Origin of the sequence: Rhizobium sp. WW_1 (genome assembly GCF_003610155.1) — a bacterium.
Lineage (GTDB): Bacteria > Pseudomonadota > Alphaproteobacteria > Rhizobiales > Rhizobiaceae > Rhizobium > Rhizobium tropici_A.
Map to the genome: position 1 here is coordinate 390,305 of NZ_RAIN01000007.1, position 55,176 is coordinate 445,480.

At 60.9% G+C, this 55,176-nt stretch carries 60 protein-coding genes and 1 tRNA gene (2 of these 61 only partly in view); 28 read left to right on the forward strand and 33 right to left on the reverse strand.

The window, feature by feature from the left end; genetic code table 11:
* The 6 genes from ffh to trmD form a co-directional block, all read left to right on the forward strand.
* A protein-coding gene (gene ffh, locus BJ928_RS22635; RefSeq protein ID WP_047630591.1) for a signal recognition particle protein crosses the window boundary here: on the forward strand, window positions 1-1,451 show its 3' portion. Its footprint begins 124 nt before the window's first position; 1,451 of the gene's 1,575 nt are visible here — the last part of the coding sequence; its start codon lies off the left edge, out of view; its stop codon occupies window positions 1,449-1,451.
* Window positions 1,448-1,939 carry a hypothetical protein gene (locus BJ928_RS22640; RefSeq protein ID WP_047630590.1) on the forward strand — a complete coding sequence of 164 codons (492 nt, stop codon included), beginning with the start codon at window positions 1,448-1,450 and terminating at the stop codon, window positions 1,937-1,939. Before ffh ends, BJ928_RS22640 begins: the two co-directional genes overlap by 4 nt.
* Window positions 1,940-1,953: 14 nt before the next feature.
* Window positions 1,954-2,256: a chorismate mutase gene (locus BJ928_RS22645; RefSeq protein WP_047630589.1), complete on the forward strand. Its 303-nt coding sequence runs from the start codon at window positions 1,954-1,956 to the stop codon at window positions 2,254-2,256.
* Between the two features lie 127 nt (window positions 2,257-2,383).
* Window positions 2,384-2,743 (forward strand): 30S ribosomal protein S16, encoded by a 360-nt coding sequence (gene rpsP / locus BJ928_RS22650; RefSeq protein ID WP_015341477.1) that lies wholly within the window; start codon window positions 2,384-2,386, stop codon window positions 2,741-2,743.
* Between the two features lie 182 nt (window positions 2,744-2,925).
* Complete coding sequence (gene rimM / locus BJ928_RS22655; RefSeq protein WP_047630588.1) at window positions 2,926-3,507, forward strand: ribosome maturation factor RimM; 582 nt, start codon at window positions 2,926-2,928, stop codon at window positions 3,505-3,507.
* A 24-nt stretch (window positions 3,508-3,531) separates the two neighbouring features.
* Window positions 3,532-4,212, forward strand: a complete 681-nt coding sequence (gene trmD, locus BJ928_RS22660; RefSeq protein ID WP_047630587.1) for a tRNA (guanosine(37)-N1)-methyltransferase TrmD — start codon at window positions 3,532-3,534, stop codon at window positions 4,210-4,212.
* 444 nt (window positions 4,213-4,656) lie between these two features.
* Here trmD and BJ928_RS22670 read toward each other — a convergent pair whose 3' ends face one another.
* Window positions 4,657-5,061 (reverse strand): nuclear transport factor 2 family protein, encoded by a 405-nt coding sequence (locus tag BJ928_RS22670; RefSeq protein ID WP_047630585.1) that lies wholly within the window; start codon window positions 5,059-5,061, stop codon window positions 4,657-4,659.
* A 123-nt stretch (window positions 5,062-5,184) separates the two neighbouring features.
* On the opposite strand from BJ928_RS22670, the gene BJ928_RS22675 reads away from it, so the two are divergent.
* The 8 genes from BJ928_RS22675 to leuC all read left to right on the forward strand — a co-directional run bounded on the left by BJ928_RS22675 (window position 5,185) and on the right by leuC (window position 11,609).
* On the forward strand, window positions 5,185-6,087 hold the full coding sequence (locus BJ928_RS22675) for a LysR family transcriptional regulator (protein WP_047630584.1): 903 nt from the start codon (window positions 5,185-5,187) through the stop codon (window positions 6,085-6,087).
* Between the two features lie 348 nt (window positions 6,088-6,435).
* Window positions 6,436-6,996, forward strand: a complete 561-nt coding sequence (locus tag BJ928_RS22680; RefSeq protein ID WP_047630583.1) for a YcxB family protein — start codon at window positions 6,436-6,438, stop codon at window positions 6,994-6,996.
* Window positions 6,997-7,300: 304 nt separating this feature from the next.
* Entirely contained in the window at window positions 7,301-7,852 is a 552-nt protein-coding gene (gene rplS, locus BJ928_RS22685) for a 50S ribosomal protein L19 (RefSeq protein WP_047630582.1), read from the forward strand.
* Window positions 7,803-8,057, forward strand: a complete 255-nt coding sequence (locus BJ928_RS38870) for a hypothetical protein (RefSeq protein ID WP_156151437.1) — start codon at window positions 7,803-7,805, stop codon at window positions 8,055-8,057. Before rplS ends, BJ928_RS38870 begins: the two co-directional genes overlap by 50 nt.
* Before the next feature lie 116 nt (window positions 8,058-8,173).
* Complete coding sequence (locus tag BJ928_RS22690) at window positions 8,174-8,971, forward strand: basic amino acid ABC transporter substrate-binding protein (RefSeq protein ID WP_047630581.1); 798 nt, start codon at window positions 8,174-8,176, stop codon at window positions 8,969-8,971.
* Window positions 8,972-9,005: 34 nt separating this feature from the next.
* Window positions 9,006-9,884 (forward strand): amino acid ABC transporter permease, encoded by an 879-nt coding sequence (locus tag BJ928_RS22695; protein WP_047630580.1) that lies wholly within the window; start codon window positions 9,006-9,008, stop codon window positions 9,882-9,884.
* A 123-nt stretch (window positions 9,885-10,007) separates the two neighbouring features.
* Complete coding sequence (locus BJ928_RS39740) at window positions 10,008-10,130, forward strand: hypothetical protein (protein WP_281024149.1); 123 nt, start codon at window positions 10,008-10,010, stop codon at window positions 10,128-10,130.
* Window positions 10,131-10,199: 69 nt separating this feature from the next.
* Window positions 10,200-11,609 carry a 3-isopropylmalate dehydratase large subunit gene (gene leuC, locus BJ928_RS22700; RefSeq protein WP_047630579.1) on the forward strand — a complete coding sequence of 470 codons (1,410 nt, stop codon included), beginning with the start codon at window positions 10,200-10,202 and terminating at the stop codon, window positions 11,607-11,609.
* A gap of 74 nt (window positions 11,610-11,683) precedes the next feature.
* Here leuC and BJ928_RS22705 read toward each other — a convergent pair whose 3' ends face one another.
* Window positions 11,684-12,586 carry an EamA family transporter gene (locus BJ928_RS22705; RefSeq protein WP_047630578.1) on the reverse strand — a complete coding sequence of 301 codons (903 nt, stop codon included), beginning with the start codon at window positions 12,584-12,586 and terminating at the stop codon, window positions 11,684-11,686.
* 82 nt (window positions 12,587-12,668) lie between these two features.
* Between BJ928_RS22705 and BJ928_RS22710 the strand changes: the two genes are divergently transcribed.
* Window positions 12,669-13,160, forward strand: coding sequence for a MarR family transcriptional regulator (locus BJ928_RS22710; protein ID WP_047630577.1), 492 nt, complete (start codon window positions 12,669-12,671; stop codon window positions 13,158-13,160).
* Here BJ928_RS22710 and BJ928_RS22715 read toward each other — a convergent pair.
* The gene (locus BJ928_RS22715; protein WP_047630576.1) at window positions 13,134-14,060 is read right to left on the reverse strand and encodes a LysR family transcriptional regulator; all 927 of its coding nucleotides are present in this window, start codon (window positions 14,058-14,060) and stop codon (window positions 13,134-13,136) included. The genes BJ928_RS22710 and BJ928_RS22715 overlap by 27 nt on opposite strands.
* Window positions 14,061-14,236: 176 nt before the next feature.
* On the opposite strand from BJ928_RS22715, the gene BJ928_RS22720 reads away from it, so the two are divergent.
* Window positions 14,237-15,649 (forward strand): MFS transporter, encoded by a 1,413-nt coding sequence (locus BJ928_RS22720; RefSeq protein WP_047630575.1) that lies wholly within the window; start codon window positions 14,237-14,239, stop codon window positions 15,647-15,649.
* 45 nt (window positions 15,650-15,694) lie between these two features.
* Here the strand turns inward: BJ928_RS22720 and BJ928_RS22725 are convergent, their stop codons facing one another.
* A complete protein-coding gene (locus BJ928_RS22725; protein WP_047630574.1) occupies window positions 15,695-16,591 on the reverse strand; it encodes a LysR family transcriptional regulator in 897 nt (298 codons plus the stop codon).
* A 99-nt stretch (window positions 16,592-16,690) separates the two neighbouring features.
* Here BJ928_RS22725 and BJ928_RS22730 point away from each other — a divergent pair, with 99 nt between their 5' ends.
* Window positions 16,691-17,317, forward strand: a complete 627-nt coding sequence (locus tag BJ928_RS22730) for an NADPH-dependent F420 reductase (protein WP_047630573.1) — start codon at window positions 16,691-16,693, stop codon at window positions 17,315-17,317.
* Window positions 17,318-17,400: 83 nt separating this feature from the next.
* Here BJ928_RS22730 and BJ928_RS22735 read toward each other — a convergent pair whose 3' ends face one another.
* Both BJ928_RS22735 and BJ928_RS22740 read right to left on the reverse strand, forming a co-directional pair.
* Window positions 17,401-18,231: an aldo/keto reductase gene (locus tag BJ928_RS22735; protein WP_047630572.1), complete on the reverse strand. Its 831-nt coding sequence runs from the start codon at window positions 18,229-18,231 to the stop codon at window positions 17,401-17,403.
* Between the two features lie 145 nt (window positions 18,232-18,376).
* Complete coding sequence (locus BJ928_RS22740; protein ID WP_047630571.1) at window positions 18,377-18,925, reverse strand: L,D-transpeptidase; 549 nt, start codon at window positions 18,923-18,925, stop codon at window positions 18,377-18,379.
* 148 nt (window positions 18,926-19,073) lie between these two features.
* Here BJ928_RS22740 and BJ928_RS22745 point away from each other — a divergent pair, with 148 nt between their 5' ends.
* Window positions 19,074-19,757, forward strand: coding sequence for a response regulator transcription factor (locus tag BJ928_RS22745; RefSeq protein ID WP_047630570.1), 684 nt, complete (start codon window positions 19,074-19,076; stop codon window positions 19,755-19,757).
* A gap of 7 nt (window positions 19,758-19,764) precedes the next feature.
* Window positions 19,765-20,220: a cyclic nucleotide-binding domain-containing protein gene (locus tag BJ928_RS22750; protein ID WP_047630569.1), complete on the forward strand. Its 456-nt coding sequence runs from the start codon at window positions 19,765-19,767 to the stop codon at window positions 20,218-20,220.
* A gap of 19 nt (window positions 20,221-20,239) precedes the next feature.
* On the opposite strand, the gene BJ928_RS22755 is transcribed toward BJ928_RS22750, so the two are convergent.
* The 7 genes from BJ928_RS22755 to tesB form a co-directional block, all read right to left on the reverse strand.
* A complete protein-coding gene (locus BJ928_RS22755) occupies window positions 20,240-20,761 on the reverse strand; it encodes a GNAT family N-acetyltransferase (protein ID WP_245432463.1) in 522 nt (173 codons plus the stop codon).
* Window positions 20,762-20,829: 68 nt separating this feature from the next.
* On the reverse strand, window positions 20,830-21,633 hold the full coding sequence (locus BJ928_RS22760; protein WP_047630568.1) for an exodeoxyribonuclease III: 804 nt from the start codon (window positions 21,631-21,633) through the stop codon (window positions 20,830-20,832).
* A 203-nt stretch (window positions 21,634-21,836) separates the two neighbouring features.
* The gene (locus tag BJ928_RS22770; RefSeq protein ID WP_047630998.1) at window positions 21,837-22,511 is read right to left on the reverse strand and encodes an outer membrane lipoprotein carrier protein LolA; all 675 of its coding nucleotides are present in this window, start codon (window positions 22,509-22,511) and stop codon (window positions 21,837-21,839) included.
* A gap of 135 nt (window positions 22,512-22,646) precedes the next feature.
* Entirely contained in the window at window positions 22,647-25,319 is a 2,673-nt protein-coding gene (locus BJ928_RS22775; protein WP_047630567.1) for a DNA translocase FtsK, read from the reverse strand.
* Window positions 25,320-25,592: 273 nt separating this feature from the next.
* Window positions 25,593-26,960 (reverse strand): ammonium transporter, encoded by a 1,368-nt coding sequence (locus BJ928_RS22780; protein WP_047630566.1) that lies wholly within the window; start codon window positions 26,958-26,960, stop codon window positions 25,593-25,595.
* A 27-nt stretch (window positions 26,961-26,987) separates the two neighbouring features.
* Entirely contained in the window at window positions 26,988-27,338 is a 351-nt protein-coding gene (locus BJ928_RS22785; RefSeq protein WP_047630565.1) for a P-II family nitrogen regulator, read from the reverse strand.
* 213 nt (window positions 27,339-27,551) lie between these two features.
* On the reverse strand, window positions 27,552-28,436 hold the full coding sequence (gene tesB / locus BJ928_RS22790; RefSeq protein WP_047630564.1) for an acyl-CoA thioesterase II: 885 nt from the start codon (window positions 28,434-28,436) through the stop codon (window positions 27,552-27,554).
* Between the two features lie 83 nt (window positions 28,437-28,519).
* Here tesB and BJ928_RS22795 point away from each other — a divergent pair, with 83 nt between their 5' ends.
* Window positions 28,520-29,734 (forward strand): ubiquinone biosynthesis hydroxylase, encoded by a 1,215-nt coding sequence (locus tag BJ928_RS22795; protein WP_047630563.1) that lies wholly within the window; start codon window positions 28,520-28,522, stop codon window positions 29,732-29,734.
* Between the two features lie 98 nt (window positions 29,735-29,832).
* On the opposite strand, the gene BJ928_RS22800 is transcribed toward BJ928_RS22795, so the two are convergent.
* Entirely contained in the window at window positions 29,833-30,711 is an 879-nt protein-coding gene (locus BJ928_RS22800) for a LysR family transcriptional regulator (protein ID WP_047630562.1), read from the reverse strand.
* 239 nt (window positions 30,712-30,950) lie between these two features.
* On the opposite strand from BJ928_RS22800, the gene BJ928_RS22805 reads away from it, so the two are divergent.
* On the forward strand, window positions 30,951-32,201 hold the full coding sequence (locus tag BJ928_RS22805; RefSeq protein ID WP_245432465.1) for an MFS transporter: 1,251 nt from the start codon (window positions 30,951-30,953) through the stop codon (window positions 32,199-32,201).
* Between the two features lie 7 nt (window positions 32,202-32,208).
* On the opposite strand, the gene BJ928_RS22810 is transcribed toward BJ928_RS22805, so the two are convergent.
* The 4 genes from BJ928_RS22810 to BJ928_RS22825 form a co-directional block, all read right to left on the reverse strand.
* Window positions 32,209-32,397, reverse strand: a complete 189-nt coding sequence (locus tag BJ928_RS22810; protein WP_037154712.1) for a Trm112 family protein — start codon at window positions 32,395-32,397, stop codon at window positions 32,209-32,211.
* A gap of 9 nt (window positions 32,398-32,406) precedes the next feature.
* Window positions 32,407-33,066, reverse strand: a complete 660-nt coding sequence (locus tag BJ928_RS22815) for an LON peptidase substrate-binding domain-containing protein (RefSeq protein WP_047630561.1) — start codon at window positions 33,064-33,066, stop codon at window positions 32,407-32,409.
* Between the two features lie 235 nt (window positions 33,067-33,301).
* Window positions 33,302-34,276, reverse strand: coding sequence for a thioredoxin (gene trxA / locus BJ928_RS22820; protein ID WP_047630560.1), 975 nt, complete (start codon window positions 34,274-34,276; stop codon window positions 33,302-33,304).
* Between the two features lie 158 nt (window positions 34,277-34,434).
* Window positions 34,435-34,944: a prolyl-tRNA synthetase associated domain-containing protein gene (locus BJ928_RS22825; RefSeq protein WP_052227592.1), complete on the reverse strand. Its 510-nt coding sequence runs from the start codon at window positions 34,942-34,944 to the stop codon at window positions 34,435-34,437.
* A 245-nt stretch (window positions 34,945-35,189) separates the two neighbouring features.
* Here BJ928_RS22825 and BJ928_RS22830 point away from each other — a divergent pair.
* Window positions 35,190-35,264, forward strand: a tRNA-Gly gene (locus tag BJ928_RS22830).
* 208 nt (window positions 35,265-35,472) lie between these two features.
* Window positions 35,473-36,114, forward strand: a complete 642-nt coding sequence (locus BJ928_RS22835) for a DUF1007 family protein (protein WP_047630559.1) — start codon at window positions 35,473-35,475, stop codon at window positions 36,112-36,114.
* Window positions 36,115-36,138: 24 nt separating this feature from the next.
* On the opposite strand, the gene BJ928_RS22840 is transcribed toward BJ928_RS22835, so the two are convergent.
* Window positions 36,139-36,885: a phosphatase PAP2 family protein gene (locus BJ928_RS22840; protein WP_047630558.1), complete on the reverse strand. Its 747-nt coding sequence runs from the start codon at window positions 36,883-36,885 to the stop codon at window positions 36,139-36,141.
* 423 nt (window positions 36,886-37,308) lie between these two features.
* Here BJ928_RS22840 and BJ928_RS22845 point away from each other — a divergent pair, with 423 nt between their 5' ends.
* Entirely contained in the window at window positions 37,309-38,157 is an 849-nt protein-coding gene (locus BJ928_RS22845) for a MipA/OmpV family protein (protein WP_047630557.1), read from the forward strand.
* Here BJ928_RS22845 and BJ928_RS22850 read toward each other — a convergent pair.
* From BJ928_RS22850 to BJ928_RS22905, 12 genes are all read right to left on the reverse strand, one after another.
* Complete coding sequence (locus BJ928_RS22850; RefSeq protein WP_052227591.1) at window positions 38,098-39,429, reverse strand: cyclopropane-fatty-acyl-phospholipid synthase family protein; 1,332 nt, start codon at window positions 39,427-39,429, stop codon at window positions 38,098-38,100. The genes BJ928_RS22845 and BJ928_RS22850 overlap by 60 nt on opposite strands.
* 8 nt (window positions 39,430-39,437) lie before the next feature.
* The gene (locus BJ928_RS22855; RefSeq protein ID WP_063769450.1) at window positions 39,438-39,869 is read right to left on the reverse strand and encodes an EamA family transporter; all 432 of its coding nucleotides are present in this window, start codon (window positions 39,867-39,869) and stop codon (window positions 39,438-39,440) included.
* Window positions 39,869-41,017, reverse strand: coding sequence for a GNAT family N-acetyltransferase (locus BJ928_RS22860; protein WP_047630556.1), 1,149 nt, complete (start codon window positions 41,015-41,017; stop codon window positions 39,869-39,871). The genes BJ928_RS22855 and BJ928_RS22860 overlap by 1 nt, the downstream gene beginning before the upstream one ends.
* Window positions 40,998-41,813 (reverse strand): alpha/beta fold hydrolase, encoded by an 816-nt coding sequence (locus tag BJ928_RS22865; RefSeq protein ID WP_047630555.1) that lies wholly within the window; start codon window positions 41,811-41,813, stop codon window positions 40,998-41,000. The genes BJ928_RS22860 and BJ928_RS22865 overlap by 20 nt, the downstream gene beginning before the upstream one ends.
* Window positions 41,803-42,675: a fatty acid desaturase gene (locus BJ928_RS22870; protein ID WP_047630554.1), complete on the reverse strand. Its 873-nt coding sequence runs from the start codon at window positions 42,673-42,675 to the stop codon at window positions 41,803-41,805. The genes BJ928_RS22865 and BJ928_RS22870 overlap by 11 nt, the downstream gene beginning before the upstream one ends.
* Entirely contained in the window at window positions 42,672-43,025 is a 354-nt protein-coding gene (locus tag BJ928_RS22875) for an EamA family transporter (RefSeq protein ID WP_047630553.1), read from the reverse strand. The genes BJ928_RS22870 and BJ928_RS22875 overlap by 4 nt, the downstream gene beginning before the upstream one ends.
* Window positions 43,022-43,975 carry an arginase gene (locus BJ928_RS22880; RefSeq protein ID WP_047630552.1) on the reverse strand — a complete coding sequence of 318 codons (954 nt, stop codon included), beginning with the start codon at window positions 43,973-43,975 and terminating at the stop codon, window positions 43,022-43,024. The genes BJ928_RS22875 and BJ928_RS22880 overlap by 4 nt, the downstream gene beginning before the upstream one ends.
* Before the next feature lie 4 nt (window positions 43,976-43,979).
* The gene (locus BJ928_RS22885; RefSeq protein WP_047630551.1) at window positions 43,980-45,398 is read right to left on the reverse strand and encodes an aminotransferase class III-fold pyridoxal phosphate-dependent enzyme; all 1,419 of its coding nucleotides are present in this window, start codon (window positions 45,396-45,398) and stop codon (window positions 43,980-43,982) included.
* Window positions 45,399-45,418: 20 nt separating this feature from the next.
* A complete protein-coding gene (locus tag BJ928_RS22890) occupies window positions 45,419-46,102 on the reverse strand; it encodes an MtnX-like HAD-IB family phosphatase (protein WP_047630550.1) in 684 nt (227 codons plus the stop codon).
* 103 nt (window positions 46,103-46,205) lie between these two features.
* Window positions 46,206-47,582, reverse strand: a complete 1,377-nt coding sequence (locus BJ928_RS22895) for a HAMP domain-containing sensor histidine kinase (RefSeq protein WP_047630549.1) — start codon at window positions 47,580-47,582, stop codon at window positions 46,206-46,208.
* On the reverse strand, window positions 47,579-48,235 hold the full coding sequence (locus BJ928_RS22900; RefSeq protein WP_047630989.1) for a response regulator transcription factor: 657 nt from the start codon (window positions 48,233-48,235) through the stop codon (window positions 47,579-47,581). The genes BJ928_RS22895 and BJ928_RS22900 overlap by 4 nt, the downstream gene beginning before the upstream one ends.
* A 161-nt stretch (window positions 48,236-48,396) precedes the next feature.
* A complete protein-coding gene (locus BJ928_RS22905; RefSeq protein ID WP_047630548.1) occupies window positions 48,397-49,806 on the reverse strand; it encodes a PLP-dependent aminotransferase family protein in 1,410 nt (469 codons plus the stop codon).
* A gap of 107 nt (window positions 49,807-49,913) precedes the next feature.
* Here BJ928_RS22905 and BJ928_RS22910 point away from each other — a divergent pair, with 107 nt between their 5' ends.
* The 4 genes from BJ928_RS22910 (at window position 49,914) to BJ928_RS22925 (ending at window position 53,487) form a co-directional block, all read left to right on the forward strand.
* On the forward strand, window positions 49,914-50,777 hold the full coding sequence (locus BJ928_RS22910; protein ID WP_047630547.1) for a DMT family transporter: 864 nt from the start codon (window positions 49,914-49,916) through the stop codon (window positions 50,775-50,777).
* A gap of 85 nt (window positions 50,778-50,862) precedes the next feature.
* Window positions 50,863-51,327 (forward strand): nuclear transport factor 2 family protein, encoded by a 465-nt coding sequence (locus BJ928_RS22915; RefSeq protein WP_047630546.1) that lies wholly within the window; start codon window positions 50,863-50,865, stop codon window positions 51,325-51,327.
* 1 nt (window position 51,328) lies between these two features.
* Window positions 51,329-51,892: a TetR/AcrR family transcriptional regulator gene (locus BJ928_RS22920; RefSeq protein WP_082011819.1), complete on the forward strand. Its 564-nt coding sequence runs from the start codon at window positions 51,329-51,331 to the stop codon at window positions 51,890-51,892.
* Window positions 51,893-52,170: 278 nt separating this feature from the next.
* Entirely contained in the window at window positions 52,171-53,487 is a 1,317-nt protein-coding gene (locus tag BJ928_RS22925) for a glucoamylase family protein (RefSeq protein ID WP_047630545.1), read from the forward strand.
* 253 nt (window positions 53,488-53,740) lie between these two features.
* On the opposite strand, the gene BJ928_RS22930 is transcribed toward BJ928_RS22925, so the two are convergent.
* Together BJ928_RS22930 and BJ928_RS22935 are read right to left on the reverse strand one after the other, a co-directional pair.
* Window positions 53,741-54,730, reverse strand: coding sequence for an Ldh family oxidoreductase (locus BJ928_RS22930; RefSeq protein WP_047630544.1), 990 nt, complete (start codon window positions 54,728-54,730; stop codon window positions 53,741-53,743).
* Between the two features lie 150 nt (window positions 54,731-54,880).
* Window positions 54,881-55,176, reverse strand: the 3' portion of a protein-coding gene (locus tag BJ928_RS22935; protein ID WP_047630543.1) for an aldehyde dehydrogenase family protein. The gene runs 1,240 nt beyond the window's last position; only the last 296 of its 1,536 coding nucleotides appear in the window; its start codon lies off the right edge, out of view; it ends in the stop codon at window positions 54,881-54,883.

Consider the following 55,176-nt stretch of genomic DNA (forward strand, 5'->3'; position numbering starts at 1 on the left):
ACGTGGCACTGGATGTCGTGCGCTCCTTTACCGATCGCGTCCGCGAAAAGGCTGTCGGCGCCGAAATCCTGAAGTCGATCAAGCCCGGCCAGATGGTCGTCAAGATCGTCCATGACGAGCTGATCGAGATGCTCGGCGGCGAAGGTGTGGGCATCGATCTCAATGCGCCGGCCCCGGTCGTCGTCATGATGGTCGGTCTGCAGGGCTCGGGTAAGACCACCACATCGGCCAAGATCGCCAACCGCCTGACGAGCCGCGACCGCAAGAAGGTCCTGATGGCCTCGCTCGACACGCGCCGTCCGGCCGCGCAGGAGCAGTTGCGCCAGCTCGGCGTGCAGACGGGCATCGACACTTTGCCTGTTATCGCTGGCCAGTCGCCAACCGATATTGCCGCACGCGCCGTGCAGGCCGCCAAGCTCGGCGGCCATGACGTCGTCATCCTCGACACCGCCGGCCGTACGCATATCGACGAGCCGCTCATGGTCGAGATGGCGGATATCAAAAAGAAGTCCAATCCGCACGAAATCCTGCTGGTCGCCGACAGCTTGACCGGTCAGGACGCCGTCAATCTCGCCCGCAACTTCGACGAACGTGTCGGCATTACCGGCCTCGTGCTGACCCGCATGGATGGCGACGGCCGCGGCGGTGCGGCCCTTTCGATGCGCGCCGTGACCGGCAAGCCGATCAAGCTGATCGGTGTCGGCGAAAAGATGGGCGAGCTGGAGGAATTCCATCCCCGCCGTATCGCCGACCGTATCCTCGGCATGGGCGACATCGTCTCGCTCGTCGAAAAGGCAGCCGAGAATATCGACGCCGAGAAGGCCGCCGCCATGGCCGCCAAGATGGCCAAGGGCAAGTTCGATCTGAACGACCTCGCCGACCAGCTCGGCCAGATGCAGAAGATGGGCGGCATGGGCGGCATCATGGGAATGATGCCCGGCATGGCCGGCATGAAGGACAAGATGGCCGCCGCCGGCCTCAACGACAAGCTTTTCGGCCGTCAGCTCGCCATCATCTCCTCGATGACCAAGGCAGAGCGCGCCAATCCGGATCTCCTCAAGCATTCCCGCAAGAAGCGCATCGCCGCCGGCTCCGGCACCGACGCCTCCGACATCAACAAGCTTCTGAAGATGCACCGCCAGATGGCTGATATGATGAAGATGATGGGCGGCAAGGGCAAAGGCGGCATGATGAAGCAGCTGATGGGCGGCCTTGCCGGCAAGATGGGCCTCGGCGGCGGCATGGGCGGCATGCCCGACCTGTCGAACATGGACCCCAAGCAGCTCGAAGCCCTGCAGAAGCAGGCCGAAGCCGCCGGCCTCGGCCGTCCCGGCGGCCTGCCGGGCCTCGGCGGCGGCGGTGGATTGCCGGGTCTCGGTGGCGCCAAGCTGCCAGGCCTCGGCGGTGGTTTCCCGGGGCTGCCCGGTTTGCCGAAAGGCGGAAAGAAATGAGGCTCCCTGTTATTCTGCTCAGCGCGATCTGTGCGGCTTCGGCCGCAGCTCCATTGAGCGTGTTCGCTGCCGGCAAGGAAAAGTCTGCCGTCAAGGTCGACCAGCGAACATTCGATTTCTGCAAGGCCAAGGGCGGTAGCTTCGTACAGATCAACGATTGCCTGCCGAAGGTACAGGTAGCATTCGTCGCCATGGATGCGATCGCGAAGGAATTCGGTCCCAAGGCTCAGCCATTGCTGGACAAATGCCTGGAGCTCAATGAAAAGGATGCCGTCGGGGCAGCTACCTGTTCGCTGGAGGCGATCAAGAACGCCGTGGAGCTGAAAGGCAAGCTGCCGGATGGCGCCGATCTGAATGACGAGCTTTTCAACGCCATCGCGGACGAAGCTAAGTTCAAGTCCGTAAAGGCCGCCGAAACCAAGGCCCAGGAACTCTTCCCGGAGATCCGCATATGGGGCGGCAACTTCTATCAACCGTATAAGCTATAGGATCGTTGACCCCCATGATTGATCCAGACGTAAAGGCCCAATTGGGCAACTATCGCCAGTCGATCGACAATATCGATGCCGCACTGGTGCACATGCTGGCCGAGCGCTTCCGCTGCACGAAGGAAGTGGGCGTGCTGAAGGCCAAGTACGAACTGCCGCCGGCCGACCCGGCGCGCGAAGAATACCAGATCGAACGTCTGCGCCGCCTGGCAAAGGACGCCAATCTGGACCCGGATTTCGCCGAGAAGTTCCTGAACTTCGTCATCAAGGAAGTCATCCGGCATCATGAACAGATCGCTGCCGATCTCAAGGGGTAACCCCCGGCCGCATGATCCCGAAAGACGCAGGGCGTTTTAGACAGGGATCAGGCGGGCAAGAGAAAAGCAGCGCGACGTAACCATACCGCACAACGAAGCGGTCAAGTAAAGCCTAAGGAGAATTAACATGGCACTGAAAATTCGTCTCGCCCGCGGTGGCTCCAAGAAGCGCCCGTACTACCACGTTGTCGTAGCCGACGCTCGCTCGCCGCGCGACGGCCGTTTCCTGGAAACCCTCGGCTCCTGGAACCCGATGCTTGCCAAGGACGACGCCAAGCGCGTTGAACTCAAGGCCGAGCGCATCAAGCATTGGCTCGACCACGGCGCGCAGCCGACCGACCGCGTTCTGCGCTTCCTCAACGAAGCCGGCATCGCAACGCGCGAAGCCAAGAACAACCCGGAAAAGGCAAAGCCGGGCAAGAAGGCTCAGGAGCGCGCTGCCGAAAAGGCACAGAAGGCTGCTGACGCCGCTGCTGCTTCCGAGTAATCGGACCTCGCATTGATCGAAAGCGGGCGGCATGGCGACATGCCGCCCGTTTTTTGTTTCCCATCGGCTGGCGTTCAGCCTATGAGAGAACGCAACGACAGCGCCGCTCGTCACATGTGACGCGCAAGGGGCGCTGTAGCACTTTAGATCTGCTGCATATTCCGGCAATCGGCGAAGAGACCATGACGACACTGCAAAACCCGGTATTGATGGCCACCATCGGCGCGGCACAGGGCCTCAGGGGCGAGGTGCGCGCTCGCGCCTATACATCGGACCCGACCGCACTCGGCGACTACGGCCACCTGCACAGCATGGACGGCCGCAGCTTCGAAGTTCTGGAAATCCGCGAAGCCAAGAACGTCGTTATCGTGCGCTTCCGCGGCGTCAACGACCGCAATGCCGCCGAAGCATTGAACGGGCTGGAACTCTATGTCGAACGCGATAACCTGCCGGACGACGAACTCGACGACGACGAGTTTTTCTATACCGATCTCGAAGGGCTGGAAGCCGTAGACGATGAGGGCACGGGCTACGGCACGGTCAGCGGCATCTATGATTTCGGCGCCGGCGATCTTCTCGAACTGAAGGGACCGGGCAAGCGTCCCGTGCTGATCCCTTTTTCCGAAGCAGCCGTGCTCGAAATCGATCTCGAAGGCGGCAAGATTTTAATCGACCCGCTGGCCGCCGGCCTGATCGACGACCCCGACGACCTGATCGGCAAGCCCGCCAAGCCGGAAAAACCGCAAGACAAGCCGAAGAAGTGACCCTCATTGGGAAGTGACCACGCCATGAGTTTCCGGGCGACCATCCTGACGCTTTACCCCGAGATGTTTCCCGGCCATCTCGGCACGTCACTTGCCGGCAAGGCGATGGAACGCGGGCAATGGTCGTTGGACACAGTGCAGATCCGCGATTTCGCCACCGACAAGCACCGCACCGTCGACGATACACCGGCCGGCGGCGGCGCTGGCATGGTGCTGAAGCCCGATGTACTCGCCCGCGCCATCGATCACGCCAGCGAAAACGACAGCCGCCCGCGCCTGCTGATGAGCCCGCGCGGCAAGCCGCTGACGCAGAAGCGTGTGCGCGAACTTGCCGATGGTGACGGCGTCATCATCGTCTGCGGCCGCTTCGAGGGCGTCGACCAGCGCGTCATCGACGGCCGCGACCTCGAGGAGGTCTCGATCGGCGATTATATCCTCTCGGGCGGCGAGCCGGCCGCCCTCATTCTGCTCGACGCCATCGTCCGCATCCTGCCGGGCGTCATGGGCAACGACCTCTCCGGCCTGCACGAGAGCTTCGAAGGCGGCATGCTGGAACATCCGCACTATACCCGCCCGCAGATCTGGGAAGACCGCGAAATCCCTCCGATCTTGACGTCCGGCAACCATGCTGCCATCGCCAAATGGCAGCGTGAGCAGGCTGAACAGCTGACGCGAGAGCGCCGGCCGGATCTGCTGGACAAATAGCCGAAATTTGCGATGTCAGCCGTTCAATGAAGACCAGGTGACTAGAGCGTGATGCCGAAAGCGTAAGCGGTTTTCGGGCGACATCACGCTCTACCTATTTGATTGTAGAGCGGATTCAGATTTTAGGTCGAACAGACCTAAAATCATTCGGCTCTAACCGACGACCTCGATTGGCATAGTGAACGTAAACTTCGTTTCACCGTCATCCGACGTAAACCCGGCTCCTCGAACCGGTACGCGCATCGGACAGCCGATTGCCCTGCCGCCTTCCACTTTTGCGCGAAAATACCCTTCCCACATAAGTCGTTGCGGCCTTATCACGCCATCGACGTCAACCTGGCCGACTGTGCCGTCCTGAATATACGCTGCGTGGTACATGCCGATCCCGCGCCAGTCCGATTTGCTCGGTCTTGTGACGGCGGCATATCTTCCCCAGCCTGTTGCTCAATGCCCGAGGGCGTCGGCGTGACGATGGATCATTTTCCAACCCTCATCGCTCTTCTTGAACACTTCGGTCACCCGGAGGTTGAATTGCATTGTCTCCGTCTTTCCAACGAGTTTTGCTTCAACCCTCTGCACGCCTGACCAGAATGCCAGACCGTCGCACGCCGACAATTGCGCGATATCGAACTGGCTTTCTCCTTGCCCAAATTGCGCGGCATCGATGCTGAAAGACGCGGTGGCTCTTGCCAAGTCCAGTTCCTGCCCGCCCTTCGGACCAAAGAAGGAAAAAGGCGGGGTATTGGTCGTGATCTCAAGCACCGGACCCGCATCGCCATTGACGAACGCCACGGCGATATCATTGCGCAATGCCATAAACTTTTGAAAAGATTGAAGATCGTTGCTCATCTTGACTCCAAATTGATCTAATTGCGGAGAGCCGAGTGTCGGTGGCCATGCCTGAACGCATTATCAGTTTGGCTATTCAAAAAGTCTAAGTAATAGTTATTCTTGTTACTAGAAGGATTGGTTATGGAAATCAGGCAGCTGGAATATCTGATAGCCGTGGTGGAAGAGGCCAATTTCACCCGCGCTGCTGAACGTCTGTTCGTCACCCAGCCGGGCGTCAGCGCGCAAATCCGCCAACTCGAAGCCGAATTCGGCCAGCCGCTTCTTGATCGTTCTGCACGCAAGGTTCGCCTGTCTCAGGTAGGTGAAGCGGTGCTACCGCATCTCAGACGAGCCATTGCAGCACTTGCCGATGCGCGCGAGGCTGCGGATGCCCTCACCGGTCTGATACGCGGCAGCGTTGCGATCGGAATGCCAAATTCTTATGAAGGCATCGATATATCCGGTTGGCTCGCTGATTTTCACCGCAGCCACCCCAACATCGAAATCACCTTGAAGGAGGGAAACTCCGACGACCTGATTCATGCGTTACACAATGGCCAATTGGATATCGCCCTGCTGGGCCTGAGCGGCCCATCACCGAGGGGGCTCTCGACCCAGATTGTCGAAAGCGAAACGCTTGTCGCCGTTGTCGCACACGATCATCCGCTTGCCAGTCGGGATGGGATCGAGCTTGGCGACTTGCAGCAATTTGACATTATCAGCCCGCCTCGTGGCAGCGGTACGCGAGCGGCACTTGACGAAGCATGTCATGCCAAGGCCGTCGATCTGCGGATCGCTTTTGAAGTCAGCAATTTCAGCATGCTCGCCAGGCTTACGGCGCGCGGGCTGGGCGTTGCCTTCCTTCCAGCCTCATATGTCAAGATGCGCGCGGAGGAACTGCATGCATTGACGATTTCGGATTCAACGTCTTTCGCACGGATCGAGCTTGCCTGGAGGGAAGCGGCTTCGACCAGCCCGGCGGCGGCTGAGCTGATCCGGAATGCTTCCACATATTTCGCAAGCGCGATAAGCCCGGATAGATAGCTGTTTCCTTGGACTCTCCTGAAGAGAGACCGCATTCAAGGTTCAAGACCGACCACCTCTCCCGCTTGAGGCTTGCGGACCTATACGCTTTTTAAAATTCCGCTCTATTTTCCCCTACAGTCTTAACGCGAGCCGTTCGCGTACGGATTGTCGTGCATATCCTTGCTCGATCCAGGTCGATAGGCGGCGACGTGTCAACCGAGGGGGAGATGACATCGAAGTTGCACAATCCGGTCTCGCGACCGATCCCAGCCGACTTCGTCGCGATCGCCCTATCGGCTCCCACCACCGCGCCAGCGGCATCTCAAAATGCAAGGCTGTCGGACGCATCGCGATTGAGGAGGCTTCATGTCTGAACCCAGGCAAGACGACCAGCAGCGGACAGAACTCGTTTATGAGCTGACGCCCCAGGATCTGCTTCATGCTCTTCGTCTGCATTTTCGGCAGCACATCAGGAGCAGAGCAGCCATCATTCGTCTTGTCGTGCTGTGGGCGCTGGCGGTGATCGTCTTTGGGCTTATCTTTGCGAGCACCACAGATATCAACGACGCTATCGCCTCCACCCTGTTCTTTGCGGTTATCGTGCTCTTCGCGATCTTCGTCATCCCCTTTCTGATGGTCTACGTGTTAGGCTGGAGATCGGCCCGAAGAGCCTATCGCGAACAAAAGACGCTGCATAAGCCAGCCCATCTCTCATGGAGCGAAGACGGCGTGCATTTCAAAAGCGATTTTGGCGAGGCACGTCTGCAATGGAGCGATTTTCTGATGGCCCGTCAGGATCGGCATTGCATCATGCTCTATGAGTCCAGCCGCCTCTATAGGCTCATACCGACGCGTATTTTCACGGACGATCAGCTCAGCGAACTGCAAAGCTGCGTCCGCAAGGTCGAAAACTATCGAAGCTTTTGAAGCTGCGCCACCCCGGCTAGGGAGCGCAAGCTCCGAGCCACCGCCGGTGGGCCGAAATCACCTTCAATGTCGGCCAAACCGGCAATAAACGCCACATAATTCGGCCGCAAGGGGTGACAAAGGCGTGACAATAGGATATGTGCGCGCCCGGCATGGGAAATTTCCCATCAACCACCAAAGAAAAGCAGACGTATCCGCCCCTGCCGTAACAGGCATATATCCGAGGCGAGACCTTGAAGGTCCGACCAGGGATAGAGATCGTTCAGGGCGCTCTGGCTGTTGAAGCAACAACGAGGTTGATACTATGAACATCATTCAGCAGTTGGAAGCCGAACAGGCTGCCAAGATCGAAGCCAAGCGCACGCTTCCCGAATTTTCCGCCGGCGACACCGTTCGCGTCAACGTGAAGGTCACGGAAGGCAACCGTACCCGCGTTCAGGCCTATGAAGGCGTTTGCATCGCTCGCTCCGGCGGCGGTCTGCAGGAAAACTTCACGGTTCGCAAGATCTCCTACGGCGAAGGCGTCGAGCGCGTATTCCCGGTTTACTCCCCGATGATCGAAAGCGTCGACGTCGTTCGTCGCGGTAAGGTCCGTCGCGCCAAGCTCTACTACCTCCGCGACCTGCGCGGTAAGGCTGCCCGTATCGTTGAGAACACCGGCACCCGCGCCCGCAAGCTCAACGATGCCGAGCGCCAGGCTCTGGCCGACGAAAAGGCACGCATCGAAGCCGAGAAGGTTGCAGCCGCTCAGGCTCTCGCAGCCGAGAAGGCAGCAGCCGAAGCCGCCGAAGCAAAGGCAGCCGCCGATGCTGCAGCAGCAGCAGCAGCTGCTGCAGCCGAGCCGGCAGCAGAATAAGCTTCGATCCCTACGGATCGCGACGATTGAAGGCGGCCTTCGGGTCGCCTTTTTTACTGCCCGGCCTCGCGCCGTCGGAAAGAAATTTTCTCTGCCGACTACCCGCTTAGAGTTGCTTTTCTATTTTTATGATCGCAGCCATGGCAATGATCTTGCCATGGGCTTTCTAAATATGACAGTTTTCCGCCACTCTGGCGTCGGATGATTTCAGGTCGAATCGAGCTGAAATCTGAATCCGCGCCGGAATCAAATAGGGAGAGCATGATGTCGTCCGAAAGCCGCTGACGCTTTTGGCATCATGCTTTAATCGGGGAGATTTCCATGGCATTGCGCCGTTCGTTCCTTCTGGGCCTGAGCGCCCTCGTGCTTGCACCTTTCGCTTCCTTCGCCGCCGACCTTCCGAACCTCAATGGCAAGACCGTCGTCGTCGTCACAGAGAATGCCTATCCGCCGCTGCAGTTCATCGATCCGAAGACGAACAAGGCGATCGGCTGGGAATATGACGCGATGAACGAGATCGCCAAGCGCCTGAACTTCAAGGTCGAGTACCAGAACACCAGCTGGGACGCGATGATCCAGGCTGTTTCCGAAGGTCAGTACAACATCGGCATGACCGGCATCACCATCAAGGACGACCGCAAGCAGAAGGTCGATTTCTCCGACCCCTACATGCGCTCCGAACAGTTCATGCTGGTGCGCGGCGACGAGAAGCGGTTCACCGATGCCAAGAGCTTCGCTGCCGTCAAGGACGCCCTGATCGGCGCGCAGCCGGGCACGACCCCCTTCTACACCGCCGTCTACTCGGTTCTCGACGGCAACGAGCAGAACCCGCGCATCAAGACCTTCGAGACCTTCGGCGCCACCGTGCAGGCACTGAAAACCGGCGATGTCGATATGGTGCTGACCGACGGCACGGCCGGCAAGGGCTATGTCGATGCCTCCAACGGCGGCCTGAAGCTCGTCGGCGGCCCGCTCGGCTCCGAGGATTTCGGCTTCATCTTCCAGAAGGGCTCCGATCTCGTCGCCCCCGTCAATGCCGCCATCGCCAGCCTCAAGGCCGACGGCACTTTCGAGGCGCTGAACAAGAAGTGGTTCCTCGACTACAAGATGGGCCAATGAACCCTGCAGATCGACATAGTGGAAGCCCGCTCTGATGGCACCTTTGGCAGGCCCGGGCGGGCACCGCGGCAAGGATGACTTTCCCTGGTGGTTGGTTGCCCTTGCCATCCTTGGCGTCGTCGCCTCCGTCGCTATCGCGGCAAACGGCCTCTACGCCCAGATCTTCTCCCTTCTACTGAACGGCATCGGCGTCACGGTCTTCGTGACGCTGGTGGCGTTTACGCTTGCCATGCTGTTCGGCCTTGGGCTTGCGCTACTCGGCTTGTCGGATTTCCTGGTGCTCAGGCAGGTCGCGCGTTTCTATATCGAGATCGTGCGCGGCATCCCGATGCTGGTGCTGCTGTCCTACGTCGCCTTCGTCGGCACGCCGGCCTTTGTGGCGGTCTATAATGTCATCGTCTCACCGTTGATCTCCGCGGGCTGGATGAGCGCGCTCGTCACCCGCGACGTGCCCTTCGTCTGGCGCACGATCATCGCGCTGACCATCGGCTACTCGTCCTTCATCGCCGAGATCTTCCGCGCCGGCATCCAGGCGGTCGACCAGGGCCAGATCGAAGCGGCAAAGGCGCTCGGCCTCAGCCGCTTCCAGCGCTTCCGCCTCGTCGTCTTCCCGCAGGCGATCCGGGTCATCCTGCCGCCGCTGTCCAACGATTTCATCGCGATGGTCAAAGACAGTTCGCTGGTGTCCGTCCTCGGGGTTGCCGATATCAGCCAGCTCGCCAAGCTCTATTATTCGGCCAATTTCCGCTACTTCGAAACGCTGTCGATCCTCGCCTTCATCTACCTGCTTTTGACAATCGGCCTGTCGCTGCTGCTCAGGCAGCTCGAGGCCTGGATGCGCCGACGCTCGGGCAGCGATCGCTCCGCCTTTCCCCGCTTGGCGGCGGGCCAGCCGCCGGGTGCGCAAGTGTGATCGAGACATGAGTATCGGTTCGTGCGGCCCACTGCATGATTAAAAGCGCAACTGCGCCGACCGTACCGATACACCCCATCGTCGGCATTGCCGAAGGTTTTGAAAATTGATATGAGCATGGCCATGACTAGGATCATGAGCAAAGACGGGCGTTACGTCACGGCTTTCGTGCTGCAGGACCACAAGCGCCTGCCGGCACGTTTCTTTGCGATGATTTCGGGCGCGCTCAACAGCCGACTTCGCTGATCACACCCGAGGCCGGCGGTCCTGATCCGTCACCCCCATCTTCGACACCGCCAATATGGATCTGTAGCCATGAGCGCTCCACGCACACTGTATGATAAAATCTGGGATGACCATCTGGTCGACGCCCAGGACGACGGCACCTGTCTTCTCTATATCGACCGCCACCTCGTTCATGAGGTGACCTCGCCGCAGGCCTTCGAAGGCCTGCGCATGAGCGGTCGCAAGGTTCACGCGCCGCAGAAGACGCTTGCGGTCGTCGACCATAACGTCCCGACCTCGACCGATCGCCACCTCGGCATCAAGAACGAGGAAAGCCGCATCCAGGTCGAACAGCTCGCCAAGAATGCGGCTGAATTCGGCGTGGAGTATTACTCCGAGAGCGACAAGCGTCAGGGCATCGTTCACATCATCGGCCCCGAGCAAGGCTTCACCCTGCCCGGCATGACCATCGTCTGCGGCGACAGCCACACCTCGACCCACGGCGCCTTCGGTTCTCTGGCGCACGGTATCGGCACGTCCGAGGTCGAGCATGTGCTCGCCACGCAGACGCTGATCCAGAAGAAGGCCAAGAACATGCTGGTGCAGGTCGACGGCCAGCTGCCGCCGGGCGTCACCGCTAAGGACATCATCCTCGCCATCATCGGCGAAATCGGCACCGCCGGCGGCACCGGCTACGTCATCGAATACGCAGGCGAAGCCATTCGCTCGCTGTCGATGGAAGGCCGCATGACCATCTGCAACATGTCGATCGAAGGCGGCGCCCGCGCCGGCCTGATCGCTCCGGATGAGATCACCTTCGAATATATCAAGGGCAAGCCGCGCTCGCCGAAGGGTGAAGCGCTGGAACAGGCGATCGCCTACTGGAAGACCCTGACGTCGGACGAAGGCGCGCACTACGACCGCGTCGTCAAGCTCGACGCCGCAAGCCTGCCGCCCATCGTTTCCTGGGGTTCCTCGCCGGAGGACGTCGTCTCCATCCAGGGTATCGTTCCCAACCCGGACGACATTCAGGACGAGACGAAGCGCACCTCCAAGTGGCGCGCCCTCGACTATATGGGCCTGAAGCCGGGCACGCCGATGACCGAGATCAACATCGACCGCGTCTTCATCGGCTCCTGCACCAACGGCCGCATCGAAGACCTGCGCGCCGTTGCCAAGGTCGTCGAAGGCAAGACCGTCGCTTCCACGGTCGACGCCATGATCGTTCCCGGCTCCGGCCTGGTGAAGGAACAGGCAGAAGCAGAAGGCCTCGACAAGATCTTCAAGGCTGCCGGCTTCGACTGGCGCGAGCCGGGCTGTTCCATGTGCCTCGCCATGAACGACGACCGCCTGAAGCCGGGCGAGCGCTGCGCTTCGACCTCGAACCGCAACTTCGAAGGCCGCCAGGGCTTCAAGGGCCGCACGCATCTGGTTTCGCCGGCCATGGCCGCAGCCGCCGCGATCGCCGGCCACTTCGTCGATATCCGCGAGTGGAACTGATCCGCTCGGAAAGCTTGAATGACAAAGGGCGGCTCGATGGCCGCCCTTTTTGCTTATGGATGTGAACTCGCCCCCTATTGCTTCGATACGGCCGGCTGGCTTCCGGCTGTTGCGGAGCTTTCCGTCGCAGGCGCCTGCTGCGCCCGCTGGCTGAGCCAAACGCTACCCAGCACGATGACGATGCCGAACATCTGCATCGCATTCAGTTGTTGGCCGAGTACGGCCCAACCGAGGATCACGGCCGTCGTCGGGCTGAGGAAGCCGAGCGGAGAGACGACCGAAGGCTCGAGCCGCGACAGACCGCGGAACCAAAGGATATAGGTGAGCGCCGCGCCGATCAGTCCGAGATAGGTAAAGCCGAGAATGTTGGCGCCGGTCAGATGCGGCAGCGGCGGCTCGAGCAGCAGCGCCACCGGCAACAATAGCAAGCCGCCTGCCGTCAGCTGCCATGCCGTGAAGGTCAGCGGCGAGACATCGGGCCGCCAGCGGCGACTGAGCACGGTTCCCGCCGCCATGGAGAAGGCCCCGGCAATGCCGGCGACAATGCCGACCGGGTCGAGCGTCGCATTCGGCGTCAGGATAAGCAGCGCGACGCCGCCGATACCGGCGATGGCCGCCACGATCGAAAGGCTGCGGATCGGCGATCCCAGCAGCAATCGCGCCAGCACGATGACGATCAGCGGCTGGACGGCACCGACGGTCGCGGCAACGCCGCCGGGCAGCCGATAGGCCGAAATGAACAGCAGCCACCAGAAGATGGAAAAGTTCAGCGCGCCGAGAACCAGCGACTTCAGCCACCAGACGCCATGCGGCAGCCGGCGCACGATGGCAAGCAGCAGCAGCCCGGCAGGCAGGGCCCGCAGCATGGCGACCGTAAGAGGGTAGCCGGCCGGTAGCAGCTGCGTCGTCACCAGATAGGTGCTGCCCCATATCGCCGGCGCGATGGCGGTCAGCAGCAGGTCGAAATTGCGATTCATGGGTCTGGCCTCGATTTTATCTTGACCTCAAGATAAACTGAAATACCTTGACGTCAAGATAAAATCGTGGCGAGATGCAGGCATGGATCGCATCGACAGAATTCTTGAGCAATGGCGCCGCGAACGGCCTGACCTCGACACCACGGCCATGGGTCTCCTCGGGCGTATGCGCAATCTCACCCTTCATCTCTCGCGCGAAATGGAGAAGACCTTCGGCCGCTTCAACCTGAACTCGGCGAACTTCGACATGCTGGCGACCCTGCGCCGCTCGGGCGAACCCTATACCCTCTCCCCCAGCGACCTGATGGAAACGATGATGGTGTCATCGGGTACGATGACCAATCGCATCGATCAGCTGGAGAGAGCCGGCCTCGTCGCTCGCAGCCAGAACCCGAAAGACGGCCGCGGCTTCCTGATCTCTCTGACTCCAAAGGGTTTCGACCTGATCGACGCAGCGGTGACGGCGCATGTCGAAACGCAGACACGTTTGATTTCAACCCTTTCGGAAGGCGAACGAAAGGGTCTTGACCGTCTGCTACGCAATTATTTAGCCGACTTCGAATCTCGCGGCTGAACCTGCACGCCGCTCCGCACAGACGTCGCGAATACAGCCGCGCAGCCAGCGATGTGCCGGATCGGCATCGAGCCTGGGATGCCAGAGCAGCGAGATCGTCACATTGGAGGTCGGCACCGGCAGGACGAAACTATGCATGTCGGTTCGCAGGTTGCCGGTATAGCGCTCCGGCACGCTGACGATCAGGTCGGAGGCGCGCGCCAGGGCCAGCGCCGCCGAAAAACTGCCGACGATGGTTGCGATCTGCCGCTTCAGGCCCAGCCCCTCCAGCAACTCGTCGATCTGCCCTTTCTGAAGACCGCGCCGTGAAACCAGAATGTGTTGGCCGGCGGCATAGCGCTCCGGCGTCATCGCCCCATCGCTCAGCGGATGCCCGTTTCGGACGACGCCGACGAAGCGATCATGAAACAGCGCCTGGGCTCGCAACTCCGGGCCGGTATCGTCCCCCACAACTCCGGTCTCGAAATCGATCGTGCCTTCGCGTAACGGCGTGCTGTCCTTGTCCAGTTTCTGCGTGAAATAGAGGCGAACGCCAGGCGCCTGCTCGGCGATGCGCGCGATCAGTTGGGCGCCGAAATTCTCCACGAAGCCCTCGCGGGTGCGCAACGTGAAAATCCGAATAAGCTGCTTCAAATCCAGGGCCTCGGCGGGCCGCAAGGCCGCTTCCGCCTCCTCCACCAGTTGGCCGACGCGCTCGCGCAATTCCAGGGCGCGCGGTGTCGGCACAAGCCCGCGCCCGGCTCTCACCAGCAGCGGATCGCCGGTCGTCTCCCGCAGACGCGCCAGCGCCCGGCTCATGGCGGAAGGGCTCAATCGCAATCGCCGGGCTGCGCGGGCGACGCTGCCTTCCGCGAGCAGGACATTGAGGGTGACGAGCAGATTCAGATCGGGCGTGGGCATGATGCGATCATAGCATGGTTTTGCCGATATATGGCGTCAAACGCACGAATGAAGTGCAAATGCTGCGCGTTCCGCCACATCTGCCAAACCGCTAGCGTCTGCGGGATTTTCAGATCTTGTCAGAATCGGAGCTCATATTGAAACCAATCCCTGAAAAGCCCGGCGAAGCCGCGCACATGCAGACAGCCACCTCCGCGCGCTGGGCGCTCGCCAGCCTCTCACTATCGATGCTGATGCCGTCGCTCGACACCAGCATCGCCAATGTCGGTCTGCCGACGCTTGCGCAAGCCTTCGGCGCCTCCTTCCAGCAGGTGCAATGGATCGTGCTTGCCTATCTGCTTTCCATCACCACGCTGATCGTCAGCGTCGGTCGGCTGGGCGATATTTTTGGCCGGCGTCGCCTGCTGCTGACCGGAATAGCCCTCTTTACCCTCGCCTCGCTGTTCTGCGGCTTAGCGCCGACGCTGCCGCTGCTGATTGCCGCCAGAGCCCTGCAGGGCCTTGGTGCCGCCATGATGATGGCGCTGACCGTCGCCATGGTTGGCGAAGCCGTGCCGAAGGAAAGGACCGGCAGCGCCATGGGCCTGCTGGGCACCATGTCCGCGATCGGCACCACCCTCGGACCATCGCTCGGGGGCATCCTGATCGCCAGCCTCGGCTGGGAAACCATTTTCCTGGTCAACGTTCCCCTTGGGATCGTGAATTTCCTGCTCGCCGCTCGCTTCCTGCCGGCGGATCGTCAGGATCGGAACGCAGCCCGGGGCCGCCTGGATGGGATCGGCACTCTGCTGCTGGCCCTGACGCTGGCCGCCTATGCGCTGGCGATGACCATGGGACATGGAAGCTTCGGCGTGGTGAATATCGGCCTGCTGCTGGCGGCGGCCTTCGGCATTGCCCTGTTTGTATTCGCCGAGACGAAGGTGAAGTCGCCGCTGCTGCACCTTTCGATGTTCCGCAATCGCAAGCTCAGCATGGGCCTTGCCATGAGCACCCTCGTTTCCACGGTGATCATGGCGACGCTGGTGGTCGGCCCGTTCTATCTTTCTCTCGCCCTTGGTTTCGATGCCGCCCATGTTGGCGCCATCATGTCCGCTGGCCCGCTGGTGTCGGCGCTGACCGGCGTGCCGGCCGGCCACATCGTCGATCGATTCGGCGCACATCGCATGAGCATGGTAGGTCTTGTCGGCATGATCGTCGGCCTGTCGCTGATAGCGGCGTTGCAGGGGAGGTTCGGCGCCGCCGGCTATATCGGACCGCTCGTCATCACCACGGCGAATTACGCTCTGTTCCAGGCGTCCAACAACACCTCGATCATGAAGGGTATTCGCGCGGAGCAGCGCGGCGTGATTTCCGGCATGTTGAGCCTGTCGCGAAATCTCGGCCTGGTCACCGGTGCATCCGTCATGGGCGCGATCTTTGCGCTCGCATCGGGGACGACCGACATGATAACGGCGCGCCCTGAAGCCGTCGGAACCGGAATGCAGATCACCTACGTCGTGGGCGCCCTTCTGATCGTCGCAACGCTCGCCGTCGCATTGACGGGCCAAGCCTTTGCAAAGCGCACCGTCCTATCGGAGGAGACACCATGAGACCCGAACAGACACAGGATGGCGGCCGACGGGTCCGCCATCCCCTCAGGCAGATCCACGGCCGCCGAATTCGGATGAAACGAAATCGAGGAAACTCCGGAGCTTCGGCGTGATGCGCCGATCGGGCGCGTGGAGGATGTGAAGCGAGCGCACCGGCACTCTGTATTCGGGCAGGATGGAAACCAGCGATCCGGTTTCGAGACCGGATCTAACGAGTTCGTACGGCTGCAGGATGATGCCGAGCCCGGCAAGCGCCGCCTGCAGCAGTGCCTCGCCGCTGTCGATCATCAGCCGGCCGGAAATGGGAATATTCACGCTTCCCTCCGGCCCCTCGAAGTCCCAATATCTCCGCAACATGGTATGCGAGAAGATGAGGCAGTCATGCCCCTTGAGATCATCCGGCTTCGAAGGCAGGCCACGGGAGCGAAGATAGCTTGGCGCTGCGCAGATCACCAGTCGGTAGGGGTCCAGGCGCCGGGCAATCAGGCCGCTGTCGACAAGTTCGCCGACGCGAAAGACCGCGTCGTAGCCTTCATCGATCAAATCGACCAAGCGGTTCGAAAGCGACAGCTCTATCGAAACCTCCGGATGAGCGCCGAGATACTTTGAAAGCTTCGGCGTGAGCGCATGAATTCCGAAGGAGACGGGAGCGTTGACCTTCAGCTTTCCGCGGGGGACCGCGCGCGTTTCCGCCGCCAATGCCTCGGCGGATTCGACCTCGGCCAGAATGTTGCGGCAGCGCTCGTAGAACTGGCTTCCGACTTCCGTGAGATGCTGCCTGCGCGTGGTGCGGTTGAGAAGCCGGATGCCGAGGTGCTGCTCGAGGAACTGCACATGCTTGCCCACCAGCTGGGGTGACATGTTCAGCGCATCGGCGGCCGCACTGAACGAGCCGAACTCGACGGCTTTGACGAAGATGCTCATGCTCGACAAGCGATCCATTAGAAACAATCCATTTCCAGTGTTGATCTTATGAGCCCATTTATCCCGATATCAGGATAATCGTATCTATTCCTCATCCGCAACAAGGAGTGAACGGACATGACGATTGCTGTGATTGGCACCGGAAATATGGGTGCGGGCCTGGCGCGAATGCTGGCAGAAGCAGGCTCTGACGTGGTGATTGGTCATCATGATCCCGCAAAGGCTGCGGCCCTCGCCGCGGAATTGGGAGCGAACGTGGAAGCAGGAGGCGTAGCCGCCGCCGTCAAGCTTGCGGATATCGTGATCCTGGCTCTGCCCTATGGAGCAGTGGCCGACGTGCTGAAGGAAGCCGGCGACCTCAAAGGCAAGGTTCTTGTCGACATCAGCAATCCGGTCACGCCGGACTTCCGTGGCCTCGTCGTCGGGCACTCGACTTCGGCGGCCGAGGAGATCCAGGCTCTAGCGCCGGGGGCAAAGGTGGTGAAGGCCTTCAACACCATCTTCGCGCAGTTGCTGCCGGTCGAGGCGCGCAAGGGCAAGGCGCTGCAGGTTTTCATTGCGAGCGACGACGAAAGGGCCAAGGATGCCGTTTCCCGTCTCGCCGCATCCGCCGGCTTCGAGCCGGTCGATGCCGGTCCGCTTGCCAACGCCCGCTTCATCGAGCCCATCGGCGAGATGAACATTCATTTCGGCTTCTTCCTCGGCAAAGGCCCCTCGGTGGCGCCCGCCTGGGTTCAGATCTGAACGCAGTCGACACCGCATCGACACAAAAAGGCCCGGAGCTTTCGCTCCGGGCCTCTCTGTTTATGTGATCGGCAACCCGCCGGTCAGAAGCTGGCCTTCAGCGGATCGGGGCCGATGCGGCCACCGGCCGAATCGAGCTTGGCCATCTCAGCCAGATCGTCGGCATCGAGCTTGAAGTCGAAAACCCTGAGGTTTTCCTCGATACGGCTCGGCGTCACCGATTTCGGGATGACGATCAGGCCATTGTCGATATGCCAGCGGATGATGACCTGCGCCGGCGTGCGGCCGTGCTTGGCGGCGACCTTGCCGATAACAGCATTGGCGAGAAGCTTGCCCTGGCCGAGCGGGCTCCAGGATTCGGTCTTGATGCCCAGCTTGTCGTGAACCGCGCGCAGTTCCTTCTGCTGGAAGGTCGGATGCAGCTCGATCTGGTTGAGTACGGGCGTCACGCCGGTTTCGCCGATGATGCGCTCGAGATGCGCCTCGGCAAAGTTGGAAACGCCGATCGAACGGGCACGGCCTTCTTCCTTGATCCGCACGAAGGCTTTCCACGTGTCGAGATAGCGGTTGCGGTGCGGCGACGGCCAGTGGATCAGATAGAGATCGATATAATCGGTGCCGAGGCGCTTGAGGCTTTCGTCAAAGGCCCTCAGCGTGGAATCGAAGCCCTGCGCCTCATTCCAGAGCTTCGTGGTCAGATAGATGTCCTTGCGGGCGACGCCGGACTGGCGCATGCCCTCGCCGACGCCGTCCTCGTTGGCATAGATGGCGGCGGTATCGACATGGCGATAGCCGGCCTTCAAAGCCGTACTGACAGCCATAGGCGCGACGTTTTCCGGGGTTTGCCAGACGCCGAGGCCGACCTGCGGAATGGAGTTGCCGTCATTGAACGTGATTGTCGGTTGCGTGGTCACGATAAGTCTCCAAAGGATGAGAAATGGGTGGAGTGAAGGCGTGATTTAAATTCGGAAAGAAAAGGTCGCGGCCTGGCCCGCGCGGGCGCGCCGGTCGAAAACCTATATAGTGGAGAATGCCGCGACTTTAACCCCGATGACCCGATCAGACAACCCGAATGGCGGTCCCCTTGCGCAACAGCGGCAGGATGCGGCGCATGTCGGGAAGGCTGACCGCGACGCATCCGGCAGTCGGCTCATATCCCGGCCGGATCAGATGAAAGAAGATCGCCGAGCCGCGATGACGCCGGCGCGACCTCACATTCCAATCCAGCACCAGGCAGACATCGTAGAGGCCGTCGCCCCGCAGCAATTCCTCATGACTGGGCTGGAACGGAGCCTTCACCAGCCTGTTGTAATTGGGATCGCCGGGCTCATCGCACCAGAGCATATCCTCGCGAATACGCCGCATCGGCAGAGCCGTCTTCAGGGAGCGCAGGCGATCGCCACGCGTGAAACCATAGAGCAGCTTCATCTCGGCAATCGGTGTTGCGCCGTCCCCTTCCCGCTTCAGGATGCTGCGTCCGGATCTGCCGATCGCGGCCGGCACGGTGAGGCCTCCCACCTGCACCAGCGCCCGCGTCTTTCTGCCCGGCGCAGCACGCACGACGATCGTCGATGCGCTGCGTCTGGCCCCCGCCCTTGTCTTTTGCATTTTCCTCACATGTTTTTGCTTTGCGCGTGATTTCATTTGAAATCATAGCAGTTTCATCCAAACGACCAAGCCTGAGCCGCGTCGCGACTTGCTAAAAATGCAATTTGGCGTAGGACTTAGGAGGGAATAGAACGAGGACCCGAACGGCATGACCGCACGCACCATTCTCCTGGTGGACGATGACAACGACCTGCGCGAGATGTTGGTCGAGCAATTATCGCTCTATGAGGAATTCAATGTCCTGCAGGAGGCGACCGCTGGAAAGGGCGTGCAGACGGCGCGCACCGTGCCCGTCGATCTCCTGATCATGGATGTCGGCCTGCCAGACATGGACGGCCGCGAAGCCGTCAAGCTGCTGCGCAAGAACGGTTTCAAATCGCCGATCATCATGCTGACGGGTCACGACACGGACTCCGACACTATTCTCGGCCTGGAAGCCGGCGCCAACGACTATGTGACGAAGCCCTTCCGCTTCGCCGTCCTGCTCGCCCGCATCCGCGCGCAGCTGCGCCAGCACGAGCAGAGCGAAGATGCGACCTTCACCGTCGGCCGCTACCTCTTCAAGCCGAGCCAGAAGCTGCTCACCACCGATGACGGCCAGAAGATCCGCCTGACGGAAAAGGAAGCGGCCATCATCCGCTATCTCTATCGCGCCGATCAGAAGGTCGTCACCCGCGATATCCTGCTGGAAGAGGTCTGGGGCTACAATTCCGGCGTGACCACCCACACGCTCGAAACCCATGTCTACCGCCTTCGCCAGAAGATCGAGCGCGATCCCTCCAACGCCGAAATCCTGGTGACGGAAAACGGCGGCTACAAGATCATCCCGTAGGCGATCGATGGCGCTGAACGACGATATCCGACTGCTGTCGCAACTGCCGCTCTTTCACGGCATGGGCGATGAGCCGCTGCGGCTGATCGCTTTCGGCGCCGATCGCCGCCATGTGAACGACGGCCAGACGCTGTTCCGGGAGAAATCGCCCGCAGAATGCGCCTATGTCATCACGCGGGGCAGCTTCGAGCTCAGCACCATCGACGCCAGCGGCCAGAAGCAGGTGGAGGCGGTCGTCCAGGCCGGCACCATGCTTTCTGAACTCGCTATGGTGACGCTGGTGGAGCGCAAATATACGGCAGTCGCCGCGGAAGAAGCCGACGTGATCCGCATCACGCGCGCCCTCTTCCACCGCCTCATCGAAGAATATCCCGATGCCGGCCTACTGATCCAGAACCGCATCCGGGAAAACTTTGCCACGCTGGCGAGACAGGCGGCAGCCCTTCTCGGCCGCTTTTCCTGACCTTCACCGACGACCGGTCTCACGACAGCGGCTTTACAAGCAAGACCGTCGTCAGTCCGCTCTCCCAATCCTCATCCGGATAGCGGTCAACCTCGCGATAGCCTCGGGCTGCATAAAAGGCCTGACTGGGATGATTGAACGTATCGGTTTCCAGTCGTGCCACGGCAAAGCCGGCAGCAGCAATCTGCTTCTCTGCATGGTCCATCAGACGTCGTCCGATTCCCTGCCGAGCATGCGCCGAATGCACGTGAAGCGCGTGCACGAAGTCGTCATCCCAATCGACAAAGCCGACGACCTGACCTGCAACCTCGGCCACCCAGAATAGAAGCCCGCGCATATCCACATAGGCGGCAGGCTTTTCTTCCTGAAGAAATGCCTGCACGGCGGCCTCCGTGATGTTGGGTCGCCAAGTGTTGTCGAAGGTATCGTGAAGAACGGCGCACAGGTTGGCCGTATCCTCCCGTCGCGCTGCCCGAAGGATGGGATCTCTATCTCTACTCATGATGGCAGGATAGACCTGCTGGCGGATCGAATCCAGCATTTGATGCCCTCGTTTGACGGCAGTCATGCAGATCGATCACCGAGCGGAAGACATCAACCGTTCCATCACTAGAGATCGAAATGCGCCGTAACGGGCACGTGGTCGGATGGACGATCCCAGCCGCGCGCCGCCTTCAGGATCTCGATGCGCTGCAGATGCGGGCCGAGATCGGAGGACGACCAGATATGGTCGAGGCGACGGCCACGGTCGGCGGCTTCCCAGTCCTTGGCGCGATAGCTCCACCATGTATAGAGCTTCTCGTTTTCAGGCACCTGCTGTCGCATCAGGTCGAGCCAGGCGCCGCGCTTCATCACGTCGATCAGCCCGTCGGTCTCGACCGGCGTATGGCTGACGATCTTCAGGAGCTGCTTGTGCGACCAGACGTCGTGCTCGAGCGGCGCGATATTGAGATCGCCGACGAGGATAGCCGACGTGTTCTGCTCGGCATTGGCGTGCAGCTTCTTCATCTCCTCGATGAAATCCAGCTTGTGGCCGAACTTCGGATTGATATCCCGATCCGGCTCGTCGCCGCCGGCCGGTACATAGAAATTGTGCAGACGGATGCGCCGCCCGCCACGCTCGAAGATCGCCGAAATGTGCCTGCTGTCGCCGACATTGCAATAATCCTGGCGATGATCCTCGGTTAGCGGGAAACGCGAAGCGATGGCCACCCCATGATAGCCCTTCTGCCCATGGATGATGATGTGCTCATAGCCAAGCGCCCTCAGCGGCGCATAGGGGAAAAGCTCGTTCGGAACCTTGGTTTCCTGCAGGCAGAGGACGTCAGGCCGGGCCTGCATGACGAACTGCTCGACGATGGGCATGCGCAGCCGCACCGAGTTGATGTTCCAGGTCGCAATCGAAAATCCCATGCCCAAACCTTCCCCTTGAGAGCAGTTCCAGGAAAAGTGCGCAGCGGTTTTCCGTCCGGAATTGCATCAAAACAGACACGTGGAGCGGTTCGGCGATTCGATGAAACGCTTGACCGCTCTAGCCAGGCTAAGGCTTTAGACCGGGAACCAAGGAAAAGAAAGCGCCATTCGGCGCTTACCTTATGTCCGCGGTGGAGAGGCGATCAGCGCGTATAGTCGATGCGGAAGACGCTGTCGTCGAAGGCGACATTGGTCTTCACATTATTGATGATGACATCGGTCGTCTTGCCCTGCGGATCGATCACAGTCCATTGCCGCAGGTCGTAGGTCTTCGAATCGAAGATCATCGTGATGGTGGAATCGCCGAAGACGGTGCGGTTGCCGAGCGTGATCTTGGTCAGATCCGGCTGCGAATCGACATTGCGCACCATGTCGGCCGAGAGGTCGATCTTGTTGGCGAGCAGCAGGCTGAGCGGCGTCTTCGACAACTGATACATGTTTCTTGTCTGCGTCTGGTCGTTGATGACCTGCACGTTGTTGCCGTCGCAGATGACGCGCATGCGCGACGGCGGATCGTAGTTGAAGCGCATCTTGCCGGGACGCTGAATGAAGAATGCACCGCTCATCTGATCGCCGCGCGGCCCGATTTGCAGGAAGCCGCCCTTCATCGACTTGATGGACGAGAAGTGATCGGCGATGGCCTGGGCGATATTGGGATTGAGGGTGGCTGCAGCTGCCTGTGTCTGTGCCTGCCCTTGGGCCTGCGCAAGGGCCGAAACCGGCAGAACCCCTGCCGCGCCGACCGCGACCACGGCGCCGAGGAAATGCCGGCGGCTCAGGGAAAGTCGGCTGGACGGCTGCGCATCAAACTTTGTCATCGAATTCTCCTTCATGCTTCGTCCATGGCGCGCAAAATCGGCGTCTTCATGGCGCAACGGCCCGGGGCCGGTAAGGGGCTGCGATCAAATTTCCCTGAACATAGACCGACTATGCGACACAGAAGGCGGGCTGCCTCAGCGATCCAGTATATCGGCTTCGGTGGGAACGAGGATTTCGCGCTTGCCGGCATGGTTGGCCGGGCCGATCAGCCCTTCCTGCTCCATGCGCTCGATCAGCGAGGCCGCGCGGTTGTAGCCGATGCCGAGCCGGCGCTGGATGTAGGAAGTCGAGGCCTTGCCGTCGCGCAGGACGATCGCAACCGCCTGGTCGTAAGGATCTTCTGAATCGGAAAGATTGGCGGTGCCCGCCGGACCATGGCCGTCTTCGTCATCCTCATCGTCGGCGGTGATCGCATCGAGATATTGCGGCGCGCCCTGCGTCTTCAGATAGGCGACGATATCCTCGACTTCGCCGTCGGAGACGAAGGGACCATGAACGCGCTGGATGCGCCCGCCGCCGGCCATGTAGAGCATGTCGCCCATGCCGAGAAGCTGTTCGGCACCCTGCTCGCCGAGGATGGTGCGGCTGTCGATCTTCGACGTCACCTGGAAGGAGATGCGCGTCGGGAAGTTCGCCTTGATCGTGCCGGTAATGACGTCGACCGAGGGACGCTGCGTCGCCATGATGACGTGGATGCCGGCCGCGCGTGCCATCTGTGCCAGACGCTGCACCGCGCCCTCGATATCCTTGCCGGCGACCATCATCAGGTCGGCCATTTCGTCGATGATGACAACGATATAGGGCATCGGCTTTAGGTCGAACTCTTCCGTCTCGTAGATCGCCTCGCCGGTGTGTCGGTCGAAACCGGTCTGCACGGTACGGCTGATCGCTTCGCCCTTGGCGACGGCCTGTTCAACGCGGGTATTGAAGCCGTCGATGTTGCGCACACCGATCTTCGACATCTTCTTGTAGCGCTCTTCCATCTCGCGGACGGTCCATTTGAGCGCGACCACAGCCTTCTTCGGATCGGTAACGACAGGCGACAGGAGATGCGGGATACCGTCATAGACGGAGAGTTCCAGCATCTTCGGATCGATCATGATCAGGCGGCACTGTTCCGGCGTCATGCGATAGAGCAGCGACAGGATCATCGTGTTGATGGCGACGGACTTACCCGAACCAGTCGTACCTGCGACGAGCAGATGCGGCATCTTGGCGAGATCGGCGATGACGGGCTCGCCGCCGATCGTCTTGCCGAGCGACATGGCGAGCTTGGCCTTGGACGTCTCGAAATCGCGGCTGGCGATGAGCTCGCGCAGATAGACCGTTTCGCGCGTCGAATTCGGCAGTTCGATGCCGATGGCGTTGCGGCCGGGCACGACCGCGACGCGGGCGGCGATCGCGCTCATCGAGCGGGCGATATCATCGGCAAGACCGATGACGCGGGACGATTTGATGCCGGGCGCCGGCTCAAGCTCGTAAAGCGTGACGACCGGGCCGGGGCGGACATGGATGATCTCGCCCTTGACGCCGAAATCCTCGAGCACGCCTTCGAGCATGCGGGCATTCTGCTCCAGCGCATCGGCCGAGAGCGTCGCATCGCGGGTAATGGTCTTGGGTTCTGCAAGCAGGTGGACGGCGGGAAGCTGGAAGCCATAGGGACGGATGAAGGAGGTCTGTGCCTCGCGTTCCGCCCGCGCACCCGGCTTCGGGCGCGGTGCGGCGGGAGTGACGCGATGGCCGGCGGCCGCACCCTTCGGCGTAGCCGGGGCGAGCGGCCAATCCTCGTCCTCGTCGTCGGGCAAGATATCGGCCGGGCGGCGCGGATCGCGATCATAGAGCGCGTCTTCGTCCTCATCCTCGTCGTCTCCGAGGCTGATCGAGGGCGCGGACACGACGCGGCGCGCAGCCGGGCCATCCATGGATGGATCGAGGCGGTCGCCACGAGCCATGGGTGCCTTTGCACGCACCGGCTCGTTCAGGGTACCGAATTCGTCGTCGTTGAAATCATAGGGCGCGTCAAAGGCATGGTCGCGGCGCTTGCGCGGACCCATGCCGAACAGCCGGCGAAGACGTGCCTGCGTGTTGTACCAGGCATGCATGACGGCACCGAAGGCCATGAAATTGCCGAGGAAGCTGCCCCGGTCGTCATCCTCGTCCACATCGCCCACCCGGCGGGCACGGCTGCGGGTTTCCTCGTAGTCGTCCTCATCCTCTTCGTCGTCAACGAGGTTTTCGCCGATGACGCCGGAGGCAAAAAGCATGAGCCAGGCGGCCGGAACGGCGAGGATCGAACCGATGACAATAGCAACCACGCCGCTCGGATAGGTGCCGATGAAGAGGGCCGGAAGGCGCAGGAGGAGATCGCCGACAACGCCGCCGATGCCGTTCGGGATCGGCCAGGTCGGCGGCGCCGGGAAGCAGGCGATGGAACCGGCCGCAACGATACAGCCGCCGATCCAGGCGCCGAGGCGCGATGGCACCCGATGAAGCTTTCGATTGGTGATGAACGCCAGGGCCCAGGCGGCAATGGGCAGCATCGCCAGAACCGAGGCAAGGCCGAGCGACTGCATCAGGATGTCGGCAAAGGCGGCGCCCGGAAAGCCGAGCAGGTTGGTGGGCGCATTGGCGGTTGCGTAGGAGTAGCTGGGGTCCATGACGTTCCAGGTCGCCAGCGCCGCTACGGCGAGCGCCAGCAGGAACAGTATCGCAAAGCCCGCCAGGCCCTTGACCTGACGCCAAACCACGCTCGAAAGCGATAAACGGTCGGGGCGACCGCTCAACGCCGCCGAATTGCTTCTGCCCATGATATCCAGCCCCGTTCCTGTCCAAAGCGCAAGCGAATCGGTCTATGCCCACTCGCCGGCAGGTTAGACCTACCTAATCAGAGGAGGGTTAATGGCATGTTAACCATCCATGCCAAGCCCAGGGATTGCAGGCTTTGGAAGCGGGATATCGTTGCACAAAAGAAAAGGGCCCGAACCGAAGTCCGGGCCAAGGGCGTCCTGTTTGCGATGAAACAGGACGCGACGGGATGTTGAGCGATGCCGGGCATTTTGCGCCGGCATCGCAAGCTCCGATCAGGAATTGTGGTAGGCGGCTTCGCCGTGCGAGGCGAGGTCGAGACCTTCGCGCTCTGCTTCCGGAGCGACGCGCAGGCCGATGATGACGTCAACGATCTTGTAGAGGATCGCCGAGCCGATGCCGCACCACAGGATTGTCGTGACGACGGCGGTGAGCTGCACCACGACCTGGCTGCTCATGGTGACGCCATCGGCATAGCCGACGCCGCCGAGCGAAGCGCTGGCGAAGATGCCGGTTGCGATGGCGCCAAAGATGCCGCCGATGCAGTGGACGCCGAAGACGTCGGCCGTATCGTCGTAGCCGAACTTGTTCTTCACGACCGAGACGAAGAAGTAGCAGAGCGGGGAGACGATGAGGCCCATGACGATCGCGCCCATAGGACCGGCGATACCGGCGGCAGGCGTGATGGCGACCAGACCGGCAACCATGCCCGAAGCGCCGCCGAGCATGGAGGCCTTGCCGCGGGTGAAGGTCTCAACGAGCGACCAGGAGATGATGGCGGCAGCCGTTGCGACGAAGGTGTTCACGGTTGCGAGCATCGCGCCGCCGGAAGCTTCGAGGTTCGAGCCGGCATTGAAGCCGAACCAGCCGACCCAGAGCATGGACGCGCCGACCATGGTCAGCGTCATGGAGTGCGGAGCCATCATGTCCTTGCCGAAGCCGACGCGCTTGCCGACGAGCAGGGCGCCGACGAAGCCGGCGATACCGGCATTGATGTGAACGACGGTGCCGCCCGCAAAGTCGAGGGCGCCCATCTTGAAGAGCATGCCGTTGGAATCCCAGACCATGTGCGCGATCGGGAAGTAGACGAAGGTCGCCCACAGCGCGCAGAAGAGGATGGCGGCGCCGAACTTGATGCGTTCTGCAAAGGCGCCGATGATGAGTGCCGGCGTGATGGCGGCAAAGGTCATCTGGAACAGCATGAAGATGAATTCAGGAATGACCACACCCTTGGAGAAGGTTGCCGCCGTCGTCGAGGTCGAGACGCCCGACAGGAACATCTTCGCCGTGCCGCCCCAATAGGGGCTGGTGCCGCCGCCGAAGGCGAAGGAATAGCCGTAGATGACCCAGAGCAGCATCACGACCGCGCCGATCATCGTGCACTGCATCAGCACGGAGAGCATGTTCTTCGAGCGGACGAGACCGCCGTAGAACAGCGCAAGGCCCGGCACGAGCATGAACAGCACGAGAATGGTGGAGATGAACATGAACGCGGTATCGCCCTTGTCCGGCACCGGAGCAGCGGCGGTCGCGGCGGCGGCAGCCGGGGCGGCGTCCTGGGCGAAAGCGATCGCCGGCGCAAGCAGGGCCGCGGAAAGCGCGCCCACCCGTGTCACGGTGGAGGAAAGCTTGGAAAATGACATGCAAGTAACTCCCTGATCGGCCGTGTCTTACAGCGCGTCTGAATCGGTTTCGCCCGTACGGATGCGCACGGCATGGTCAATGGAATAGACGAAGATCTTGCCGTCGCCGATCTGGCCGGTCTTGGCGGCCGACGCGATGGCCTCGACGGCCTTGTCGACGGTTTCGGATGCGACTGCGACCTCGATCTTCAGCTTCGGCAGGAAGCTGACGGCATATTCGGTGCCGCGATAGATCTCGGTATGCCCCTTCTGGCGCCCGTAGCCCTTCACTTCGGTCACAGTCAGGCCCTGGATGCCGACAGCCGTGAGGGCTTCACGGACCTCATCGAGCTTGAACGGCTTGATAATGGCCATCACAATTTTCATCTGGTTTCCCATCCTTTGTTAGCCTCGGCACGGAGCCGACTCTCCTTGCCGCCGACGAGTGTTTCTGCAGCGACTGGCTATACACATTCAAAGGACGTGCCAGATTCGTGACACATTTTTAACGTATTGAAATAAAACAGATTTATTGAGTAGACCCAATAAAGCGGCATTTCTCGTCGCGAGAGCCGCACAAATAAAGTGCAAATTTATAAGTTTGCCATTTATTTAATCATTTGCCTTTTTACGAATCAGCCCCTCCTGCGCCACCGACGCAATCAGGACACCGGATCGCGTAAACAGGCTGCCGCGGGTAAACCCACGCGCCCCCGAAGCACTGGGGCTTTCCTGGCTGTAGAGCAGCCAGTCATCGAGCTTGAACGGGCGATGGAACCACATGGCATGGTCGAGGCTCGCCACCTGGACGGTGGGGTCGAGAACCGATGTACTGTGCGCATTCAAGGAAACATCGAGCAGCGTCATGTCGGAGAGATAGGCGAGCACCGCATTCTGGTAGAGCCTGCTATCCGGCACCGGTCCCGTCACGCGGACCCAGATATTTTGCCGCTGGCTCGGCTGCGCGCGGGAGAAATAGCTCTCGATCGAGACCGGCCTGATTTCGATCGCCCGTTTGCGCTCCCAATAGCGGCGCACGTTTTCCGGCGCGTGGGCGAGATAGCGCTGTTTGACCTGCTCCTCGTCCATCAATTCCTCCGGCATCGGCACGGCAGGCATATCACTCTGATGATCGAAACCGGGCTCGTCGATCTGGAAGGAAGCCGTCAGCGCAAAGATCGCCTTGCCATGCTGGACCGCAAGCACGCGCCGCGTATTGAAACTCGAACCATCGCGCAGACGGTCGACCTGATAGAGGATCGGCACGGAAGGATCGCCCGGCAGCATGAAATAGGCATGCAGCGAATGCGCGAAACGATCGCCGTCGACGGTCCTCTGCGCCGCCATCAGCGCCTGGCCGATGACCTGCCCGCCGAAGACGCGCTGCCAACCGACCTGCGGGCTGTTGCCGCGAAACAGGTTCATCTCAATGGTTTCGAGATCAAGCGTCGCAAGCACGGTTTCCATCGGGGTGAGTTTCTCGGTCTCTCGCGACATTTTGCTTGAACTCCAATGGTAGGAACCACGAACAGGATGCTCTATATAGAACAGGAAGTGACAGTAAGACACAGGGAAGCGCTATGTTGGACATGCTGGTAGTGGGTGGCGGGTATGTGGGTCTTGCCGCAGCGGTCGCAGTCAAGCAGGCAGCGCCGCATCTCGACGTCATGATCGTCGAAGCCGCGCCGGAATCCGTATGGAAGAAGGACATGCGAGCATCGGCAATCATCGCGGCCGCCTCGAAGATGCTTGAAGTCCTGGGCGTATGGGACGAGATCGCGCCGGAGGCTCAGCCGATCACCCGCATGGTCGTCACCGATTCGCGCACCGGCGATCCCGTGCGCCCCGTCTTCCTGACTTTCGACGGCGAAGTGGCCGAAGGCCAGCCTTTTGCGCATATGGTGCCGAATCTCGCGATGGTCGGCGCGTTGCGCGGTGCCTGCGAGCGCCTCGGCATCACGATCAAGCATGGCCTCAGCGCCACCGGCTTCGTCACCGACGACAATAAGACAACCCTCACCCTTTCGGATGGCAGCACGCTGGAAACGCGGCTTCTCGTCGCCTGCGACGGCGTGCGCTCGAAGCTGCGCGACATGGCGGGCATCAAGACCGTCAACTGGGACTACGGCCAATCCGGCATCGTCGTGACAGTCGAGCATGAGCGGCCGCATGGCGGCTGCGCCGAGGAGCATTTCCTGCCCTCCGGCCCCTTCGCCATCCTGCCCTTGAAGAACAATCGCTCCTCCCTCGTCTGGACGGAGCGCACGTCCAACGCCGAACGGCTGGTCGCCTCCGACGATCTCCTCTTCGAAGAGGAATTGGAGCGCCGCTTCGGCCACAAGCTCGGCGCGCTCACCACCATCGGCGAGCGCCGCGCCTTTCCGCTCGGCCTGACGATCGCCCGCGACTTCGTTGCCCCGCGCTTTGCACTCGCCGGCGACGCCGCCCACGGCATCCACCCGATCTCGGGCCAAGGCCTCAATCTCGGCTTCAAGGACGTGGCGGCATTGGCCGAAACCATCGTCGAAGCCGACCGCCTCGGCCTCGATATCGGCTCGATCAATACGCTCGAGCGCTACCAGACCTGGCGCCGCTTCGACACCTTCCGCATGGGCGCGACGACCGACGTGCTAAACCGGCTCTTCTCCAACGACAACACGCCGCTGCGCATCGCCCGCGACTTCGGGCTAGGGATCGTCGACCGCCTGCCAAGCCTCAAATCCTTCTTCATCGGCCAGGCCGCCGGCACGACGGCGAAGCACAATCCGCGCCTGCTTGCCGGCGAGGCGATTTGAAGGGCGGGATCGAAGGAGAGTCCCACACGCCGGTCGCATCTATTGTCGCTCTGATTTCGTCGCGGCTGCTTGCATCGCCAATCTCCGAGACAGAAGCTCTATTCGAGGTTCCGCATTTCACCATCCATCCAGCGGCAGAATTGACGGACCGCTCGCGATTCCGAGCGACGTTGATAGCGATAGGTCCCGGTCTCAACCGGCACGTAACCGGGCAAGATCACCAGGGCGCCCGACTTCACTTCTCTACCGGTGAGGATGGTTGGTGCGAGCACCATGCCGAGACCGGCAACACAGGCATGAAGAGCAGCGTCGTCCGTATCGAAAGCATGGGCGAGAGAAAGGTCCGCCAGCGAGATATCGAACGTCTCGCACCAGAGCTGCCAGTCCCAGTTACCCACGCTGCACTGAAGCGCGGGTATATTGGCAACGGCGATCTCATGAGCGCTGCCATCTTTTGTCAGCAGGCTCGGAGAGATAACCGGGCGACGCAGATCGCGCGCAAGAAATTCCCATCCGTCGGCCGCCTCTCCTATCCGGAAATGACGGATGCTGACATCGGAGTCGGGAACAACAGGGAAGCCGCGCGCGGAACTCGTTTCCACGCGAACACGCACCTGCGGACATAGAGAGCGGAAACGATCCAGCGACGGGATGAGCCAGCGCAGCGCCAGCGACGTCGTTGCATGGACACTGATTTCGTTCTCGTCGCGATAAAGCGCATCGGCCGAGCGTTCGATGAGCCCGATCGCCGGCGCCACCTCCTGATAGAAGCGCCGCCCGACATCGCTGAGCGAAACGGTGTTGTTGCCGCGATGGAAGAAGCTAACCCCAAGCTCGTCCTCAAGCTTTTTGAGCTGGTGGCTGACCGCGCCGGAGGTCACACCGAGCTCGGCGCCGGCCGCCGTCAGGCTCCCGGTGCGGGCCACGATCGAAAAAACCCTGATGGCGTTGAGAGAAACACGATGCTTTCCCTGCATGAATTTTCCTCAACCTCCCTTGAAATTCCTCGTTTGAGCAGCGGGCAAAAATCAAGCACAAGCAAACACGGAAAGCGCTTCAACACAGGTCATATACTTAAACAGACTCGTTTGGAAAATCGAGCCGTAGCATGAGTATTTGCCGAGCGTAGCATTATTTTTATTCCTCGTCCGGTCGAGCGCGCCCCTTTCTTTGTTCCGCCAGAAACGAAAAACTTCTCCCTCTCAAAAGGTCTTTGATGCCTCCCCCTGGACATCGCTATCGCAGCCCGATCACGCCTTTTGCGCCGGTTGCCCGGATGCCATTCCGCTCGTCCACGGCTCTTGCCGTTGCCGCCCTGTCCCTGACCCAGCTCATCGGTTGGGGCGCAACCTTCTACCTGCCGGCGGTGACCGGCCCCGCCATGGCCGATGAGCTGGGCATGGCTCTGCCCATGATAATGGCCGGGCCGACGGTCATGCTTGTCGTCATGGCGATGGTGTCCTGGCCGTTGAGTGATGTGTTCGAGCGCCACGGCGCCCGCCCGATGATGGTTTTGGGATCATTCCTTGGCGCAGCCGGCCTGCTGGTCATGGGCCTGGCCAATGGTCCGGCGCCCTACATACTGTCATGGACCATTCTCGGCCTTGCCGGCGCCGGCATGTTGACGACGCCCGCGCAGATCGCTGTCAGCGAGATCGCCGGCGAGAAAACGCATCGGGCGCTCGGCGTGCTGATCCTGGCCGGCGGGCTGACATCGACCATCATCTGGCCATTGACGGAGCTTCTGCAGGCACAATGGGGCTGGCGCACGACGACACTCGTCTTTGCGACCCTCATGCTGCTTGTCTGCGCGCCTTTGCATTGGGGGATACTTGCTCGCCAGCCCAAGGAAAAATCCGATATGAAGGCGATGGCAGAACCTGCTGCCATCGACAGACCGAGCTTTACACTTCTGGCCGCGAGCTTTGCCGCCAATGGCTTCGTAACCTGGGGATTTGCCCTAACGATCATCATCCTGTTCGAAACTGCGGGACTCGATCACGCCAGTGCGCTGGCGGCAGCAGCGTTCATAGGCGTTGCGCGATGGGCGGGACGAACCGTCGATTTTGTCGGTGGCCGGCGCTGGTCGGGCTTTGCAACCGGTCTTGCCGGCTCTGCCTTGTTTCCCCTGAGCTTCGCCGTCCTTCTGTTGAGCAGCAGTTTCACCGCCGCCATGCTTTTCGCGACGCTCTATGGCATCGCCAGCGGCATCACCGCCGTCACCCGCGCCACGCTGCCGCTGCAGATCTTCCCTGCTAGCATCTATGCCCGCGCATCGGCACAACTGGCCGTGCCGCTCAATCTCTCCTACGCCGCCGCGCCGCCATTATTTACCGCCGTCATGACCTATGCCGGTCCACACGCTGCCCTGTGGCTGGCCCTGGCGATCTCGATCTTTGCGTATGGCACGCTTCTTGGTCTTTGGCTGCTGCATCGCCAAGTGAAGCACGCATCGCAACAGAGCTGAACCAACCTCAATCCTCGATACGTCTTGCTTCCGAGATCAGCATGATCGGAATGCCGTCGCGGATCGGATAGGCAAGGCGCGCCTTTTCCGAGATCAGTTCGTTCTTTTCCCGGTCGTAGCTCAGCCGCCCCTTGGTGAGCGGGCAGACGAGCAAGTCGAGCAGTTTCGGGTCCACCTTGCTGACCGTGACATCCATGGGAAGTTCCTACTGCAGCAGCGAATCGGTGTCGCCGGAGCCGGCAAGCACGATCTTGACGATGGCGATGAAGGTTTCGGCGCGGGTCTTCAGGTCAGGCGCCTCCAGCAGGGCCTGTTTCTCGGCCGGCTCGAAGGGCGCCATGATCGACAGCGAATTGACGAGCATCATGTTGTCGGCCCGTTCGACGCTTTCCCAGTCCGCCTCGAGCTTGTTGGCCTCGAGATAACTACGGAAGGCCGATAGCAGCGCCGGGCGATCGACCGTGCCCTCCTCGTGATGGGATTTGAGATCGGAGATGAACGGCGTGATGCGGAAGGTGCGATAGGGCTGATGAGCGGTCACTTCCTCCATCAGCCGGAAACGGCATATGCCTGTCAGTGCGGTAATGTAGCGTCCATCGCCGGTTTCGGAGATGGACGTGATGCGCCCCAGGCAGCCGACATGCGCCAGATTGGGCGATTCCGCCGGCTCGCCCAGCGCCGGCTGCACCATGCCGATCAACCGGTTGCCGGCAATGGCCGCATCGAACATGGCGAGATAGCGCGGCTCGAAAATATTGAGGGGGAGTTGCGCTCCGGGCAACAATAGCGCGCCGGACAGCGGAAAAACGACGACCGATTCGGGCAGGTCGCCCGGCTTCAGATATCTGGCATTACCGACTTGCATCTCTTCCATCCCGCTGGATCGCCGCGCCACGCGCCGCGTGGGCCGCGCAGGAACGACACACATCGCGGTCATCGCCCCTTCTCGCGCCGCGTCATCGACAATGTGGCCCCGTCTGCCGAAAACACAAGAGCATTTTCAATGAAAACGCCGATACGCTTGCCGGATACCGAAGACCAACAAGCGATCGCGCGGAAAGTTCGGCGCGATCGCCATACCCGTCAGGAAAACGGGCCCTTTACGAAAACAGGATCGAGGAAAGCCTGCGCCGTGCCGCAATCGTGGCGGGGTCCTTCGGCCCCCAGACCTCGAAGAATTCCAGCAACTGGCGGCGCGCGCCGTCGTCGTCGAAGCTGCGATCCTTGCGCATCACGGTCAGAAGATGCTCGGCCGCCTCTTCGCGCTTGCCTTCGACATTGCGGATCTTGGCAAGCTTGATGCGCTGCTCGTGATTGTCGGGATTGGACGCGAGTTCATGCTCGATCGCCACGGGATCGCCGAGCTTGCGGGCTTCGTCGATCTGGTCGAGCTTCTTGACCACGGCCTGAATGCCGGCATCGTTGGCAAGCGTCTCCGGCAGATCGGCCAGTGCCTCGCGGGCACGCTGGCTCTGGCCGGCGGCAATCATGCATTCAGCCATGCCGGCAAGCGCCTTGGCGTTTTCAGGATCTGCCTGCAGCACCGCACCGAAGAGCTCGGCCGCGCCATTGACGTCGCCGCCGGCGAGCAGGCCGCTTGCCTCTTCCAGGACGGCTGCAATCTCGGCCGCCTGATCATCAGCACCACCGGCCGGACCGCCGAGGCGATCGATGAACTGGCGAACCTGGCTTTCCGGAACCGCCCCCATGAAGCCATCGGCCGGACGGCCGTTGACGAAGGCGATGACGGCCGGAATCGACTGGATGCCGAGCTGGCCGGCGATCGACGGATGATCGTCGATGTTCATCTTCACTAGCTTGACACGGCCCTGGGCCTCGGTGACCACCTTTTCGAGAACCGGAGTCAATTGCTTGCACGGGCCACACCAGGGCGCCCAGAAATCGACCAGCACCGGCTGGTTGCGCGATTCCTCGATAACGTCCTTGGCGAAGTTGGCGGTCGTCGTGTCCTTGATCGGCGAAGCGCCTGATGCCGCAGGCGCGGCACCGAAGGATGCCGTCGCCGACATCTGTCCGCCGAAGGAAGCGTTATAGGGATTGTTGGAACCGCTCATGAGTGTCTCCCGCCTGCCGGCATCCTTGATTTTGTTGGAAGCGCGCTTTCAAGCAAACCTTTGCGGTTCGCCCGGCAGCACGCTCAATGAAATGGCCAATGCGGCCGGACAATCCGAGAAAAAGCCGACCGCCATAATCTTAGCGCTAAAATCGTACGTTAGCTCGTCACTTTCAAGACTAGCGGCGTATGACCGGTCGCCTCCATGAAGCGCAGGAGATCGCCACTGGCGATCGACGTCGTCGCATCGTTCGACAAAGGGTGGCAATTGACGACGTCATGCGCCATCAGCTCCGCATCGAGAACGAAGGTGACATTCTTGCCCGCATCGTTTATCGCGCCGAATGCCGTTACCGAACCGGGAATGACGCCGAGATACTCCATCAGCTTTTCCGGCTTGCCGAAGGAGACCTTGCTCGCGGCACCGATCAGCGTGTGAACGGTCTTCAGATCGACCACCGCGTTTTCCTCGACGGTCAACAGGAAGAAGTTATCCTTCTTGTCTTTCACGAACAGGTTCTTCGTATGCCCGCCCGGAATTTCGTCGCGCAGCGACACGGATTCGGCAACCGTGAAGACCGGGGCATGATCCTTGGTCGTGTGGCTGATGCCGAGCCCGTCCAGGAATCGGAAAAGATCGTCGCGGTTTTTCGGGCTGGTCTCTGTCATGGCGTCTCGCAATCGAAAATGGACCGCCCCCTGATACGTCGCCCACAATTTCATTGCAATCTTTCACACGACAAACCCCGGCGTTTCCGGGCTTTGCGACGGCTCGCAGAAAGAACATGCAATTTTTCTTCGAGAACTCGTCATTTCCCTGTTGCATTTGAAAATCGGTTAGGCCATATACCGCCCGTCGCCGCAAGACGACGCCCAGCGGTCCAACACACTACCCCGGATCGCGACGGGAATGAGCGGGTGTAGCTCAGGGGTAGAGCACAACCTTGCCAAGGTTGGGGTCGAGGGTTCGAATCCCTTCGCCCGCTCCAGTTTTCCAGTCTTTCTCTTGAAGAAGAAGCTACGGCTCACGCCGAGGGCTGGTTATTGGCTGAAAAGCCAAGTTTTCATATTCCCGTTTCTTCCCCTGGCCTCTATGGCCTTCCCGACACGCGCAGGGTCTCAAATCAGTCTCAATTGACGTTCAGGTCTGCTGCATCACAAGAATGGGCGCAACGCGGTATTGCTTGCATGAAAAGCATGAAGAGAACGATTTCCCTGCTGGTCGCAATGCTGTCGCTCGTGCCCATGCCCGCATTTGCTCATCCGCACATCTTCATCGACGCCAAATTCCAGGTCGTCGCCGCCCCTGACGGCTCGATCAGCGAGCTGCGCAACGTCTGGAGCTTCGATGAGGTATTTACCTCTTCGGTTCTCATGGATTTCGGCAAGGCCGGCGACGATGCGCTGAGCGCGAGCGAGCTGAAGGCGGTCGGCAAGACGGTCCGGGATTCGCTGGCGCAGTATGACTACTATACGAACGTCACCAGCAACGGCAAAGCCGTGCCGATGGCCAAGCCGGATGCGATCCAGGCGGACTACAAGGACGGTTCGCTGACCCTGACCTTCTCGCTGAAACCCGTTGAGAAGACCTTCCTCAAAGGGACGACGATCTTCGGGATCTACGACAAGACGCTCTACACGGCTGTCGATTTCGCCACCGACAACGACATGAGCATGTCGGGACCCGCCTCCGGCCGCTGCAAGCGGAAAGTCATCAGGCCCAATCCCAAGGAAGTCATGGCGGAAAACCAGGCTGCGCTGACGAGCATGTTCTTCAGCGATCCGAAGGGCACCGACTATTCGCTGCTCGTGGCGACGCGGCTGGAAGTCCAGTGCTGATCCCACGCCCGGAAATACCCTCATTCATTTGAAAGGCGAGACATCGCTCCCTGCCGCATCCTCGCCGTTCGGCGCAAGCGATATGTAGCGGCGAGCGATGATCCAGCAGGCAAGCGCCCAGGTCGCGCCCGCACACCAGCCGCCGAGGACATCGGTCGGGTAATGCACGCCGAGATAGATCCGGCTCGCTCCGATCATCAGCGTCAGCAGGATACCTGCCGCAACGGTGAAGACACGCGTCGAGCGATAGGTGCGCGTGCCCGAGATCAGCGCGGCAAGGGTCAGATAGGTCACGGCTGAGACCATCGCGTGACCGCTCGGAAAGCTGAGATCGTTGACCTCGACCAGATGCGGCACGATATCCGGCCGCGGTCGCGCGACGCTAACCTTCAGGGCCGCGCTCAGCGCCCAGCCGCCGAGCACCGAGGCAAGGACGAAGATGGCGATGGCGCGCTGCCGGTCGAACAGCAGGTAGATCGTCACCAGCGTCGTCATCAGCGCCAGCACGGTCGTCCCGCCGAGGCTCGTGATGTCCTTGACGGCATGGGTCAGCCAAGCCGGCCCGATCGGAACGGAGAGATCGCCGGGCTGGCGGAGCGCCAACAATATCGCCTCGTCGAACCCCTTGGTACTGCCTTCAAGGACCTCGCCTGTGAGATAGATGAACAGAAGAATTCCGCCCGAAACCAGCGCGAACATGACGAGCAGCAGCGGTTCGTAGCGGTTCAACCATCCTGGGATATCCGATGTGCCGAATGGCCGATCCTTCATGCGCTCAAACCTGCCTTGTCTGCTAATACGTCACTTCGTCCGCCGCCAAAGCCGGATAGCGGACGGACCCTATTTAGGAATGAAACACATGCGTTCCAACCGCGATAAAGGCAAGTGCGGCATGTTTGCTACAGCCGTCCCTTCAGGTTCGTGAAATATAATAGCTCTATCGTCAGGCGTATTTTTTCGACACCGGAGGCGGTGGCGCGGGCGATGCGGTCGGCGCTGTTTCCTGGTAAAGAGACGTTCATGAGGTTGCTAGCGATGAACAGGGGGAGTGCCGCGCCGGGCCTTTGCGACTGCTGCGGGATATTCGGACGACAGGTCAGGCCCCATGTCGGCGCATAAAGTTTTAGCTGTTTTCAGAACCTCCGGCTGTGCTAATAGTGCCGCAGGGGCGATCAGAAGTCGGGTGTTGTCAGAGTGATAAATGTTGGGACATCTTTCTCCGCCCGGCTGTCTGCGCTGGCCGGAACGGGGCTGCTGGCAGCATCTGTAATCGGCTTGTCTCCCGGCACTTCCCGGGCGGACGACGCTCCGAATTCCTCGAAGAGCACCTGGGTCGTGACGCTTGGGGCGACCGTTGAGTATGGCCCCAGCTACGAGGGCTCAAAGCACTATACATTCGGCGCATTGCCCTCTTTCGACATCCATCGCCTCGGCGAGGCCAAGGAATACAGCACCCCGGACGATAATTTCGACTATCAGCTCTTCGATCTCGGCGGCCTCGAAATCGGTCCCGTCGTCGGCTTGAGGGACAATCGCTTCGATCTCAACGATCTGCATCTGCAGAGCCAGCGCAGGGTGCGCTGGGATTTCGATGCCGGCGGCTTTGCCCAGTATTGGCTGATGGAAAATCAGCTCCGGTTCCGCACGGAAATACGTCAATCGCTATGGGGTGGCGATGGCCTGGTCGGTGATTTCGCCGTCGACTGGTTCCAGCCACTCGGAGACAAGTGGCTCTTCTCCGCAGGGCCTCGCCTGTCGATGGCAAATTCGGTGTATATGCGCACCAACTTTGGCATCTCGGAGAGCGAAGCTGCGAGACACGGCCATATCAATGCGTTCAATGCCGGCGCCGGTGTGAAATCGGCCGGCTTCACCGTAGCTGCGACCTACACGATCTCCCCGGAATGGAGCGTGCAGGTCTACGACAAATATAACCGGCTGGTCGGCGATGCCGCCGACAGCCCGATCACCTCGCGCTTCGGCTCACCCAACCAGAACATTATTGGCTTCACGCTCAACAGGACCTTCAACGTCAGCTTTTGAGGCGCTCTTCGCTTCGTTGTCGGCGATATAGTTGCGCGTCAGCGGAATGAGGTCATTTCGCTTGGCCATCTGAATCTGGAAGACGACGAGATCCTCGTAACGGAACGCGGCCTCCGCCGTCGAGAGATAATACTCCCACATGCGGCAGAAGCGTTCGTCGTAGAGCTTGGCGGCGTCATCCCAGCGCGCCATGAAACGCTCCCGCCACGCCTCGAGCGTTTTGGCATAATGCAACCGGAGCACTTCAACATCTGTTATGGCAAGTCCGGCCGCCTCGATCTCGGGCACGATTTCGGAAAGTGCCGGAATATAGCCGCCTGGAAAGATGTATTTGTCGAGCCATGGCGTCGTGAAGCCAGGCGTTGCCGAACAGCCGATGGTGTGCAGCACCATGACGCCGTCATCCTCCAGCAATTCAGCGCATTTGCGGAAGAAGGTGCGATAGGATGCCAGCCCGACATGCTCGAACATGCCGACGGAAACGATCCTGTCGAAATGGCCGGTCAGGCTGCGATAGTCCCGCAGCGCAAACTGGACCTCCGCCGGCGTTCCGCCAATCTTGTCGGCGACGCGCTTCGAAGCATATTCGTGCTGCTCTTCCGAAAGCGTAACGCCGAGCACGGAGCCACCCGGCGCCTGCTCCGCCATATGCAGGGCCAGCCCGCCCCAGCCGCAGCCGATATCGAGGATGCTGTTGTTTGGCTCGATCAGCAGCTTGGCGGCGAGGTGCCGTTTCTTGGCAAGCTGCGCGTCATCGAGCGACTGGTCGGCATGTTCGAAATAGGCGCAGGAATATTGCCGGTCGGGATCGAGGAAAAGCTCGTAGAGCCGACCATCGAGATCGTAGTGATGCGCGACATTGGCCTTCGAGCGCCCCGGCAGATTGCGGTGGCGAAAGATCCGCAGCTTCGTTCGCGCGTGATCGATTATGCGGGCGATAAGGGGATGAGTGCTGTTCTGCCCCTCCCTCAGCATCATCGCCACGAAATCGTAAAGCGTGCCGCGCTCGACGATGAAGCGGCCATCCATGAAGAGCTCGCCGAGCCGCTTGTCGGCATCGATCAGAAGCGCCCATTCGGCACGGTCGTCGGTAAAACGGACATGAACGGGTTCGCCGCTGCCGTCCCCGAAGGTCAGCACGCGGCCGCTTGCCGTCGTCACGGTCAGCGCGCCTCGCGTCACGATCGACGACAGCGCACGCTTCACGCACCAGTCCGCCAGGCTGGAGAAAAGGGTACTGCTCTTGCCCTTGGGGCGGTTGTCAGCTTGCATGTTGGGTATCACCTATCCTTGCCGGTACCCGTGCGCAATTGGTCATCGCGCTTCGCGTCCCATTCGCTATGATCCGCCTTCGTCTCGACGCTGGCGCCTGCAATCAGCCAGACGCCCGTCAGGATCAGGCCGCTGCCGATCAACTGCAAGGCGACGACCCGCTCGCCGAAGACGAACCAGCCGGTCGCGATGATCAGCACGTAGCTTATACCGGTCAGCGGAAAGGCGCGGCTGAGTTCTAGCTCGGCAAGCACATTCATCCAGACAAAGAAAGCAACAATCTCCACGGCGATCGCCGCCAATATCCAATAGGAGGAGAGCGCTTGCCACAGCCAGGCCTGCATACTCGCATCGTGCAGATCATCCGCACCGAGCTTGATGAGGAATTGGAACAGCGTGCTCATCACCGGCACGGCAAGCCAGTAAAAACGCATAGGCATCACGCACCCGCCTCGTCAGCCGCAAACAGTGGCGAGACCAGCCGCAGCAATCCCTGGAGCAGGGGATTGCGATGGCGGAAATACATCGCATTCGCGGTCAGCTTGCTGCCGAGACGCAGCTTGTTTTCATAATTGGCCTGACCGCTCTGATAGCGGCTGAGGCCGTTGTCTAGGCAATAGCGCAAATTGGTGAACCAGCTCAGGAAATAGAGATTGTAGGGCCGCCCCTTGTCGCCATCCATGCAAAAGAACTTGTCGATGGCCACGCGCTCGTCATGCAGGATCAGATTGGCGGCAAGCAGCTTGCTCCCGACGAAATAGAAGGCGCAAAAGGAACGGCCGGACATGCGGTCGAGAACGCCCTGGAAATAGGCTGATGTCAGTTCCTCGAACTGCAGTTCGCTGCGGTTGCGCGTGTCACGGTAGAGCGCCATGACCTCGGGCAGGAACTCGCCGAAATCGGTCCGGATTTCCACCCTCACCTGCCCGGCGGCTTTCATCTTGCGGCGCATGTCCTTGCGCGTACCAGACGAAAGCCGGCAGAGATATTCATCGATCGTCTTGAAATCGATATCGAGCCATGCGGTCGGAAGACCGCCGATCGCCGCATAGCCACGCGCGGCAAGCAGATCGCCGAACTCCGCCGAAACCTGCTCCGGAATATCCTTGAGGCCGATCAGCCCACAACGCTCCGTCGCGGCAACCTGATCGAAAAAGGACAGCATCTCCGTCAGCAGCCGGCGGCGATGCTCGCCGGACAGCTCGGGATGAAAGCCGATCGCGCCGGTTTCGGTGCAGGGCGATCCGACGCATGCAAGGCGCAGCTTCAGAAAGCCCGGAAAACGACGCTGCAGGCGGCGCACGGACCGGCGCAGAAAGCCCTCGTCCAGCGTCGTATCGAGCGCATAGAGGCAGAGAAAGGCCGGCATGGCGGCGCTGACGCGCCCGCCCTCCGTGATGGTGATATAGCGCCATTCGAACCCTTCGAGGCCGGCTTCCTCGATCGCCAGCAGGCAATCATAGTCCTCGACCTCGTTCGGGAAGCACGCGTTCCACGCATCGCGGCCGATGGCACGAATACTGAAATGAACCTCAGCCACGGGATCGCCGATCGGCTGGGGTGCCATTTTAAGCAGCGGCTGCGACATGACGCGCCTCGAAGAAATCGGCCGTAAAATCCGCCACCTGACGGTGCTGCCGATCGACATGGATCATGTGATAGCTGTCCGTGATCCATTTGAGTTCATGCGGCGCGCCGATATGCTCGGAAATGTAGCGGGCATGCTTCGGGCTGGCGAGATCGTCGTCCTCGGCATGCAGGATCAGCGTCGGCGTGCGCATCTGCGGCAGCATGCCGCGAAGCGCCTTGCCCAGCCGGTGCATCTCCACCAGGCCCTTTCCGGGAAACTTTTCCAGAACCCCTTCGCTCGCCATGCCTTCGATCAGCCGGCGCATTCGTTCGTCCTTGATCCCCAGCGAGGTCGTCTCGCTGAAGCTCAGGCGATCAAGGAAGGGAACCCGCGACAACCAGCCGATCTGCGAAGCCAGCAGCGGATAGTAGAAGGGAACGTCCCAGCCGTCATAGCTGAAGCAGGGTGAATAGATCGCCACCGCGCTGATGGTCTTCTTCTGTTGTTCCGCAGCCAGCATGGCGAGCTTGCCACCGACGCAGATGCCGGCGGCGAAGACTTCCTGCGTTCTGGACGCCAATAGCTCCGATGCTTCCACGACGGAAGCGAGCCAGTCTTCCCAGCGCGTCCCGCGCAGCGTCCTGGCATCGACGCCGTGACCGGCCAGCAGCGGCGCATAGACGCTATAGCCCTTGCGATTGAGATGCCGAGCCACCAGCTTCATTTCGGCAGGGGCGCCCGTCAGACCGTGGATCAGAAGGACGCCTTTGCCGTTTGAGCCCTCCATGAAGAAGCTCAATTCATCAGCTCTCATGAGATAGCTCCGACTGCCGGTTTTCCTTGGCCATAAAGCCAAGCGCATGGCAGGTGCTGATCACATGCGTACCGTTCTTTTCCTGCTCGTCCTTGATCTGCTCGTGCAGCGCCGGCAGCTTCGTCCAGTGGGTGCGGGGACGATAATGATGCTCCGCGTGATAACCGTTGCCGAACCAGAGCCAGTTGTAGAAGGGCTGATGGCTCGAAACGCCCCAGGCGATCGGTTCGTCCGGATCGCCGTTCAGATGCTCGTAGTAGCCGTTCAGCGACGACAGGCAATTGCCGATATAATAGAACGGCACGAAGAACAGCACGGCCTTCCAGTCGTAGATCAGCGCGAGCGCCGCAAGACCCAGGAAGAAATAGAGCTCGAACCGCCCCCAGGCCGCATCGAACGGACGGTTGCGGGCAATCGCCTTGTGGATGTCGCCGATGCTGTCGCGGAAGAAGCTCAGCAGCGTATAGGACCAGACGTTTTCCGGCTTGCCGTCGCGGCCATGGCGATAGATCGACAGCAGGTCGATGGTATCGCCCTTTTCGTCGGGGCGGTCGCTGTTGCCGGAATGATGGCGCATATGCACCCAGTGATAATAGGTCTGCGAGAAGCCGATCGCGACCGACTCCAGCAGGCTGAAGCCGTAGTTCATCCAGCGCGGCTTGAAATAGGGCGTGTGGATGAAATTGTGCGATATGCTGTTGATGTTCCAGGAGATCGATACCGCGTAAAGGCAGCCGAGAATGGCCGAGAGCCACAGCGGCCGGCTTTCGAAGCCGACGATCAGATAGACGTCGAAAGCAAGATGGGCGACGGCAGCCAGAACCGGTGCCAGATCCCATCGGGTGTGCGCAAAGATTTTCATAATCCCGTAACTCCCACGCAAACCACACCGGCGGTAACGAGAAAGACGCCCGTCGCATGGCGCAGGTTGATGTTTTCCTTGAAGATGACGGCGCCGGCAAACACGATGACAACGTAGCTGAGCGCCATCAGCGGGAAGGCGATGGTCAGTGGGACGTGCTCCAGAACGGCCGTCCACGAAAAGAGTTCAACGGCCCAGAGCAGAATGCCGAGCCAGGTGATCGGTTTTGCCAGCGCCGAAAGCGGCGCGTTCTGGCTGGCCGATTGCTTGAAGCAGACCTCGCGGGCGGTTTCCGCGACCACACAGAACAATATGAGCCCAAGCATGGGAAGTGTCAGGCTGCCGGTCATTCCATATACTCCGCCAACACCTCCAGCAGGGCGTGATTGGCCGCGCTGTTGATGTTCCTCATCGTTTCGACGCCCTGTCGCATGCGCGGTTGATCGATGAAGATCTCCGCACGCTTCATGAACTGCGTCCGAAGGCTGCCAGCATAACTCGGAGTTGAATAATCTCCTATGACATCCGCACCGATGATGCGGTGACGGCTGCCGATTTCGCTGATCAGAGCCAGAAGATAAGGCAGCCGCATGCGGCCCTGATCCCAGTTGGTCACGGCATCGTCGGCGGCCAGCACATCCTTGTCGATCGTGACATAGACCGCCTCGGTGCGAATGCGGCTCAGCATGTGGTCGATGAAATTTTCCTCGCCGATCTCGGCGATCGACTTCCAGTGCAGCGCACCCTTTTCCTGCCGGTAGCTGGCGCCAGTGCCGTAATCGGCCAGTACGCGGCTCGGCGGATGTTCGTAAGGGTAGAGTTCCAGCTTGCCGTCGCCGAGCCAGTGCAGATTGGCGCCCTTGCGCTCCGGGCTGCGAAGATCATGGCTGCAGACGCCGATGGTAATGACCCGCTGGATGTTGGGGTTGGCAAGGGCGCGATTGACCCAGGATCCGCAATGCATGCCGCCGTCGAATTTGACCCAATCCGGATGATTGTCGAAATGGATCAGCGTCGCCGCACCGGACTGGCGTTCAAGCGCGTCATCAAGCAGGAGGGCGGTGATGTGGTGGAAATCGCCCGACCCCATGAAACACAGTTGCGGGGACTTGCCCGTCGTCGGCCTGTTCTTGACGATCTCGCGGCTGAGGTCGTCAAGGGCGCTCTGTTTGCTCCACAATCGAACCTGCTGCCCGGCATTCTTGCCGAAATACTGGTGCGCGCCTGCAAATTTGCACGCGCGCACGAAGTCGGGCTGCAACTCCAACGCATCATCAAGATGAAGAAGCAGCAGTTGCACGGCCTTATCTCCGGGCAGCGCGCGTCAGAAGCTGATCGAGCAGGGCGAGCGCCAGGTCGATCTCTTCTCGGGTGATGAGCAGGTTCGGTGCGAAGGTGATGACGTTCTTGTGGTAGCCGCCGACATCGAGCACGAGACCATAGGTCTTTCCGCCCACCTGAAGGTCGCCCTTCATGCCTTCGTCGCACATCCAGTCCAGCGTCGCCTTGTCCGGCGTGTAGCTGTCATCCTTGCAGATTTCCATGCGCAGGGCGAGGCCGAGACCGTCGACTTCGCCGACGATGACGTGGCGCTTCTGCAGCTGCTTCAACCCGTCGAGGAAGTGTGCGCCCTTTTCCATGACGGCGGCGCCGAAATCTTCCTCTTCCAGCATCTTCATCGTTTCGAGCGCGACAGCGGTGCCCATCGGGTTGCTGGCGAAGGTCGAGTGCGTGGAGCCGGGCGGGAAGATGGTCGGGTTGATCATCTCTTCGCGGGCCCAGACGCCGGAAAGCGGGTTGAGGCCGTTGGTGATCGCCTTGCCGAAGACGAGCGCATCAGGCGAAACGCCGAAGTGCTCGATCGACCAGAGCTTCCCGGTACGATAGACGCCCATCTGGATTTCGTCGACGACGAGCAGGATACCGTGATCGTCGAGCACCTTCTTCAGTTCGACGAAGAAGTTCATCGGCGGGATGACGTAGCCGCCCGTGCCCTGGATCGGCTCGATGTAGAAGGCGGCATATTCGGACTTGCCGGCCTTCGGGTCCCAGACGCCGTTATATTCGCTCTCGAACAGGCGGGCGAACTTCTGGACGCAATAATGACCGTATTCTTCCTTCGACATGCCCTTCGGGCCGCGGAAGTAATAGGGGAACTCGACAAACTGAGCGCGATCGCCGAAATGGCCATAGCGGCGGCGATAGCGGTAGCTCGAGGTGATGGCCGAGGCGCCGAGCGTGCGGCCGTGGTAGCCACCCTCGAAGGCGAACATCAGGCTCTTGCCGCCGGTATAGTTGCGTACGAGCTTCAGCGAATCCTCGACCGCCTGCGAACCGCCGACGTTGAAGTGTACGCGGCCCTTGTGACCGAACTTGCGCTCGGCATCCTGGGCGATGAGCGTCGCAAGTTCGACCTTCTCGCGATGCAGATATTGCGAAGCGACCTGCGGCAGCTGGTCGAGCTGGCGATGGGCGGCCGCGTTCAGGCGCTCGTTGCGGTAGCCGAAATTGACGGCGGAGTACCACATCTGCAGATCGAGGAACGGCGTGCCGGTGCTGTCATAAACGAAGGAGCCTTCGCATCCTTCGAAGAACTTCGGCTTGTCCGTATAGTGAACCGTATCGCCGTGGGAGCAATAGATCTCCTCAAGCGCGCGCAATTCTTCTTCGGAGCGGACGGACTCGGTCTCGCCGCTGAAGGCTTCGGCTGCATTCGTTTTCATTCAATGCCTCTCGGTCTGGTTTACGCCGTCTTGAAATGCGGCAGCGTACGGGAGCGTCGCTCGACGCTCGGGAGAACGGCTTCCATCTTTGGAAGCAGATCGGAAAAGTCTTCGAAACCGACATAGGGAATGCCGTTTTCCTCGCAGTAATCGACGAGCTTGGCCTTCGCGAAAACGAGGTCGACCTTGTCGGAAACGCAGAAGTCGCTTCGCCCGTCGCCGACATAGACCTGCAGGTCATTGCTATCGACGACACGGCATTTGCAGACGCCGGCACCGGACACGCAGCCGGTTGCCGTGAAGGGTGGGAACAGCGAATAGGACTCGCGGCCCTGAGAGACGCTGCAGGTGAGCACATTGGCGACGATCGGCAGGCCCTCGATGCCATGGCGCGCAAGGATGCGGCGGATGAAATAGTCCACACCATCGCTGACGATCGTGACAGGCAATTCGCCACGGCGGCAAAATGACAGAAAAGCCTCGAAGCCGGGATCGATCGCCAGCGTGTCGAGAAAGCGGTCAAGCTCGCCTCTGTTTGCCTCGATGAGGGCGATCTGCCGGCGCATGCATTCGCCGGAGCCGATCAGCCCCTGCTTCCACAGCTGCTCGATATTTTCCCACTCTGAGCCAGCGAAACGGGATAACACCATATCCGTCGCGTCTTCGATGGATATGGTTCCATCAAAATCGCAAAACACCTGCATGAAATACCCTTTCGCCTTATCCTAAGTTGCGTCTAACAACCTCAGATGAGCCGGGTATGAGCGGAAAATGATCTGAAAATGAAAAACGACGAGGCGTTGATTTTTAGCTCAAAGGCAATCTTAGATCGACTTGAAGACCACTACCCAGGCGCGAGGTCGAAAGGTCGACCGACGCCGAGAGACGGTCCGCCGTATCCGCGACGATGGCGAGGCCGAGGCCTGCGCCTTCGGTGTGAAGCGTATTGAGACGATAGAAGCGTTGGAACACCGCCTCCCGCTCATGCGGCGGAATGCCGGGGCCGCTGTCGCTGATCGAAATGCAACCAAAACCATCCTCGGAGGTGATGGAAATTTTGATCTCCCCGCCCGCTGGCGTGTATTTGATGGCATTGTCGAGCAGGTTGGTGACCAGCATGCGCAACAGCGACTCGTCGGTCGTAACCTCGATCGGCTCGTCCCCTTCCAGCACGACGTCAAGCTCCCGACTGGTGATGATGTTGCCGAATTCGGCAATGAGCGAGGCCATCCAGTGATAGAGAGGCACCGATGTCAGATTGAGGGGGTGGTGGCTGACCCTGGCGAGCCGCAGCAGCTGCTCGATCAGATGAATGGTGCGGTTGTTGCTGGCGACAAGATCGGAAATGATCGCCTGCCGCTCGTGATCGCTGTCGCTGTGTTCGAGCATCCGCAAAAGCAGCTTCACGCTCGCCTGCGGCGTGCGCAGCTGATGGGCCGCAAGGTCTGAGAAGCGCCGCTCCAGCGTCAGCGACTGGGCGAGCTTTTCCAGCAGCTGGTTGATCGACCGGCCAAGCGGCAGCAGATCGCGCGGCAGCTCCTCGACGGGAATGGCCGAGAGATCGTCGGGCGATCGCGTGCGGATCTGCCGCACCAGCCCGTGAATGGTGCGCAGGCCGCTGTTGATACCGAGCCAGATCAGAAAGCCGATGACGGGCACCAGCATCAGCAGCGGGAAGAAGAGATTGAGGAGAATGTTGGAAACGAGCGTTTCGCGAAGCGCGATCTTCTCGCCGAGCTCGATCACGATGCTCGTGCTCGGGATCGGCAGCGAATAGATGCGCCATTCCTCCCCGCCATAGGTCAGGGTGGTGAAACCGACCCTCTGCTGCGGCACATCGGAGAGGAACGCCGTGCTGCTGTAGAAGCGGATCTTGCCATCGACCCAGGCGCGAAACATATGGGCGTCGGCATAATCATCGGCGTCTTCATTGAAGGCCAGCTGATTGTCCATATTGAAGTCGATGTCGTCGATCTGCTTGGCCGCATGGTCCGGATTCCTCTCCAGTGGGCGGCGCAGCAGGCTCCAGATGACATTGGCATCGTCGATGAGCTGGGCATCGTAGATATTGTTGATCTCCCGCGTCGCGCTGTTGAAGGCGAAGGCGGCGATCACGACGATGGTCACCACGACGACTGGCGCAATACGGAGAAATAGCTTCCTGGTAAGCGTGGAATTGTTCATCGCTCGATCATGTAGCCGACGCCGCGGATCGACTTGATGAAATCGGTGCCGAGCTTCTTGCGCAGATTGTAGATCGTCACTTCGATCGTGTTGCTCTCTACGGTGTTTTCAGCATCGTAGAGCGCATATTCGATATCGTTCTTCGTCACGTATCGACCGCTGCGCTCCATCAGCAGCTTCAAGAGATGGAACTCCTTCGCCGTGGTATGCACCTGCACACTGCCCTTGCGCGCCACCATGGCGGAGGGGTCGACCTCCACCTCGCCGCAGCGGATGACGCTTTCGGTTCGCCCGTCGCGCCGTCGGATGAGTGCGCGCAGCCGCGCCAGCAATTCGTCGAGATCGAAGGGCTTGACCAGATAGTCGTCGGCACCCTCATCGAGACCTTCGACCTTCTGCCGAACGGAATCCATCGCCGTCAGCAAAAGCACCGGCACGGAATTGCCGCGCTGTCGGATGCGCCGCAGCACCTCCATGCCGCTCAGCAGCGGCAGGTTGATGTCGAGGATGATCGCGGCGAAATGCGAATGCGCCGCAGCCTCGAGGCCGGATTCGCCATCGCGCATCCAGTCGACGCCATAGGCATGCTTTTCCAGCGCCTTTTTCAGCGATGATCCGAGGATATTGTCGTCTTCAACAAGCAGAACGCGCACGACCGACCTCATTTAGTCGAATATTTCTGAGCCGATGTGGGCCGCAATTGGCGCGGCGATGTGGCAAAGCTATGACGGATCATTTCCATCTGGCAAGAGCGGTGGCCTTCCGCCCCTTCCGAATACGGCGAAAACCGAACGCAATCCACCGATGAAAGCGGCTATTTCAGGCGTCGCATGGACGCTTCCAGCACATCGAAGATGCGAGGATCGGTCGATTGCGCAACGTTGAACCGCATGAAGCGTCCGGCGCCATCCGAAAGGCTGAACACATTGCCTGGTGCGAGGACGATGCCCTCGGCGACGCAGGCGCGTGCGACATCGGCGGCATTGAGCCCCTCCGGTAGCCGGCACCAGAGAAACATCCCGGCCTGCGGCTTCAGCCAGGGCACGATGCCGATCGCCTCCAGCCGCGCCGATACCTCCGACATGGTCTTGGCGAGCCGCAGCCGCAGCGCCTCGACATGCTTGCGGTAACTGCCATCCTTCAAGGTGAGATAGACCAGTTCGGCGGACAACTGCCCGGAGCTGAAACTGCTTGCGACCTTGAGATCGACAAGCCCGTCGATCCAGTCTCGTCTCGCAGCGATGAAGCCGCAGCGCACCGAAGCCGATAGCGTCTTGGAAAAACTGCCGATATGGATCACCCGGTCGAGCCCATCAAAGGCGGCAAGACGCGGCGCCGGCACATGCTCGAAATCGGCGAAGATATCGTCCTCGATGATGATCAGGCCGGAAGCCTCGGCCAATTTCAGCAGGCGATGCGCCGTGACAGGCGAGAGCACGGCGCCTGTGGGATTGTGGATCGCCGAATTGGTGATGTAGAGCCGCGGCTTGTGCCGCTCGAGAGCCTCACCGAACAGCTCTATATCCGGCCCCGTCGGCGTGAAGGGCACGCCGATGACGTTGACGCGATGCGCACGCAGGAGCGCATGGAAATTGAAATAGCAGGGATCGTCGACCAGCACGGTATCGCCGGGCTCGACGAGGAAACGGCAGAGAAGATCGATCGCATGCGTTCCGGATTCCGTCAGCATGATCTGGTCCGGCCGCACTGTGATGCCATGATCGCCGAGGCGTCTTGCCAGCAGCTGCCGCAGTGGCGGCAGGCCGAGCGGCGTTCCGTAATTGGCAAGCACGCCCATATCCCCTCGCGCCAGCGTTCGCAGCGCGCGCCGCAATCCCGGCTGCGGTAGCCAGGAGGGCGGAAGCCAGCCGCAGCCGGGCTTAAGGACGTCATCGCCCATCTCGAGCGATTGCCGCGCGATCCACAGCGGATCGACATTGGGATCGGATGCCGTACCGCTTTCCGACAGTGACAGCGGTGGCAGCGAACCGCATACATAGAATCCCGAGCCCGGGCGCGAGCGGATCGTGCCTTCGGCGGCAAGCCGCTCATAAGCCTCCACGACGGTGGAAACCGACACCTGCATCGCCTTGGCAAAGCCGCGCACGGAAGGAAGTCGCGCCCCCGGCATCAGGCTGCGACTGGCGATGCGATCGGAAATCGCCGTCATCACCCCCTCGATGCGGGTGCTCCCACCTGCGCTCCGTGACGATAGATCATCCATCTGTACTGCCTTTCAAACCATAACAGTTCTCGAAAATTGTACTGCACTGTCTCTGGCTTGACCAGCCGAACTTTCCGATACCGCTGTGATCAAAAGGAGCATGTGCAATGGACAAGACGACGACAGGATGGATCTACGGTTTGACGGGTGTGGTGATCTTCAGCGGCTCGCTGCCGGCGACCCGCGTGGCCGTGATGGATTTCGACCCGCTGTTCCTGACCGTTGCTCGCGCGGTGATCGCCGGCATGCTGGGCCTTTGCCTGCTGCTTGCCTTTCGCGAAAAGCGCCCCGCCCGCGGCGACATCGTCTCGCTTGCGATCGTCGCGCTCGGCTGCGTCGTCGGCTTTCCGCTGCTGACGGCGCTGGCGCTGAAGCACGTCACCTCGGCTCATTCGATCGTCTTCATCGGCCTGCTACCATTGGCGACTGCCATCTTCGGGGTACTGCGCGGCGGCGAACGGCCACGTGCGGCCTTCTGGATCTTTTCCGCCATCGGCAGTGCACTCGTCAGCGGCTATGCTCTGACCCAGGGCATATCGGCCTCGCCGGTCGGCGATCTCCTGATGCTGGCGGCCATCATCGTCTGCGGACTTGGCTATGCCGAAGGCGCCGTGCTTTCGCGCCGGCTCGGCGGCTGGCAGGTCATTTGCTGGGCGCTGGTCCTCTCCCTGCCCGTTATGATCGCGCTCTGCGTCGTGACCATGCCGCACACGATCGACGGTATCGGCCGCCCCGCCTGGCTCGGTCTCACCTATGTCTCGCTCTTCAGCATGTTGATCGGCTTCGTCTTCTGGTATCGCGGACTGGCACAGGGCGGCATTGCCGCCGTCGGCCAGCTGCAATTCCTGCAGCCCTTCTTCGGCTTCGCGCTTGCCGCAGCACTCCTCAAGGAAAGCGTCAGCTGGTCGATGCTCGTTGTGACCATCGGCGTCGTCGCCTGCGTCGCCGGGGCGCGAAAATTCGCCCGTTGAGCCCCACGCCCCACGTAAAGATCGCCTCTTGATCTTGTAGACCGATCGGTTTATTAATAACCGATCGGTCTACAAGGAGATCATCATGCCGACCCCACTCGTCCCGCCTTTCACCCGCGAAACTGCAATCGCCAAGGTCCGCATGGCCGAAGATGGCTGGAATAGCCGTGATCCCGAGCGCGTTTCCAAGGTCTACACGGAAGACAGCCAATGGCGAAACCGCGCCGAATTCCCGCGCGGCCGCAAGGAGATTGTCGAATTCCTGACGCGCAAATGGGCAAGGGAGCTGGATTACCGGCTGATCAAGGAACTTTGGACCTTCGAGGGCAATCGCATCGCTGTGCGTTTTGCCTATGAATGGCATGACGACAGCGGCCACTGGTTCCGCTCCTATGGCAACGAGAACTGGGAATTCGATGCCGACGGCCTCATGCAGCGCCGCTTCGCCTCCATCAACGACATGCCGATCAGGCAGGAAGACCGGAAATTCCACTGGCCGCTCGGCCGCCGGCCTGACGATCACCCCGGCCTTTCCGATCTTGGCCTTTGAGATGGTGCGAACCGTCTTCGAAAAGCCCGACGCCATCGCCCTCGTTGCTGAAGTCTTCCGCGAGCTCGGCTACGAGGGGGCATCGATGAGCCACATCACCGCCCGCACGAAGCTTTCGAAGGGCAGCCTCTATCACTTTTTTCCGGGCGGCAAGGAAGAGATGGCGGCCGAGATTATCGCCCATATCGACGCCTGGTTCGTGACGGAAATGTTCAGGCCGCTCGAAGAGGGCGAGCCGCGTGCCGCCATCGCGCGCATGTGGGAGACGACGGACAGTTATTTCCGTTCCGGCCGCCGTGTCTGCCTGATCGGCGCCTTTGCCTTGGACGAAACCCGCGATCACTTTTCGGCAGCCATCCGCGGCTACTTTCATCGCTGGATCGAAGCGCTTGCCGGCGCGCTGCTCAAAGCCGGCGCGCCGGGCGCAGAAGCGAAGCCGCTCGCCGAAGAGGCTGTGATCGGCATCCAGGGCGCATTGACGCTTGCCAGAGCCCTCGAAGATGAGGCGGTGTTTGGCAGAACGTTGGCGCGGCTGAAACGACGGCTGGAAACCGCGCTCGGCTAAAGCCATTTCATCGACGCGAATCACTACACGGCCGATATATCGCCCCTTGCCGAATGGGTTGGTGCAGCCGCCGTTATTCTACTTTTGCGGGTTTCATTGATTGAAATCTCCCATAGAGCGCATCTTCAGCCCTCAGGGTTGGGGATGACCACCTCAACAACCCACTGATATTAAAGAATCCTCCACAAAAGTATGTCATCGTTAATCATGTTTGATTTGCAACTATCCAAGCTCCCATGTTCAGCAGGGAACGGGAGCGCCGAGGAGACGGATAGACGATGCTGCAGCAGGTAAATGAAACCGACGACGCGCTGATCGACCAATTGCAACGCTCTGCGTTCGAATATTTCATGCTCCATACCAATCCGGAAAACGGACTGGTGGCGGATACCTCCATCAAAACAAGCCATTGCAGCATCGCCGCGGTCGGCTTTGCGCTTTCGAGCTATCCGGTCGCCGTCGAGCGCGGCTGGATCAGCCGCGCCGATGCGGCCAAACGGGTGCTGGCCGCCCTCGATTTCTTCGCCAACAGCGATCAGGGCACCGAGCGCGGGGCCACTGGCCATCGCGGCTTCTACTATCACTTCCTCTATATGGAGACGGGCAACCGCGCCTGGAACAGCGAGCTTTCGACCATCGATACCGGTCTGCTGCTGATCGGCGTCCTGACGGCGGCCGCCTATTTCACCGGAAACAGTCAGGTCGAGCGCGATCTCCGCAAGCAGGCGAAATTCCTCTACGAACGCTGCGACTGGCATTGGGCGCTGAACAAGGGCCAGACGATCAGCATGGGCTGGAAGCCGGCCAGCGGCTTCCTGCGCTGGCGCTACCAGGGCTATGACGAGGCGATCTTCCTCTATGTGCTGGCGCTCGGCTCGCCCACGCATCCTATTCCACCATCCAGCTACGACGCCTTCGCCTCGACCTATACCTGGATGATGTTCAAGGACACGCCCTTCCTCTATGCAGGGCCGCTGTTCATCCATCTCTTCTCGCATGCCTGGATCGATTTCCGCGGCATCCGCGACAAGCATGTCGCCGACAAGGACACCGATTACTTCCGCAATACGCAGACGGCGATATCAGTGCAGCGTGATTACACCGAGCGCAATCCCAGCCATTTCGCCGGCTACACCAAGGATATATGGGGTCTTTCCGCCTGCGACGGCCCGAACCCCACCGGCACCAAGCACAGCCTGCGCTACGCCCCGAAACTGTTCGGCTATGCCGCCCGCGGCGCTCCGCTCGGCCCAGACGACGGCACCATCGCCCCCTGGGGCCCGCTCTCTTGCCTACCTTTCGACCGCCAGGCCGCACTCGACGGCACGCGGGCGCTGCTTTCGACCTATCCCAACCTGCTGCTCGACGGCCGCTTCCCCGGCGGCTTCAATCCGAGCGTCAAGGGTCCCGGTCCGGAAGGCTGGGTGGACGATCGCTCCGTCGCGCTTGACCAGGGTCTGCTGGTCATGATGATCGAAAACGCCCGCACCGGCATGATCTGGAATCTGATGCGGCAATCCCCGATCCTCCGAACCGGTCTCGAACGCGCCGGCTTCACCGGCGGCTGGCTGGACGAGAAGCCGGCGGTCGCTTGATTGGTGGGCTGCGGGTGGCCGTCAGGCGTCTAATTTAATGCAACAACAACATGCCTGGCCCCTCACCCTAGCCCTCTCCCCGCAAGCGGGGCGAGGGGATGACCGAGTCAAAGAGCTCCCATCTTCGCACATCGACACATTAGCTTAGCGCGATAACTCCCTCGCCCCGCTTGCGGGAAGAGGGCTGGGGTGAGGGGCCGTGTGTGAAAGCACGACAAAGACACACTCACCCGACCATCACCTTAAACAGCCTTCAAAGCCTCTCTATCGCCGCAATCACCTCATCCTCGACGGAGATCCCCTCCATCAGCGCAAGCCGCCGCGAACTCTGCCCGCGCCGGCCCGGCAGGCGGACATTGGGATCGCGGGTGATCTCGCCTGCCAGCAAGGCCAGCCGCTGCGCCGTATCCGCGCCACTTGTCGCCGCCGGATTGATGGCGATGATGGTGTGGCCAAGCGCCGGCGGCCCACCCTTGTCGTCGAAGAGCGAGGAGGATTCGAAGGCGTAATTGGCGCCGGTTAGGCCGGCTGCGAGGATCTCCACCATGAGAGCGAGTGCCGCACCCTTCGAATCCCCGGCCGGGATCATGGTGCCGGCCAAGGCTTCTTCGGCATCGGTGGTCGGCCTCCCCTCGCGGTCGAAAGCCCAGTCGGCGGGGATCGGAGCGCCCTGCTGGCGCGCCGCCATCACCTTGCCCCGCGCCACTTTCGAAAGCGCGAGATCGATGACAACAGGCTCGTCGCCGGGAAGCGGCGCAGCAAAGGCGATGGGATTGGTGCCGAAAACCGGCGTCTTGCCGCCCCAGGGCGCCATCGCCGCCGGTGCATTGGCGACCATCAGCGCCACCAGTCCCTGATCGGCAAAGCGCTCCACCGTCAGGCCCATGACGCCGGCATGGTGCGATCGGCTGATGGCGGCAAGCGCGATCCCCTGCTCGCGGGCTATGTTTGGAAGCGCGTCAACGGCGAGATCGAGAGCGGGATAGGCATAGCCGTTGCCGGCATCGATGCGCAGCACGGCCGGAAAGGGCCGGCTCACCTGCGGCGTTGCGAAACCATCGGTCTTGCCGACCTTGGCCTGCCCGGCATAGGCGGGAACACGGCGCAACCCATGACCACCCTGCCCCGCCGCTTCGGCCGCCACGAGCGCGACCGCCACGGAGCGGGCATTCCCGTCGCTCACCTTGCTTCGCTGCAACGCCTCCACGACCAATGTTTCGGCTTCGGCGAGCGACAGATGCATGAGGCAAGACCTTGAAAACAAATGAGGCGGATAAAGGCTTTCTACGCCCTCATCCGCCTCATCGCAACGCAGCAAAAACTCTATCTTATTGTTCCCTTACGCATTCCGGACGGAAAACCGCTACGCACTTTTCCTGGAAATGCTCCTGCGCTAGGCCACGTCGAACTTGACGCCCTGAGCCAGAGGCAGCGTGCGACCGTAGTTGATCGTATTGGTCGCCCGGCGCATATAGGCTTTCCAGGCATCGGAGCCGGACTCGCGTCCGCCGCCGGTTTCCTTTTCACCGCCGAATGCGCCGCCGATCTCGGCGCCTGAGGGGCCGAGATTGACGTTGGCGATACCGCAATCCGAACCGCGTGCCGAGACGAAGGTCTCTGCCTCGCGCATGTCGTTGGTGAAGATCGAGGACGACAGGCCCTGCGGCACGGCATTGTGCAACGCCAGAA

Bases quoted from the DNA above. Each gene is read 5' to 3' on its own strand.
- BJ928_RS22640 (WP_047630590.1), top strand. From the start codon at position 1,448: ATGAGGCTCCCTGTTATTCTGCTCAGCGCGATCTGTGCGGCTTCGGCC.
- BJ928_RS22645 (WP_047630589.1), top strand. From the start codon at position 1,954: ATGATTGATCCAGACGTAAAGGCCCAATTGGGCAACTATCGCCAGTCG.
- rpsP (WP_015341477.1), top strand. From the start codon at position 2,384: ATGGCACTGAAAATTCGTCTCGCCCGCGGTGGCTCCAAGAAGCGCCCG.
- rimM (WP_047630588.1), top strand. From the start codon at position 2,926: ATGACGACACTGCAAAACCCGGTATTGATGGCCACCATCGGCGCGGCA.
- trmD (WP_047630587.1), top strand. From the start codon at position 3,532: ATGAGTTTCCGGGCGACCATCCTGACGCTTTACCCCGAGATGTTTCCC.
- BJ928_RS22670 (WP_047630585.1), bottom strand. From the start codon at position 5,061: ATGAGCAACGATCTTCAATCTTTTCAAAAGTTTATGGCATTGCGCAAT.
- BJ928_RS22675 (WP_047630584.1), top strand. From the start codon at position 5,185: ATGGAAATCAGGCAGCTGGAATATCTGATAGCCGTGGTGGAAGAGGCC.
- BJ928_RS22680 (WP_047630583.1), top strand. From the start codon at position 6,436: ATGTCTGAACCCAGGCAAGACGACCAGCAGCGGACAGAACTCGTTTAT.
- rplS (WP_047630582.1), top strand. From the start codon at position 7,301: ATGAACATCATTCAGCAGTTGGAAGCCGAACAGGCTGCCAAGATCGAA.
- BJ928_RS38870 (WP_156151437.1), top strand. From the start codon at position 7,803: ATGCTGCAGCAGCAGCAGCAGCTGCTGCAGCCGAGCCGGCAGCAGAAT.
- BJ928_RS22690 (WP_047630581.1), top strand. From the start codon at position 8,174: ATGGCATTGCGCCGTTCGTTCCTTCTGGGCCTGAGCGCCCTCGTGCTT.
- BJ928_RS22695 (WP_047630580.1), top strand. From the start codon at position 9,006: ATGGCACCTTTGGCAGGCCCGGGCGGGCACCGCGGCAAGGATGACTTT.
- BJ928_RS39740 (WP_281024149.1), top strand. From the start codon at position 10,008: ATGACTAGGATCATGAGCAAAGACGGGCGTTACGTCACGGCTTTCGTG.
- leuC (WP_047630579.1), top strand. From the start codon at position 10,200: ATGAGCGCTCCACGCACACTGTATGATAAAATCTGGGATGACCATCTG.
- BJ928_RS22705 (WP_047630578.1), bottom strand. From the start codon at position 12,586: ATGAATCGCAATTTCGACCTGCTGCTGACCGCCATCGCGCCGGCGATA.
- BJ928_RS22710 (WP_047630577.1), top strand. From the start codon at position 12,669: ATGGATCGCATCGACAGAATTCTTGAGCAATGGCGCCGCGAACGGCCT.
- BJ928_RS22715 (WP_047630576.1), bottom strand. From the start codon at position 14,060: ATGCCCACGCCCGATCTGAATCTGCTCGTCACCCTCAATGTCCTGCTC.
- BJ928_RS22720 (WP_047630575.1), top strand. From the start codon at position 14,237: ATGCAGACAGCCACCTCCGCGCGCTGGGCGCTCGCCAGCCTCTCACTA.
- BJ928_RS22725 (WP_047630574.1), bottom strand. From the start codon at position 16,591: ATGGATCGCTTGTCGAGCATGAGCATCTTCGTCAAAGCCGTCGAGTTC.
- BJ928_RS22730 (WP_047630573.1), top strand. From the start codon at position 16,691: ATGACGATTGCTGTGATTGGCACCGGAAATATGGGTGCGGGCCTGGCG.
- BJ928_RS22740 (WP_047630571.1), bottom strand. From the start codon at position 18,925: ATGCAAAAGACAAGGGCGGGGGCCAGACGCAGCGCATCGACGATCGTC.
- BJ928_RS22745 (WP_047630570.1), top strand. From the start codon at position 19,074: ATGACCGCACGCACCATTCTCCTGGTGGACGATGACAACGACCTGCGC.
- BJ928_RS22750 (WP_047630569.1), top strand. From the start codon at position 19,765: ATGGCGCTGAACGACGATATCCGACTGCTGTCGCAACTGCCGCTCTTT.
- BJ928_RS22755 (WP_245432463.1), bottom strand. From the start codon at position 20,761: ATGCTGGATTCGATCCGCCAGCAGGTCTATCCTGCCATCATGAGTAGA.
- BJ928_RS22760 (WP_047630568.1), bottom strand. From the start codon at position 21,633: ATGGGATTTTCGATTGCGACCTGGAACATCAACTCGGTGCGGCTGCGC.
- BJ928_RS22770 (WP_047630998.1), bottom strand. From the start codon at position 22,511: ATGACAAAGTTTGATGCGCAGCCGTCCAGCCGACTTTCCCTGAGCCGC.
- BJ928_RS22775 (WP_047630567.1), bottom strand. From the start codon at position 25,319: ATGGGCAGAAGCAATTCGGCGGCGTTGAGCGGTCGCCCCGACCGTTTA.
- BJ928_RS22780 (WP_047630566.1), bottom strand. From the start codon at position 26,960: ATGTCATTTTCCAAGCTTTCCTCCACCGTGACACGGGTGGGCGCGCTT.
- BJ928_RS22785 (WP_047630565.1), bottom strand. From the start codon at position 27,338: ATGGGAAACCAGATGAAAATTGTGATGGCCATTATCAAGCCGTTCAAG.
- tesB (WP_047630564.1), bottom strand. From the start codon at position 28,436: ATGTCGCGAGAGACCGAGAAACTCACCCCGATGGAAACCGTGCTTGCG.
- BJ928_RS22795 (WP_047630563.1), top strand. From the start codon at position 28,520: ATGTTGGACATGCTGGTAGTGGGTGGCGGGTATGTGGGTCTTGCCGCA.
- BJ928_RS22800 (WP_047630562.1), bottom strand. From the start codon at position 30,711: ATGCAGGGAAAGCATCGTGTTTCTCTCAACGCCATCAGGGTTTTTTCG.
- BJ928_RS22805 (WP_245432465.1), top strand. From the start codon at position 30,951: ATGCCTCCCCCTGGACATCGCTATCGCAGCCCGATCACGCCTTTTGCG.
- BJ928_RS22810 (WP_037154712.1), bottom strand. From the start codon at position 32,397: ATGGATGTCACGGTCAGCAAGGTGGACCCGAAACTGCTCGACTTGCTC.
- BJ928_RS22815 (WP_047630561.1), bottom strand. From the start codon at position 33,066: ATGCAAGTCGGTAATGCCAGATATCTGAAGCCGGGCGACCTGCCCGAA.
- trxA (WP_047630560.1), bottom strand. From the start codon at position 34,276: ATGAGCGGTTCCAACAATCCCTATAACGCTTCCTTCGGCGGACAGATG.
- BJ928_RS22825 (WP_052227592.1), bottom strand. From the start codon at position 34,944: ATGACAGAGACCAGCCCGAAAAACCGCGACGATCTTTTCCGATTCCTG.
- BJ928_RS22835 (WP_047630559.1), top strand. From the start codon at position 35,473: ATGAAGAGAACGATTTCCCTGCTGGTCGCAATGCTGTCGCTCGTGCCC.
- BJ928_RS22840 (WP_047630558.1), bottom strand. From the start codon at position 36,885: ATGAAGGATCGGCCATTCGGCACATCGGATATCCCAGGATGGTTGAAC.
- BJ928_RS22850 (WP_052227591.1), bottom strand. From the start codon at position 39,429: ATGCAAGCTGACAACCGCCCCAAGGGCAAGAGCAGTACCCTTTTCTCC.
- BJ928_RS22855 (WP_063769450.1), bottom strand. From the start codon at position 39,869: ATGCCTATGCGTTTTTACTGGCTTGCCGTGCCGGTGATGAGCACGCTG.
- BJ928_RS22860 (WP_047630556.1), bottom strand. From the start codon at position 41,017: ATGTCGCAGCCGCTGCTTAAAATGGCACCCCAGCCGATCGGCGATCCC.
- BJ928_RS22865 (WP_047630555.1), bottom strand. From the start codon at position 41,813: ATGAGAGCTGATGAATTGAGCTTCTTCATGGAGGGCTCAAACGGCAAA.
- BJ928_RS22870 (WP_047630554.1), bottom strand. From the start codon at position 42,675: ATGAAAATCTTTGCGCACACCCGATGGGATCTGGCACCGGTTCTGGCT.
- BJ928_RS22875 (WP_047630553.1), bottom strand. From the start codon at position 43,025: ATGACCGGCAGCCTGACACTTCCCATGCTTGGGCTCATATTGTTCTGT.
- BJ928_RS22885 (WP_047630551.1), bottom strand. From the start codon at position 45,398: ATGAAAACGAATGCAGCCGAAGCCTTCAGCGGCGAGACCGAGTCCGTC.
- BJ928_RS22890 (WP_047630550.1), bottom strand. From the start codon at position 46,102: ATGCAGGTGTTTTGCGATTTTGATGGAACCATATCCATCGAAGACGCG.
- BJ928_RS22895 (WP_047630549.1), bottom strand. From the start codon at position 47,582: ATGAACAATTCCACGCTTACCAGGAAGCTATTTCTCCGTATTGCGCCA.
- BJ928_RS22905 (WP_047630548.1), bottom strand. From the start codon at position 49,806: ATGGATGATCTATCGTCACGGAGCGCAGGTGGGAGCACCCGCATCGAG.
- BJ928_RS22910 (WP_047630547.1), top strand. From the start codon at position 49,914: ATGGACAAGACGACGACAGGATGGATCTACGGTTTGACGGGTGTGGTG.
- BJ928_RS22915 (WP_047630546.1), top strand. From the start codon at position 50,863: ATGCCGACCCCACTCGTCCCGCCTTTCACCCGCGAAACTGCAATCGCC.
- BJ928_RS22920 (WP_082011819.1), top strand. From the start codon at position 51,329: ATGGTGCGAACCGTCTTCGAAAAGCCCGACGCCATCGCCCTCGTTGCT.
- BJ928_RS22925 (WP_047630545.1), top strand. From the start codon at position 52,171: ATGCTGCAGCAGGTAAATGAAACCGACGACGCGCTGATCGACCAATTG.
- BJ928_RS22930 (WP_047630544.1), bottom strand. From the start codon at position 54,730: ATGCATCTGTCGCTCGCCGAAGCCGAAACATTGGTCGTGGAGGCGTTG.